Annotated in this window: 57 protein-coding genes (2 of these 57 running past the window's edge); 27 read left to right on the top strand and 30 right to left on the bottom strand. The window is 64.8% G+C overall.

All coding sequences use genetic code 11. The annotated features are described in order from the left end of the window. Positions 1-100: the final stretch of a 4-hydroxybenzoate octaprenyltransferase gene (gene ubiA / locus JJE66_RS05365; RefSeq protein ID WP_200513049.1), read on the top strand. Its footprint begins 833 nt before the window's first position; only the last 100 of its 933 coding nucleotides appear in the window; its start codon lies beyond the left edge, outside the window; it ends in the stop codon at positions 98-100. A gap of 114 nt (positions 101-214) precedes the next feature. Here the strand turns inward: ubiA and JJE66_RS05360 are convergent, their stop codons facing one another. Then, a complete protein-coding gene (locus JJE66_RS05360; protein ID WP_200513048.1) occupies positions 215-733 on the bottom strand; it encodes a DUF6101 family protein in 519 nt (172 codons plus the stop codon). A gap of 279 nt (positions 734-1,012) precedes the next feature. Here JJE66_RS05360 and JJE66_RS05355 point away from each other — a divergent pair, with 279 nt between their 5' ends. The 7 genes from JJE66_RS05355 (at position 1,013) to JJE66_RS05325 (ending at position 7,074) form a co-directional block, all read left to right on the top strand. Beyond that, positions 1,013-2,416, top strand: coding sequence for a TldD/PmbA family protein (locus JJE66_RS05355; protein ID WP_200513047.1), 1,404 nt, complete (start codon positions 1,013-1,015; stop codon positions 2,414-2,416). Further along, positions 2,403-3,218, top strand: a complete 816-nt coding sequence (locus tag JJE66_RS05350) for a 3'(2'),5'-bisphosphate nucleotidase CysQ (protein WP_200513046.1) — start codon at positions 2,403-2,405, stop codon at positions 3,216-3,218. Before JJE66_RS05355 ends, JJE66_RS05350 begins: the two co-directional genes overlap by 14 nt. 60 nt (positions 3,219-3,278) lie before the next feature. Next, positions 3,279-3,521: a DUF4170 domain-containing protein gene (locus JJE66_RS05345; RefSeq protein ID WP_200513045.1), complete on the top strand. Its 243-nt coding sequence runs from the start codon at positions 3,279-3,281 to the stop codon at positions 3,519-3,521. Next, positions 3,518-4,231: a lysophospholipid acyltransferase family protein gene (locus tag JJE66_RS05340; RefSeq protein WP_200513044.1), complete on the top strand. Its 714-nt coding sequence runs from the start codon at positions 3,518-3,520 to the stop codon at positions 4,229-4,231. The genes JJE66_RS05345 and JJE66_RS05340 overlap by 4 nt, the downstream gene beginning before the upstream one ends. Continuing rightward, positions 4,194-5,552, top strand: a complete 1,359-nt coding sequence (locus JJE66_RS05335; RefSeq protein WP_200513043.1) for a 3-deoxy-D-manno-octulosonic acid transferase — start codon at positions 4,194-4,196, stop codon at positions 5,550-5,552. The genes JJE66_RS05340 and JJE66_RS05335 overlap by 38 nt, the downstream gene beginning before the upstream one ends. Beyond that, positions 5,545-6,561 (top strand): tetraacyldisaccharide 4'-kinase, encoded by a 1,017-nt coding sequence (gene lpxK / locus JJE66_RS05330; protein ID WP_200513042.1) that lies wholly within the window; start codon positions 5,545-5,547, stop codon positions 6,559-6,561. The genes JJE66_RS05335 and lpxK overlap by 8 nt, the downstream gene beginning before the upstream one ends. Positions 6,562-6,768: 207 nt before the next feature. After that, entirely contained in the window at positions 6,769-7,074 is a 306-nt protein-coding gene (locus tag JJE66_RS05325; RefSeq protein ID WP_200513041.1) for a hypothetical protein, read from the top strand. Between the two features lie 16 nt (positions 7,075-7,090). On the opposite strand, the gene JJE66_RS05320 is transcribed toward JJE66_RS05325, so the two are convergent. Next, a complete protein-coding gene (locus tag JJE66_RS05320; RefSeq protein WP_200513040.1) occupies positions 7,091-7,318 on the bottom strand; it encodes a DUF2093 domain-containing protein in 228 nt (75 codons plus the stop codon). Positions 7,319-7,500: 182 nt separating this feature from the next. On the opposite strand from JJE66_RS05320, the gene JJE66_RS05315 reads away from it, so the two are divergent. Together JJE66_RS05315 and JJE66_RS05310 are read left to right on the top strand one after the other, a co-directional pair. Continuing rightward, positions 7,501-8,325 (top strand): dienelactone hydrolase family protein, encoded by an 825-nt coding sequence (locus JJE66_RS05315; RefSeq protein WP_200513039.1) that lies wholly within the window; start codon positions 7,501-7,503, stop codon positions 8,323-8,325. A 283-nt stretch (positions 8,326-8,608) separates the two neighbouring features. Beyond that, the gene (locus tag JJE66_RS05310; RefSeq protein WP_200513038.1) at positions 8,609-8,758 is read left to right on the top strand and encodes a hypothetical protein; all 150 of its coding nucleotides are present in this window, start codon (positions 8,609-8,611) and stop codon (positions 8,756-8,758) included. A 172-nt stretch (positions 8,759-8,930) separates the two neighbouring features. Here the strand turns inward: JJE66_RS05310 and xseA are convergent, their stop codons facing one another. Then, on the bottom strand, positions 8,931-10,553 hold the full coding sequence (gene xseA, locus JJE66_RS05305; protein WP_200513037.1) for an exodeoxyribonuclease VII large subunit: 1,623 nt from the start codon (positions 10,551-10,553) through the stop codon (positions 8,931-8,933). A gap of 136 nt (positions 10,554-10,689) precedes the next feature. Between xseA and JJE66_RS05300 the strand changes: the two genes are divergently transcribed. From JJE66_RS05300 to JJE66_RS05290, 3 genes are read left to right on the top strand one after another with little or no spacing between them, the layout of a single operon-like run. Next, on the top strand, positions 10,690-11,700 hold the full coding sequence (locus tag JJE66_RS05300) for an alpha/beta hydrolase (protein WP_200513036.1): 1,011 nt from the start codon (positions 10,690-10,692) through the stop codon (positions 11,698-11,700). Further along, positions 11,697-12,248, top strand: coding sequence for a hypothetical protein (locus tag JJE66_RS05295; RefSeq protein ID WP_200513035.1), 552 nt, complete (start codon positions 11,697-11,699; stop codon positions 12,246-12,248). The genes JJE66_RS05300 and JJE66_RS05295 overlap by 4 nt, the downstream gene beginning before the upstream one ends. Continuing rightward, on the top strand, positions 12,248-12,547 hold the full coding sequence (locus tag JJE66_RS05290) for a transcriptional regulator (RefSeq protein ID WP_200513034.1): 300 nt from the start codon (positions 12,248-12,250) through the stop codon (positions 12,545-12,547). The genes JJE66_RS05295 and JJE66_RS05290 overlap by 1 nt, the downstream gene beginning before the upstream one ends. Positions 12,548-13,148: 601 nt before the next feature. Here JJE66_RS05290 and JJE66_RS05285 read toward each other — a convergent pair. Continuing rightward, a complete protein-coding gene (locus JJE66_RS05285; RefSeq protein ID WP_200515406.1) occupies positions 13,149-13,727 on the bottom strand; it encodes a hypothetical protein in 579 nt (192 codons plus the stop codon). A 161-nt stretch (positions 13,728-13,888) separates the two neighbouring features. On the opposite strand from JJE66_RS05285, the gene JJE66_RS05280 reads away from it, so the two are divergent. Beyond that, positions 13,889-14,077 carry a DUF3606 domain-containing protein gene (locus tag JJE66_RS05280; protein ID WP_200513033.1) on the top strand — a complete coding sequence of 63 codons (189 nt, stop codon included), beginning with the start codon at positions 13,889-13,891 and terminating at the stop codon, positions 14,075-14,077. Between the two features lie 4 nt (positions 14,078-14,081). Continuing rightward, complete coding sequence (locus JJE66_RS05275) at positions 14,082-14,405, top strand: hypothetical protein (protein WP_246756091.1); 324 nt, start codon at positions 14,082-14,084, stop codon at positions 14,403-14,405. Between the two features lie 546 nt (positions 14,406-14,951). Here the strand turns inward: JJE66_RS05275 and JJE66_RS05270 are convergent. Then, on the bottom strand, positions 14,952-15,827 hold the full coding sequence (locus JJE66_RS05270; protein WP_200513032.1) for a helix-turn-helix domain-containing protein: 876 nt from the start codon (positions 15,825-15,827) through the stop codon (positions 14,952-14,954). 158 nt (positions 15,828-15,985) lie between these two features. Between JJE66_RS05270 and JJE66_RS05265 the strand changes: the two genes are divergently transcribed. The 4 genes from JJE66_RS05265 to JJE66_RS05250 all read left to right on the top strand — a co-directional run bounded on the left by JJE66_RS05265 (position 15,986) and on the right by JJE66_RS05250 (position 21,751). Continuing rightward, positions 15,986-16,969: an AraC family transcriptional regulator gene (locus tag JJE66_RS05265; protein WP_200513031.1), complete on the top strand. Its 984-nt coding sequence runs from the start codon at positions 15,986-15,988 to the stop codon at positions 16,967-16,969. Between the two features lie 149 nt (positions 16,970-17,118). Beyond that, entirely contained in the window at positions 17,119-18,909 is a 1,791-nt protein-coding gene (locus JJE66_RS05260; RefSeq protein ID WP_200513030.1) for a tannase/feruloyl esterase family alpha/beta hydrolase, read from the top strand. A 577-nt stretch (positions 18,910-19,486) separates the two neighbouring features. Beyond that, positions 19,487-20,770 carry a phosphoribosylamine--glycine ligase gene (purD, locus tag JJE66_RS05255; RefSeq protein ID WP_200513029.1) on the top strand — a complete coding sequence of 428 codons (1,284 nt, stop codon included), beginning with the start codon at positions 19,487-19,489 and terminating at the stop codon, positions 20,768-20,770. 75 nt (positions 20,771-20,845) lie between these two features. Next, a complete protein-coding gene (locus tag JJE66_RS05250; RefSeq protein WP_200513028.1) occupies positions 20,846-21,751 on the top strand; it encodes an alpha/beta fold hydrolase in 906 nt (301 codons plus the stop codon). On the opposite strand, the gene JJE66_RS05245 is transcribed toward JJE66_RS05250, so the two are convergent. Then, a complete protein-coding gene (locus JJE66_RS05245; RefSeq protein WP_200513027.1) occupies positions 21,748-22,206 on the bottom strand; it encodes a nucleoside deaminase in 459 nt (152 codons plus the stop codon). The two genes, JJE66_RS05250 and JJE66_RS05245, sit on opposite strands and share 4 nt — an antisense overlap. Before the next feature lie 119 nt (positions 22,207-22,325). On the opposite strand from JJE66_RS05245, the gene JJE66_RS05240 reads away from it, so the two are divergent. Both JJE66_RS05240 and rsmD read left to right on the top strand, forming a co-directional pair. Further along, positions 22,326-24,422, top strand: coding sequence for a pseudouridine synthase (locus tag JJE66_RS05240; protein WP_200513026.1), 2,097 nt, complete (start codon positions 22,326-22,328; stop codon positions 24,420-24,422). A 2-nt stretch (positions 24,423-24,424) separates the two neighbouring features. After that, the gene (gene rsmD / locus JJE66_RS05235; protein WP_246756090.1) at positions 24,425-24,979 is read left to right on the top strand and encodes a 16S rRNA (guanine(966)-N(2))-methyltransferase RsmD; all 555 of its coding nucleotides are present in this window, start codon (positions 24,425-24,427) and stop codon (positions 24,977-24,979) included. Between the two features lie 112 nt (positions 24,980-25,091). Here rsmD and mutL read toward each other — a convergent pair whose 3' ends face one another. The 8 genes from mutL to JJE66_RS05195 all read right to left on the bottom strand — a co-directional run bounded on the left by mutL (position 25,092) and on the right by JJE66_RS05195 (position 36,097). Further along, complete coding sequence (gene mutL, locus JJE66_RS05230; RefSeq protein WP_200513025.1) at positions 25,092-26,903, bottom strand: DNA mismatch repair endonuclease MutL; 1,812 nt, start codon at positions 26,901-26,903, stop codon at positions 25,092-25,094. Between the two features lie 104 nt (positions 26,904-27,007). Beyond that, entirely contained in the window at positions 27,008-27,424 is a 417-nt protein-coding gene (arfB, locus tag JJE66_RS05225; RefSeq protein WP_200513024.1) for an alternative ribosome rescue aminoacyl-tRNA hydrolase ArfB, read from the bottom strand. Positions 27,425-27,548: 124 nt separating this feature from the next. After that, positions 27,549-28,937: a M16 family metallopeptidase gene (locus JJE66_RS05220; protein ID WP_409362794.1), complete on the bottom strand. Its 1,389-nt coding sequence runs from the start codon at positions 28,935-28,937 to the stop codon at positions 27,549-27,551. Further along, a complete protein-coding gene (locus tag JJE66_RS05215; RefSeq protein WP_409362793.1) occupies positions 28,934-30,328 on the bottom strand; it encodes a M16 family metallopeptidase in 1,395 nt (464 codons plus the stop codon). Before JJE66_RS05215 ends, JJE66_RS05220 begins: the two co-directional genes overlap by 4 nt. A 215-nt stretch (positions 30,329-30,543) precedes the next feature. Next, complete coding sequence (locus JJE66_RS05210) at positions 30,544-31,266, bottom strand: hypothetical protein (protein WP_200513021.1); 723 nt, start codon at positions 31,264-31,266, stop codon at positions 30,544-30,546. A 110-nt stretch (positions 31,267-31,376) separates the two neighbouring features. Next, positions 31,377-31,871 carry a signal peptidase II gene (gene lspA, locus JJE66_RS05205; RefSeq protein WP_200513020.1) on the bottom strand — a complete coding sequence of 165 codons (495 nt, stop codon included), beginning with the start codon at positions 31,869-31,871 and terminating at the stop codon, positions 31,377-31,379. 8 nt (positions 31,872-31,879) lie between these two features. Continuing rightward, on the bottom strand, positions 31,880-34,924 hold the full coding sequence (ileS, locus tag JJE66_RS05200) for an isoleucine--tRNA ligase (RefSeq protein ID WP_200513019.1): 3,045 nt from the start codon (positions 34,922-34,924) through the stop codon (positions 31,880-31,882). A 201-nt stretch (positions 34,925-35,125) separates the two neighbouring features. Next, complete coding sequence (locus JJE66_RS05195) at positions 35,126-36,097, bottom strand: bifunctional riboflavin kinase/FAD synthetase (protein WP_200513018.1); 972 nt, start codon at positions 36,095-36,097, stop codon at positions 35,126-35,128. A 229-nt stretch (positions 36,098-36,326) separates the two neighbouring features. Between JJE66_RS05195 and JJE66_RS05190 the strand changes: the two genes are divergently transcribed. Next, positions 36,327-36,722, top strand: coding sequence for a response regulator (locus JJE66_RS05190; protein ID WP_027551917.1), 396 nt, complete (start codon positions 36,327-36,329; stop codon positions 36,720-36,722). Positions 36,723-36,813: 91 nt separating this feature from the next. Here JJE66_RS05190 and JJE66_RS05185 read toward each other — a convergent pair whose 3' ends face one another. From JJE66_RS05185 to uvrC, 9 genes are all read right to left on the bottom strand, one after another. Beyond that, positions 36,814-37,668, bottom strand: coding sequence for a TIGR01459 family HAD-type hydrolase (locus JJE66_RS05185; RefSeq protein WP_200513017.1), 855 nt, complete (start codon positions 37,666-37,668; stop codon positions 36,814-36,816). Positions 37,669-37,683: 15 nt separating this feature from the next. Further along, a complete protein-coding gene (locus JJE66_RS05180) occupies positions 37,684-39,162 on the bottom strand; it encodes an EAL domain-containing protein (RefSeq protein WP_200513016.1) in 1,479 nt (492 codons plus the stop codon). Positions 39,163-39,282: 120 nt separating this feature from the next. Beyond that, positions 39,283-40,413, bottom strand: coding sequence for a YihY/virulence factor BrkB family protein (locus JJE66_RS05175; protein ID WP_200513015.1), 1,131 nt, complete (start codon positions 40,411-40,413; stop codon positions 39,283-39,285). Position 40,414: 1 nt separating this feature from the next. Next, positions 40,415-41,002: a phage holin family protein gene (locus JJE66_RS05170; protein WP_200513014.1), complete on the bottom strand. Its 588-nt coding sequence runs from the start codon at positions 41,000-41,002 to the stop codon at positions 40,415-40,417. Between the two features lie 79 nt (positions 41,003-41,081). Continuing rightward, positions 41,082-42,041, bottom strand: a complete 960-nt coding sequence (gene prmB / locus JJE66_RS05165) for a 50S ribosomal protein L3 N(5)-glutamine methyltransferase (protein ID WP_200513013.1) — start codon at positions 42,039-42,041, stop codon at positions 41,082-41,084. Further along, positions 42,041-42,538, bottom strand: coding sequence for a molybdenum cofactor biosynthesis protein MoaE (locus tag JJE66_RS05160; protein WP_200513012.1), 498 nt, complete (start codon positions 42,536-42,538; stop codon positions 42,041-42,043). Before JJE66_RS05160 ends, prmB begins: the two co-directional genes overlap by 1 nt. A gap of 3 nt (positions 42,539-42,541) precedes the next feature. Continuing rightward, positions 42,542-42,793 (bottom strand): molybdopterin converting factor subunit 1, encoded by a 252-nt coding sequence (gene moaD / locus JJE66_RS05155; RefSeq protein ID WP_200470115.1) that lies wholly within the window; start codon positions 42,791-42,793, stop codon positions 42,542-42,544. Next, positions 42,790-43,407, bottom strand: coding sequence for a CDP-diacylglycerol--glycerol-3-phosphate 3-phosphatidyltransferase (gene pgsA / locus JJE66_RS05150; RefSeq protein ID WP_200513011.1), 618 nt, complete (start codon positions 43,405-43,407; stop codon positions 42,790-42,792). Before pgsA ends, moaD begins: the two co-directional genes overlap by 4 nt. 106 nt (positions 43,408-43,513) lie before the next feature. Beyond that, positions 43,514-45,577 (bottom strand): excinuclease ABC subunit UvrC, encoded by a 2,064-nt coding sequence (gene uvrC / locus JJE66_RS05145; RefSeq protein WP_200513010.1) that lies wholly within the window; start codon positions 45,575-45,577, stop codon positions 43,514-43,516. Positions 45,578-45,829: 252 nt separating this feature from the next. Here uvrC and JJE66_RS05140 point away from each other — a divergent pair, with 252 nt between their 5' ends. Then, on the top strand, positions 45,830-46,453 hold the full coding sequence (locus JJE66_RS05140) for an outer membrane protein (protein ID WP_200513009.1): 624 nt from the start codon (positions 45,830-45,832) through the stop codon (positions 46,451-46,453). An 86-nt stretch (positions 46,454-46,539) separates the two neighbouring features. Here the strand turns inward: JJE66_RS05140 and JJE66_RS05135 are convergent, their stop codons facing one another. The 4 genes from JJE66_RS05135 to JJE66_RS05120 all read right to left on the bottom strand — a co-directional run bounded on the left by JJE66_RS05135 (position 46,540) and on the right by JJE66_RS05120 (position 49,250). Then, a complete protein-coding gene (locus tag JJE66_RS05135; RefSeq protein WP_200513008.1) occupies positions 46,540-46,755 on the bottom strand; it encodes a cold-shock protein in 216 nt (71 codons plus the stop codon). Positions 46,756-47,006: 251 nt separating this feature from the next. Beyond that, complete coding sequence (locus tag JJE66_RS05130) at positions 47,007-47,867, bottom strand: 23S rRNA (adenine(2030)-N(6))-methyltransferase RlmJ (RefSeq protein WP_200513007.1); 861 nt, start codon at positions 47,865-47,867, stop codon at positions 47,007-47,009. 91 nt (positions 47,868-47,958) lie between these two features. Beyond that, positions 47,959-48,660 (bottom strand): ribonuclease T2 family protein, encoded by a 702-nt coding sequence (locus JJE66_RS05125; protein WP_200513006.1) that lies wholly within the window; start codon positions 48,658-48,660, stop codon positions 47,959-47,961. A gap of 125 nt (positions 48,661-48,785) precedes the next feature. Further along, positions 48,786-49,250, bottom strand: coding sequence for a hypothetical protein (locus JJE66_RS05120; RefSeq protein WP_200513005.1), 465 nt, complete (start codon positions 49,248-49,250; stop codon positions 48,786-48,788). A gap of 181 nt (positions 49,251-49,431) precedes the next feature. Between JJE66_RS05120 and JJE66_RS05115 the strand changes: the two genes are divergently transcribed. Both JJE66_RS05115 and JJE66_RS05110 read left to right on the top strand, forming a co-directional pair. After that, positions 49,432-49,737, top strand: coding sequence for a hypothetical protein (locus tag JJE66_RS05115; RefSeq protein WP_200513004.1), 306 nt, complete (start codon positions 49,432-49,434; stop codon positions 49,735-49,737). A gap of 63 nt (positions 49,738-49,800) precedes the next feature. Then, a complete protein-coding gene (locus JJE66_RS05110) occupies positions 49,801-50,331 on the top strand; it encodes a DUF3617 family protein (protein WP_200513003.1) in 531 nt (176 codons plus the stop codon). 104 nt (positions 50,332-50,435) lie between these two features. Here JJE66_RS05110 and JJE66_RS05105 read toward each other — a convergent pair whose 3' ends face one another. Genes JJE66_RS05105 through JJE66_RS05095 form a run of 3 tightly spaced genes read right to left on the bottom strand, consistent with a single transcriptional unit; the run spans position 50,436 to position 53,114 of the window. Next, entirely contained in the window at positions 50,436-51,824 is a 1,389-nt protein-coding gene (locus JJE66_RS05105; protein ID WP_200513002.1) for an ATP-binding protein, read from the bottom strand. A gap of 19 nt (positions 51,825-51,843) precedes the next feature. Beyond that, complete coding sequence (locus JJE66_RS05100; protein WP_200513001.1) at positions 51,844-52,575, bottom strand: response regulator; 732 nt, start codon at positions 52,573-52,575, stop codon at positions 51,844-51,846. Beyond that, positions 52,572-53,114, bottom strand: coding sequence for a MarR family transcriptional regulator (locus JJE66_RS05095; RefSeq protein ID WP_246756086.1), 543 nt, complete (start codon positions 53,112-53,114; stop codon positions 52,572-52,574). The genes JJE66_RS05100 and JJE66_RS05095 overlap by 4 nt, the downstream gene beginning before the upstream one ends. 338 nt (positions 53,115-53,452) lie before the next feature. Here JJE66_RS05095 and JJE66_RS05090 point away from each other — a divergent pair, with 338 nt between their 5' ends. After that, entirely contained in the window at positions 53,453-54,535 is a 1,083-nt protein-coding gene (locus JJE66_RS05090; RefSeq protein WP_200512999.1) for a branched-chain amino acid aminotransferase, read from the top strand. Positions 54,536-54,752: 217 nt separating this feature from the next. Beyond that, positions 54,753-54,912 carry the 5' portion of a histidine--tRNA ligase gene (gene hisS / locus JJE66_RS05085; protein WP_200512998.1) on the top strand. The gene runs 1,361 nt beyond the window's last position, so only the first 160 of its 1,521 coding nucleotides appear in the window; its start codon is at positions 54,753-54,755; the stop codon falls past the right edge of the window.

The raw sequence follows: 54,912 nt of genomic DNA, 5'->3' as shown, positions 1-54,912 counted from the left end.
CGACCCCTTGCTCTGCAAGCGGCTGTTCTATTCGAACCGCGATGCGGGCCTGCTGCTGTTTGCGGGATTGCTAACCGACGCGGTGATGCGGGCCGCGTAACTGCAGATGCACGAAGGGCATCTGCTCGGCGTAACCCACCTCGTTGTTTCGTGAAGATAGACAGTGGTGGGTTACGCCTGCGGCTAACCCACCCTACGGCACCGTGATTGCCGTTCAGTGCCGCGCGATGATCTCGCGTTCGGCGCGATGGACGGGCAGCTCGCGCGCCATGGCGGTGCGACGGCGCATCAGGAATTTCGGACGGCGGGCGCGGATCGCGTTGGCGCGTCGACGGCGGGCCGCGGGCTTCCGCGCGCCTTCGTCGAGCTGCGGCAGCGCGAAGAGGTCGCTCCAGATCGCCCAGGCTTCAGTGAGTTCGTCGCCATCGGCGCTGACCAGCAGCGGCACGGAGAGCGAGGGATCGCGATGGACCAGGACGAGGGTCTGCGCCTCGTCATTGCCGCGCAACGCGACGCCGGTGAAGTCGCTGACGCGGACGTTGATCGCCATCTGCATGCCGCGAACGGCACGGCGCAGCACCACGCGTTCGCGATGAAGCTCGATTTGCCTGGTGTAGCCGTCGGCGCGCGGGTCATGCGCATCGAAGCGGACCGGAAGGGAAAGAGGGTCGAGCCGCAGAGAGCGGCTCGACCCGGCGGGGTTGGCCCCGCATGTTGCTGTTTGACGCCTCACGGCTTTCGTTCTCCCCGCCAGGATTATGTTCCCGGTCGATGCGAGGACCTTAGCGCGGCCCGCTTCCGAAACCGCTTAAAAAGGCTGGTTAACCCAGCGTCACCGCCCGCCATGATTGACAAGACCTTGGCGCGCATGATTGACGGGACGTTGCGTGAGAGCCGCGAATCTGAGCTTTTTGCGGGTTGAATACGCTTGAAGTCCGCACCATTTGGGCACATCTGGTGCTCAGGGCCCGTCTCGCCCCGAAACCTCCCGCGCCCCAACAGGATTTCGTTTGTGAACCCTTCACCAAGCTCGACGCTTTCGCCCCAGGATTCGTCCAAAGCCAATCGCGACCTGTTCGATCAGTCCGCGCTCTCGGATCTCGCTCAGCGGCTGGTGGAGGCGGCCAAGCGTGCCGGCGCCGATGCGGCCGATGCGGTCGCGGTGCGCGGCATCTCGCAGGGCGTCGAGGTGCGTGACGGCCGCGTCGAGGAATCCGAGCGGTCCGAGGGCGACGATGTGGGCCTGCGCGTTCTGGTCGGCCGGCGCCAGGCGGTGGTCTCGACCAACGACGCCAGCGGCGATGCCGTGACCAAGCTTGCCGAGCGCGCGGTGGCGATGGCGCGCGTCGCGCCCGACGACAAATATGTCGGCCTCGCCGATCCCGCGCTGCTCGCGCGCGACTTCCCCGATCTCGATCTGCTCGATCCCGATGTGCCCGCCACGTCCGAGCTCGAGCGTCGCGCGCTCGAAGCGGAGGCTGCGGCGCTCGGCGTGAAGGGCGTGTCGAAATCCGGCGGCGCTTCCGCCTCCGCCGGCATGGGCGGCATGGTGCTGGTGACCAGCACGGGCTTCCACGGTTCTTATCTGCGTTCCAGCCAGGGCATCTCGGCGACCGCGATCGTCGGCGAAGGCACCGGCATGGAGCGCGACTACGATTTCACCTCGGCGCCGCATGGTGCGGATCTGCTGTCTCCGGAGATTGTCGGCCGCTCCGCCGGCGAGCGCACCGTGGCGCGCGCCAATCCGCGCAAGGTCGAGACCTGCAAGGTGCCGGTCGTGTTCGATCCGCGCGTGGCGGGCTCGCTGGTCGGCCATGTCGTCGGCGCCATCAACGGCGCCTCGATCGCGCGCAAGACCAGCTTCCTGAAGGACAAGCTCGGCCAGCAGCTGTTTGCGAAAAACATCCGCATCATCGACGATCCCCTGCGCAAGCGCGGCCTGCGCTCGCAGACCTTCGACGCCGAGGGCGTCGCGGTGAAGAAGATGGCGCTGATCGACGAGGGCGTGTTGACGACGTGGCTGCTCGATTGCGCCACCGCGCGCGAGCTCGGCCTCACCACCACCGGCCACGCCCATCGCGGCGTCTCGTCCTCGCCGTCGCCGGGGCCCTACAATCTGCACCTCGAGCCCGGCACGCCAACGCCGGCCGAACTGATCGCCGACATCAAGCAGGGCTTCTATATCACCGACCTGATCGGCTCCGGCGTCAACGGCGTCACCGGCGATTACAGCCGCGGCGCCTCCGGCTTCTGGATCGAAAATGGCGAGCTCACCTATGCCGTGAGCGAGGTCACGATCGCGGGCCATCTGTTCGAGATCTTCAAGTCGATGCAGCCGGCCAACAATCTCGAGTTCCGCTACGGCATTAATGCGCCGACGGTGCGTATCGAGGGTTTGACGCTTGGCGGACGTTGACGCGCGCTTCTTCGAAACCATCCTGACGCGCGACGCTTCGCTGCTGCAAGACACGGTGCGGGACGCGGGCGCGCTCGCAAAGTCGATGTTCCGCACCGAGCTGAAGACATGGACCAAGGGCGCGTCCTCGCCGGTCTCGGAAGCCGACATCGCCGTCAACGATCTGCTGGAAGCACGGCTGCGCGGCGCCACGCCGGATTATGGCTGGCTCTCGGAGGAGAGCGCCGATGATTCCACGCGGCTGTCCCGGCGGCTGACCTGGGTGGTCGATCCCATCGACGGCACGCGCAATTATCTGGGCGGCCATGACGAATGGTGCGTCAGTGTGGCGCTGGTTGAGGACGCCTCGCCCGTGCTTGCCGCGGTGTTCGCGCCTGTTACCGGCGAGTTCTTCTTCGCCGCCCGCGGCCAAGGCACGACCCTCAACGGCGCAGCCGTGCGGGCGGCGCCGGGGACCGCGCTCGACTTCGCCCAGGTCGCCGGCCCGAAGCCGATGGTCGAGCGGCTCAACGCTACCGGCGGCGAGATCAAGCTGCATCCGCGAATCGGTTCGCTTGCGCTCCGGCTCTGCCGGGTCGCCCATGGCGGGCTGGATGCGGCTTTTGCGGGCGGCAACAGCCACGATTGGGACCTTGCGGCGGCCGATTTGATCGTGCAGGAAGCGGATGGTAGGATGAGCGACCTCTCCGGAGATCCCATCCTCTATAATCGTCGGGAAGTGACGCACGGGGTGCTGGTGGCAGCGGGACGCGATCGTCATGCGAGCATTGTCGCGCATTTTCGAAACCGTCCCTTGGCCTGAGCGCTGTCGTCGTGCTTGTCGAACACTGCTTTGCCGGGCAGCCCGTTAGGAACCGAACCCATGCCAGATAGTGCCCCGCAACAACTGCTTCATCTCGTCATTGGCGGTGAGCTGCTCGATCTCGAGCACAATACCTTCAAGAATCTCGACGACGTCGAAATCGTCGGCCTCTATCCGAACTATGCGGCCGCTCACGTCGCCTGGCGCGCCAAGGCGCAGAGCACGGTCGACAATGCGCAGATGCGCTATTTCATCGTCCATCTCCACCGGCTGCTCGACCCGAATCAAGAACCGGCACGTTGAAAAAACTGCTTCGCAACACGCTGCGGAGCAGCTGGTTTCAGCGTGCCGTCGGTTTCCTGGCGGCCGAATATCTGCGTCTGGTCTGGCGGACCAACACATTCACGTTCGATCCGCCCGACGTCTATGACATCGTCGAACCGCAGATCCCGGCGATCTTCGCCTTCTGGCACGGCCAGCATTTCCTCACCCCCTTCATCAAGAACAAGGACTCTTACAAGGCCAAGGTCCTGATCTCCCGGCATCGCGACGGCGAGTTCAATGCGATCGCCGTCGAGCGGCTCGGCATCGGCCTGATTCGCGGGTCCGGGGATCACGGCGGCGCGTTCCATCGCAAGGGCGGGGTCGGCGCCTTCAGGGAAATGGTGTACACGCTCCAGGACGGTTGTAATGTCGCGCTGACCGCCGATGTTCCCAAGCGCTCGCGCGTGGCCGGCCTCGGCATCATCATGCTGGCACGGGAATCGGGGCGACCGATCATGCCTTTCGCGATGGCGACCAGCCGCTTCATCCGGCTCAAGAACTGGGACCGCACCACCATCAATCTGCCATTCGGGCGGGGTGCATTGGTCGGCATCAAGGAAATCCACGTGCCGAGCGATGCCGATGCCGCCACCATGGAAGCACTGCGGCTGGAGCTGGAAGATACGCTGAACGAGGCCACCCGCCGCGCCTATGCGCAACTCGGCCGCCCGGGACCTGCAGATGGCTAGCTCGCGTCCCAAGAATCGGCCAATGACGCTGCCAATGACGCTACGCATGTACCAGCGGCTGGCCTCCGGCCTGGTGCCGCTCGCGCCTGCGCTGATCAAGCGGCGGCTGAAGCAGGGCAAGGAAGATCCCGCGCGCGTCGGCGAGCGGCGGGGCCTGTCGCAGGACGTGCGGCCGCATGGCCCGCTGGTCTGGATCCACGGCGCCAGCGTCGGCGAGGTGCTGGCGGCGGCGGCGCTGATCGAGCGCTTGCGCGATCTCAACCTGCGCATCCTGCTCACCTCGGGCACCGTCACCTCCGCGGCCGTCGTGGCCAAGCGTTTCCCGCCCGACGTCATCCATCAATACGTGCCATATGATTCCCCCCGCTACGTCGCGCGCTTCCTCGACCATTGGAAGCCGTCGCTGGCGCTGTTCATCGAATCCGACCTGTGGCCGAACCTGATCCTGGCCGGCGCCGCACGTCGCGTGCCGATGGTGCTGATCAACGGGCGGATGTCGCCGCGCTCCTTCCCGCGCTGGCGCCGGATGCACGGCACCATCTCGGCGCTGCTGTCGCGCTTCGACATCTGCCTTGCGCAGTCGAAGACCGATGCCGAACGTTTCTCTGCGCTCGGCGGCCGCGACGTCGTCGCCACAGGCAATCTCAAGCTCGACGTGCCGGCGCCGCCGGCCGATCCCGCAAAGCTCGAGCGGCTGATGGCGATGACGCGCGGGCGCCCCATCATCGTCGCAGCCTCGACCCATCCGGGCGAGGACGAGATGCTGGTCGCCGCGCATCGCAACCTCGTCGGTTTCTTCCCGCAGCTGCTGACCGTGATCGTGCCGCGGCATCCCGATCGCGGCTCCTCGATATCAGGCTTGATCACGGCGTCCGGCCTGAAGCCCGCATTGCGCTCGCGCGATGAGCCGCTCTCGGCCACCACCGATATCTATGTCGCCGACACCATGGGCGAGCTTGGCCTGTTCTACCGCCTCTCGCCGATCGTGTTCATGGGTGGGTCACTGATCCGCCATGGCGGACAGAATCCGATCGAGGCGATCAAGCTGGGCGCGGGCATCGTCCATGGTCCGCACGTCTTCAATTTCGCCGATGTCTACGAGGCGCTCGATGGCAGCGGCGGCGCGCGCCGGGCCGACACGCCGGAGGCGCTGGTCAAGCAGCTCGGCCTGTTGCTGGCCGAGCCGACCGTGCGCGACAAGATGCAGCGTGCAGGCACCAATGTGGTCGCGCAGCTCGGCGGCGCGCTCGATCGCACCATGACGGCGCTCGAACCGTATCTGATGCAGTTGCGGATCGAGATGGGAGCCGCCAATGCGTGAGCCGGCCTTCTGGTACCGGCCGCGTTCCCCGAAGTCGCATCTCCTCAGCCCATTGGGCGCGCTCTATGGCGCCATCGCCGCACGCCGCATGGCGCGCAGTGGTTTTGACGCCGGCATCCCCGTGCTCTGTGTCGGCAATTATCATGTCGGCGGCGCCGGCAAGACGCCGACCGTGCTGGCGCTGACCAGGCTCTTGCGCGAACTCGGCGAGACGCCGGTGGTGCTTAGCCGCGGGTATGGCGGACGCCTGCAGGGCCCGGTGATGGTCGATCGCGCGCGCCACACCGCAGCCGATGTCGGCGACGAACCCCTGATGATGGTGCGCGACGTGCCGGTCGTGGTGGCACGCGATCGCGTCGAAGGCGTCGCGCTGGCCAAGTCGCAAGGCGCCACCGTGATCCTGATGGATGACGGCTTCCAGAACCCGCACCTCATGAAGGACGCCTCGCTGATCGTGATCGACAGCGAGCGTGGTCTCGGCAACGGCAAGGTGTTTCCGGCAGGCCCGCTGCGCGCACCGTTGAAGGCGCAGCTTTCGCGCACCGACGCGCTGGTGCTGATCGGCGACGGCCACGCCGCGGACGATGTCGCCGCCGAGCTTGCCAGGCGCGACAAGCCGGTGCTGCGCGCGCGCCTGAAACCGGATCCAGCCTCGGTCGCGCAACTCTTCGGCAAGCCCGTTTTCGCCTTCGCCGGCATCGGTGATCCCGAGCGCTTCTTTCGCACGCTGCGGGCCAGCGGCATCGAGGTCGCGCGCACGCGGCCCTTCGCAGACCATCACATGTTCTCGCGCGACGAGCTCGCCGCGCTCGCTGCTGATGCCCGGCGCGAGCAGCTCATGCTGGTGACGACGGAGAAAGACCTCGCGCGCCTGCGCGGTCGCGAGGGCGTGCTGGATGGCATCGTGCCGTTCGCGGTCCAGCTCGAATTCGACGATCCCGCCACGCTCCGCCGCGTCATCAGCGACCATCTCTACAAGGCGCGCGAGCGGCGATTCAGCGCGCGATGATCTCGTAGGGTGGGTTAGCCCTGCGACTGCGCGAAGCGCAATTGCCGGGCGTAACCCACCAACTTCGTCCCGCATTCGCTGAAGCATGGTGGGTTACGCCTAGCGGACTGCGCTTCGCGCAATCCGCTGGTCTAACCCACCCTACGGCATCGCTATTCAGCCGATATTCATCGCAGGTCTCCTATCGGTTTCAGACAGGAGAATGCGATGAAATTTCCCTCCGCGGCCATTGCCGCCAGCCTTGTGTGTCTGATTGTTGCGCCGGTGTTTGCACAAACGACGCCGGCTCCCGCGGCTCCCTCCACGGTGCCGGTTCCCGCGACCAAGCGCGTGACGTGTCTCGGCGCGACGCAAAGTCTGAAGGGGCAGGACAAGCGCGACCAGATGCAGCTCTGTATGGCGCAGGCGCGGCTCGATTGCCTGAAGCAGGCGATTGATCAGAAGGTCGTCGGCGCAGCGCGGAAGAGTGCGATCAAGACTTGCCTGGGCGGGGATGGCGCCGAACAGCAATAGAAGCGAGGACGAGGCGTCACATCTGCGGCTTTGGCGCGTTCGGAAAGTGCCGCTGCAGCACGGCGCCGGGCGTGGCGTAGGCTTCCTGCAAATCCACGCTCCAATATTTCAATTCGTCGAGCGGGATCCGCGTGTCGGTGATGGCGCAGCGCACGAAGGTCCCCGGCGAGATCACGCGGAAATCGCCGTCGAGATATTGCACCTGCGCTTCGCCATTGCCCGAGGGGCCGAACTTGTTCAGCACGGTCGAAAGTCTCCGTGGAAGGGCCCCGCTTGGGAAAATCTCGCAGGGCACGATGTGTTGACTGGATCTAGCATAAATAGGGTGGCTTGTCCGCCCGTTAAACCCACCGGTTTGTGATGTTTTGCCGCCGTTTCCGCATGATAGTTCTGGAGGCCGTGCGGCACCTCTTGCAACGGACTCCGATGCGCCTTCGACTAACCGCCCTGTTCCTGACATTGCTGATGTCGGCTTCGCACGCGGCGCCGGCGCCGCAGCAGGTCGAGATTCCGCTCTCCTCCGGAATCCTGCACGCGCAGTTGTTCAAGCCCGATGGCGCGGGCCCGTTTCCGACCGTGATCGCGCTGCACGGCTGCGGCGGCCTCGGTGGTCATTCCGATCCCGTGCAGCCGCGCTATCGCGACTGGACCGAGCGCCTGCTCAAGGCCGGTAATGCCGTGCTGCTGCCCGATAGCTACGGCTCGCGCGAGCTCGGGCCGCAATGCCGCGTCAAGGATTTGCACGTCAAGGCGCGGCGCGAGCGCGTCGCCGACATCGCGGCATCGCGCGCCTGGCTGATGAAGCAGACCTGGGTCGCGCGCAGCCGCGTCAGCCTGGTCGGCTGGGCCAATGGCGCCAGTGCGCTGCTCTGGGCAGTGCGACCGCAGAGCGCGGCGCGCGACGCGAGCCCGGATTTTCGCGCCGCGATCGCGTTCTATCCGGATTGCCGGATCTCCGCAGGCCTTGGCTGGAGCACGCGGGTGCCGACGCTGGTGCTGATCGGCGCCAACGACGACGTCTCGTCGCCGCCGGCCTGCCGCCAGATGGTGGACGGCGCGCACGGGCGCAGTGCGCTCGCGCGCATCGTGGTGTATCCCGGCGCCTATCACGATTTCGACCGTGCCAACACGCCGCTGCATGCAGCTGGCGCCAGCACCGATGCCGCTGCGCCCGAGCGCGGCCATCTCGGCACCGATGCCGAGGCGCGCGCGGAGTCGCAGAAGGAAGTCGCGGAGTGGCTGGCGCGGTAGCGCGGATCAGCTGACCATCGCGCCGTAGCCCGGATGGAGCGCAGCGAAATCCGGGAAGGTCTCAAATTGTGGCACGATCCCGGATTGCGCTGCGATCCATCCGGGCTACGCATTCAGCCCAAGCGGGGCCGCCCGAGGAACAAGGTGAGGCAGACAGCCCCGCATCGACCACCGCCCTGCACGGCATGATGGCCGACCGGGAAACTACGGGTCACGCGTCAAGCGGGTTTCAGCAGGTCTCTGCGCCTTAGTTCGACCATGATGTCGGCTAAACGCATCGGACATGCGCAATCGCATCGTCCTCTTCTCCACCGCACTGGTCGTCTTCACCGTCGCGGTCTTCCTGTTCGAGGCCCAGGCCGGCGCACCCATGCGCGCGCCGGACCATTGCGGCTTCTGGACCACGATGGATGCGGGATTGTCCTGCCGGTAGGGCTACGCTCTCCCTTCCCGTCGTCCCGGCGAAGGCCGGGACCCATACCGCGGAATCTATCGATTGCGAGAGGTAGAAGTACCGAGCCACTACCCTTCGCAACACTCCTCCTATGGTTATGGGTCCCGGCCTTCGCCGGGACGACAGCGAGAATGGGGCGACGCCCTCGATCTCAAAACAAACTGCCCTGATCCACCGGCTTGCCCATGCGCCTCAGTGCGGGCTTGGCGTCCTGCGCGGCGGACTTCGGTTGCGATGGCGCGCGCTTCGCCGCCGGTGCTGGGCGATCGGCATCCGCAGTTGCGCCGACACGGCCGTCCGCGAACTCGATCTCGACGCGTGCGCCGGGACCGACGCTGTCAGCCGCATGCAGGGGATGACCGGCCTCATCGCGCACCAGCGCAAAGCCGCGCGCGAGCACGCCGCGATAGGACAACGCGGAGAGCAGCTTGCCGCTGTTCTCGACGCGGGCATCGAACCGTTGCAGCAGCGTCACCAGCGCGCGATTGGCGCGCTCAGCGAGGCGATGCGCGCGCTCGCGCTGGCGGGCAATCGCGTTGCGCTGCGCCTGCGCGTTGGAAAGTTTTGAGGCGCGCAAGCGAACCTCCAAGCCGGCGAAGCGGTCGCGACGCTGACGCAACAGCGAGCGCGCCGACAGGCCGAGCCGTTCGCCGCACACGGTGAGGCGGTGATCGGCCTGCGCGATCTGGCCATGCAAGACCCGCAGCGTCAGCTTGGCGCCGGCGGCGGTGAACCTGCGGAAATGCGCATGCGTGTTGGCCTTGAGACCGCGGGGCAGGGACGCGCCCGCATTATCCAGCCGTTGCCGCGGGATCGCCAGCAGATCGCCGGCGGCCGGCAGCGCGCGTGCGGCGGCGCGTAGCTCGCTGCGTCGGTGCTCATGGCCACGCTGCCAGCAGGCGCGGGTGCGCCGCGCGAGATCGGCGACCTCGACAAAGAGATCGCTGCGCACCGGCACCGCCATCTCGGCGGCCGCCGTCGGCGTCGGCGCGCGCTTGTCGGCGACGAAATCGATCAGCGTGATGTCGGTCTCGTGGCCCACCGCCGAGATCAGCGGGATCATGCTCTCGGCCGCGGCCCGCACCACGATCTCCTCGTTGAACGACCAGAGGTCCTCCAGCGAGCCGCCGCCGCGCGCGACGATCAGCACGTCGGGCCGCGGAATCTTGCCGCCCGGGGCAATCGCGTTGAAGCCGCGGATCGCGGCTGCGACCTGCTCGGCCGAGCCTTCGCCCTGCACTTTCACCGGCCATACCAGCACGTGACGCGGAAAGCGGTCCTCGAGCCGGTGCAGGATGTCGCGGATGACAGCGCCGGTCGGCGAGGTCACCACGCCGATCACCTCCGGCAGCCAGGGCAAGAGCTGCTTACGCGCCTCGTCGAACAGCCCCTCGGCGGCGAGCTTCTTCTTGCGCTCCTCCATCAGCGCCATCAGCGCGCCGATGCCGGCCGGCTCCAGTGCCTCGATCACGATCTGGTACTTGGAGGAGCCCGGATAGGTCGTGAGCTTGCCGGTGGCGATGACCTCGAGCCCCTCCTGGGGCTTGAAGCGCATCCGGCCGTGCACGCCCTTCCAGATCACCGCCTCGATCTTGGCGCTCTCGTCCTTAAGCGCGAAATAGCAATGGCCGGAGGAATGGGCGCCGCGAAACCCGGAGATCTCGCCGCGGACGCGGACATGGCCATAGGTGTCCTCCACCGTCCGCTTCAGCGACTGGGAGAGTTCGGAGACGGTGAATTCGGGCGCGTTGTTCAGTTGTTCCGCAGGCGGCATCGCAAACGATTCGGCGTTTTGGGGTCAGACCCGCTGTTTAAGGATTTTCGCCGCGCGGCGCCAATCCGGGGATTGATCAGAAGAGTACTCTGTAATATAGAGTAATCTATTGATCCTGAGTTCGAGGGAGTTGGCCATGGCGATGCAGTTGCTGCGAGGTGTTCTGGGCTTGCTGAAATGGGGCCTGTGCGCGGTCGGCGCGGTGGCGCTGCTCCTGACCGCCCTGATCGCGATGCCGCTGGAGCGGCCTGCCGAGATGCGATCGGTCTCGGACTCGGCCAAGGGCATCGACTGGGCCACTCTCCCGGCGCTCGAACGCTTCCAGGCCCGCGACGGCACCTGGCTCGGCTTCCGCCACTACGCCTCGAAGGGGGCGGACACCGGTCGCGGAGCGATCTTCATCCACGGCTCGTCCGGCTCATCAGCCACGGTCAATCACGCGCTGACCTATGCGATCGCTGCGCACGGCGTCGAGACCTGGGCGCTCGACACGCGCGGCCACGGTGCCTCCGGCACGCGCGGCGATATCGGCTATGTCGGCCAGCTCGAGGACGACCTCGTCGATTTCGTCGCTCATGTCCGCAAGAGCGCGCCGGACCTGCCGCTGACCCTGGTCGGCCATTCCGCCGGCGCCGGCTTCTCGCTCAGGGTCGCGGCGACGCCGATCATCCAGGACCTGTTCGTCCGCACCGTGCTGGTTGCGCCTTATCTTGGCTATGACGCACCGACCAACAGGCCGCATGCCGGTGGCTGGGCCAACGCCGACCTGCCGCGCTTCTTCGCGCTCGCCACGCTCCGCAAGCTCGGCATCGATTGCTGCGCGCAGCTGCCGGTGCTCGCCTTCGCGGTGCCGGCGAATTCGGCGAAGTACCTCACCTCTACCTATTCCGATCGCCTGATGCGCAATTTCGCCACCCACGGCTATCGCCTCGATCTCGCCTCGGTGACGCATCCGATGACGATCTTCGGCGGCGCCGAGGACGAGATGATGATCTCGGACAAATACGCAGAGACCGTGCAGGCCATCAAACCCTCCGTCGACGTCAAACTGATCGAGGGCGTCAACCACATGGGCATGGTTACCAATCCGAAGGCGGTCAATGCGATCGCCGAGGACGTGGCGACGCGCGGGGCAGGGCAGTCATGATCGACAGCCAAGAGGCGTCCGCAGCGCTCGCCGATATCGACGACATCGTCCAGCGCGTGAAGCAGTCGCAGCTCTACGAGCTGGCGAGTCTTGCGGCCATGTGGTGGGGCGTGCTGGTCTTCGCCGGCAATTTGGTGACCTGGCTCTGGCCGGTCTACGCGGTCTACGCATGGCCTGCCGTCGACATATTGGGTGTCGGTGGACTGGTTGCGGTCCGATGGCTCGCTCCATCGCAAGCGCATGCAGCGAGCTTCGACGTCAGGCTTCCGCTGGTCTTCGTGCTGTTCTTTGCGTTCGGCTATATCTGCACCAACGTGCTTGGTCATTTCGGCCCGCGCCAGCTCGGCGCGTTCTGGCCGATTTATTTCATGCTGTTCTACACACTCGCCGGTCTCTGGTTCGGCACCGCGTTCGTGGCGATCGGGCTTGTCATCACAGCGCTGACGCTGATCGGCTATTTCTATATCGGCGAGGCCTTCCCGCTCTGGATGGCCTTCGTCAACGGCGGCGGACTGATCGTCGGCGGCCTCTGGATGCGGCGGATCTGATGGCCGAGCTCGACGACATCATCCACCAGCCGCTGCGGCTGAAGATCATGGCGGCGTTGAACGCACTCCCCGTGTCCGCCGGCCTGGAGTTCTCGCGACTGAAAAAACTCACCGGCGCCACCGACGGCAATCTCGGCGCCCATATCGAGACCCTGGCGAAGGCGGGGTACGTCTCGGTCGACAAGGCCTTCGTCGGCAAGAAGCCGCAGACGACCGTGACCGCCACCGCCACCGGCCGCGGCGCCTTCGCGCGGCATGTGGCGACGCTGCAGGAGATCATTGCGGGGAGGCAGGTTTAACTTCTGCGATGCCGATGTTGCGCCCTCTTCCCCTTGTGGGCAGGGCAATCGCATATGGATCTCACGAGGATTGTCCGCGGTCTTGCTCCCGCCTCTCCCGCTTGCGGGAGAGGCCGACGCGCCCCGGGCGATGCGAAGCATCGTCCCGCGCGCGGCGGGTGAGGGTTCTCGCCACGCAGGGACATCCTCGGCAATCCCTGACAATCCCGACGCGGAGACACCCCCACCCCAGCCCTCCCCCGCAAGCGGGAGAGGGAGGCCAGTGCCGATGCCGCCGCATCGTGCACACCCATCGAGATCGCTATGATCTCCGTGATCGCTCCGGAGGAGTTGGCGCGGCTGGGCTTGAACCCAGCCGACTTTGATCGCCCCGTGCGAACCGCTTGGCTAGGCAATCGCGCTTAGCAGCCGCGGCAGATGCTCTTGATCTTCTTGTCCGGCGCCTTGTCGGCGGGATCGCGAAGCGGGTCATTGGCAGGCCTGGTGGAGTTGGGTTGGCCTGTCGCGGTTGTGACGGGACGCGTGTTCTGCCGTTTGTGTTTGGCCTCAGCAGGATCGTTGAACGCAATTGCTGCGATGAAAACGATGCACACGCTGCAATTTAACAGTTTTTGCAAATCTTCCCCACGATTTTATCAGCGCGATTGTTCTCTTGATCGATCTTGTCGTCACTGCCCTTTTCGTCCGCCGTCATCGGCCTGCCGATGCCGCCCGCGGGCGCCGCGCCTTGTGCGTTCGCGGGCGAACCCGCAGGGGCTGCCGTACCGGCAGTGTTCGTGCCGGGCGCCGCTCCCGTTGTCAGTCCATTCCCGTTCCCTGTTCGAAGATTTGCATCGGACTGGGCAGGCGAGGGATTGTTGACGTTGCCGTTCGCAACGTTTCCCGTGGCCGCTCTATTGTTAAGGTCAGGAGCCGTCGTCGAGTTCGCATTTGCACCGGTACCTGCGGTACCGGTCCCTGCTGAACCGGATGGAGATGTTGCGGCTGCACCCGCCGTCCCTGAAGAGGAGGCTGCGCCTCCCTCCCGCGCCACCACCTGAAGATGATCCTCCGCCTGCGCCCCTCCACCACCACCACCACCACCACCACCTCCTCCTCCGCCTCCTCCACCACCGCCTTGAGCGAACGCGGAGCAGGGAATGACAACAGCCAGGATAAGAGCCAAACGGGAGATGTTCATGATAGCGCTCCTTTTGAGCAATCAAGCCATCCGTTATCAGGACGTTCCAATTCGCGTCTCGCCGCCAGCAGCGCGTCTCAGTTCGCGCTTTCGTCACAGCGCGGAAAAGGCGCTCGGAACCGGGCGACTCGTTTCCGCGTTGCGCCATGAGGAGGAGTGTCATGGCTGGGAAGGCAAAGGAGCAAACCACCCGCAGGTGCAAGCTGGACCGCAGCCGCGTCGCTGGCGGGCAAGATTACGAAGTCCGATACGAGGCCAGGAAAACGGGACGCTCAGCCTCGGCCGTAAAGAAGGCGGTCAAGAAGGTCGGCAACAGCCGCAAGAAGGTGGAGAAGGGGCTAGGGCGATAGTCCCATGTCGCAGCCATCGTCAGGCCCACTGCCATCGCGGCTACGCCAATACATCGAGGCATTGGGGCCTTACCAGTCCTTGGTGCTGCTTCTCATCCCGGCCAGCATCGTCGAGCCCTTGAAGCTCGGTGCTGTGGCGATTGCGGGCAAAGGGCATTGGATCACCGGCACCGCCGCTCTCGTTTGCGCCTACGCGGCTAGTCTGTTTCTGGTCGAAAGACTGTTCAGGATTGTTCGCCCGAAGATTCTCACGCTGCCGTGGTTCGCTCGTCTCTGGAACTGGCTGCTCTCTTTGCGCGCCAACGCTCTCGGTTGGCTCCGCCGCTGAGTCCAGAGCCGTCAGACCAGCGATACGCATGGCGTCGGCTGCGTGAATTCGCGCATCGAACTCTTCAAAATCGTAAAAGACATAAATGCAGCGGCCGTAGCCAGGCGGTGGATGACTTCTGCCCCGGAATGCCTGTCACTGTAATTATCGTGTCTCACTTCAGGGGTGCAGTCCAGCACTGTCACCGTGATTACGAATAAACAAGATAGCGCCTCTCGCGCTGAGATCAGGCAGGCAGCTTGTTCGCACTGCGTAAGATTTTGTCGAAGACAAATGCGAGAGCAAAGCGCCTTATAAACCTAACCCCTAGTCGACACAGCCATGACAAGGGCTGGCTGGAGGAAGCTGAGTTCAAGCAAAGATTGTTGCGGACCATCCCGTTCTCTGCGGCCGGCCGATCCTGCTGGCCGCCGACCAGCGAGACGGTTGGTCGTTGCGCATTTGATTGCGAGGGCTGACTCTCGGTCGATCTCCAGTGGGGGGCGAGGAAGCAAGGGCGCACGTTGAGCGGACAATAATGACAGGGCCGCTTCGTCCTTCGAGGACCTAGGTAAGCCGGGCCGCCTGCTCACGAAAGGCTCGCGGGGTCATTCCCGTATCTCTTCGAAAGCAGCGCACAAAGTGGGACGGGTCGGAGTATGCGAGATCATAGGCAATCTCGCTGATCGGCTGGTCCGAGAATGCAAGCTGTCGCTTCGCTTCGGTCAAGACACGTTGCCGGATTAACTGGCCGGCCGTCACTCCCGCCAGGCGCTTGATGTGCTTGTTGAGGCGATCAGGCGACATCGCCAGCCTGGCGGCATAGAAATTCAGCAGTCGATGGTCGCGAAAATTGTTTTCGATCAATTTGAACAGCTTGTCGATCACCGCATCGTCGTGGCTCGCCGTCAATGGATCACGATCCGCGACAAGGCGCCGGACCTCGACCGCGATCAACGCCAGATAGCTGTTCATCGCGACATGGAATCCCTCGCGGGACAGGAAGCGCTCCTCGCTCAAATGAGCGCATAGCTCGGACAAGCGCACAATTTTCCCGGCATCCCCGACCGCGATGACGGGACCATCCGTCATCCGCTTGAGATACGCGATCACTCCGCCCAGGGGATCGCCAAACACGCGAGCCACGTCCTGCGTGAAGGACACGACCCAACCGGTCGTCGATGATTGGAAACGAAATCCATGGGCGACTGTCGGGGGCACCACGATAATGGCAGGCGCGGAAAAGACGGCGGTCGACACTTCGTACTGAATTTCGCCGGTGCCATGCTCGATCACCAATATCTGCAGCAGATTGGCGTGGCGATGCACGCCAATCCTCCAGTCGTGGAGCAGGCATCGGGATGCGATCGTCTCGGCGTGAACGAAGTTGTATGCCCGTGGCTCCGGTGGGTCGCCGTAGAGATGGAAGAGCGGCAGGTCCATGGCACGAATTCTCCCGGCAAGGCGAATGGCCGGTGATTCTAAGCCCATGAGATTGCGCCCTAAATACTTATTGGCGCCGGATTGCGCGGACTGGACATTGTTGCGCGTTTGGGATTGATTTGAACATCGATGGTCCGTTCTTGAGCTGGTGTGACCTCATGTTCAGCGATCTCAGTAGTCGCAACGAGAGCTTCGAGAGATTTCTTAGCACGTTCAACCGGCTCGCACCGCATGCGCGAATCGACCTCGACAGCGGCCAGCGCGCGTTCCGCTGGAAGGGGGCATTCGCTTTGGCCGCGGGCCTCTCCTGGTGGGAAGTCGCATCCGAGATAGACTGGACGTGCCGATTTACACAGCAGAAGGAGAGGCTCGGTCTCGTGCTGCCGAGTGCAGGCACCGTATGCGCCCGAATCCGAAATCGGGCCGTCGCAATCGGCCCGGACTCTGCGCTCGCGCTGAGCGTGCCGGACGTCAGCTCGATTTCCTATGCCGGCGGCGACGGGCACGGACACGTCACACTCGAATTCGATGTGGCAATGGTACGGAAGATATTGTCCGCCGATTTCGAAGGCGCCACGCTGCGAAACATCGAACTGCGTCCTGAACTCGAGCTTGGCAGCTCTGCGGGGCAGATGTTGAGGGCGCTGAGCGAAGCCGTCGGAGCCGGAATGCGTGATGCATCCGTGCGATCCGACAAGTCGATGGCTCTGCTCGGCGAGTCCCTCCTCCGGTTGGTTCTTCTGAACTTCGCTGAAGTTCAGAGCCCGCGTTCTCGTCAGATCGACGCGACCTCCGGCCAGATCCGGGAGGCTGTCGATTTCATGCATGCCAACATGCATCAACCGCTGACCTTGAGCGAGGTGGCGGGCGCAGTCGGCATCAGCGTACGGTCGCTGCAATATGGATTCCGGAGGTATCGGAATGTCACCCCTCTCGCCTATTTGCGGGACATACGGCTGCATGCCGTGCAGGCGGAATTGTCTTCGCCGCAAAACGTCTTGTCGATCCGGGACGTGGCGTTGAAGTGGGGCTTCGCGCATATGGGGCATTTTGCGGCCCGATATCGCGCGGCTTACGCAGAGGCGCCCTCCGAGACGTCTCGCGTGGCGCGAGCCGGGTCCGCCGCACGTCCGCGGGGATAGTTGCGTCTGCAAACCGCCCTCCATCGGGGAGAGGATTTTCAGCGGCCGCAGGCCTTTTGTTCCATCCTTCGGCGCTCTTGTTCTACGGCCCTCTCCCATCGTGATGCTACGAGTTAGCAAAAATCACGATCTTGTCAGGGAGGGCTATCATGACGCGACTACGAACTGTTTTACGTTTTACCACGCCGATTATCGCACTTGCCGCCGGGGCTGCCGCGCTACCGGGGCACGCTGAGCCCCCCGCAGCGCCAGCATGCACGAGCCTGTCGACCGACCCGCGTTTTGAACTGACCGGAAATCCCGCGGTCAAGTCGGTGACCAGCACCATCAAGACGACCGCGGCTCCCGCCAGCAAGCAGTACTGCAACGTGACGCTGGTGTACGGCACTAATCCGAACCAGAACATCACGATCTCTGTGGGCCTGCCGCTGAATGCGACGGACGGCGGCGCTGGCGGGATCGAAGGCGCATGGAATGGTCGGACCGAAGGGCTTGGAGGCGGAGGATGTGCGGGAAATCTGAACGTCGATGCTGCCGTGAACACAGGCTATGTCGGATCCGGCACCGATGGCGGCCACAGCGGCGGCGACTGCACGCCGGGCGTGAACGCAGACCACACCTACAATCTCGAATTCATCCAGGACTTCTTCCGCATCGGTATCAAGCAGCAGATCACGTGGTCAAAGCGTATCGCGACGTCCTACTACCGCAAGCCACCGAGCTATAATTACTGGAACGGCTGCTCAACGGGTGGCCGGCAGGGGTACCTCTTGGCCCAGGAACTCGGCAACCAGCTCGATGGTGTTCTCGCCAGCGCGCCGGCGATGTACTGGACGCGTTTCCAGACCGCGCAGATGTGGGGCCAGCTCGCCATGTTCGACCAGGCGGGCGAGCAGCCGAGCGGGTCGATCCCGCCAGCCAAGCTTGCGGCGGTGCAGAAATCCGCGATCGCGGCCTGTGATGCCGATGACGGCGCGACCGACGGCATCATCGATGATCCCCGCACATGCCGTTTTAGTGCGAAGGCCAATGTGTGCGGAAAGCCCGGGGCACCGGCGGCGCCTGCCTGTTTGACGCCGGACGAAGCGACGACGGTCGACAAGATCTGGGACGGACCGCGCAACAAGCACGGCGACCGCATCTGGTTCGGTCTGGATCGCGGTAGCGACTTCAGCATCTTGGATGGGCCGACCCCCTTCCCGCTTGGTGTCACCCAGTTCGAATGGAATTTGATCGATCCGAGCTTTGCGCCGCCGTCGACCAAATGGACGACGGTCAGCCTTGTCGGCAAGGGCCTTTCTTATCCCGATGTGGCGCAGGCCGGCTCCCGCAATATCGCCGACGTGACCGACACGTTCGGTCCGCTTGACGCCTTCAGAGCGCGTGGCGGAAAGCTCATCACGTTTGTGGGTGCGAACGACCAGTTCATCTATCCGCGCGGCGTGCTCAACTATTATCGACAGATGGCGGAGCGATATCAGCGGCGGGGCGATCGAACCGGCTTCGAGGGCGTGCAGAGCTTCTACCGTCTCTTCCATGCGCCCGGCGTCGGCCACTGCGGCGCACCGATCTTCAGCCTCGGGACCACGGGCCCCTGGCCGCAAAACGGCGCCGACTTCGCAGCTCTGGTCAATTGGGTCGAGAAGGGTGTGGCTCCGGACCAGGTGATTGGTCAAAGCCTCGCTCCGGCGCTGTCGCGGCCGCTGTGCCCGTATCCGCAAACCGCGAAGTACAAGGGCACGGGCAACGTCAACGACGCCGCCAACTGGAGCTGCGGCGGCAATCTCGAGACGCGGGAAGCGGTCTGCCCTGATGTCCTCGTGAAATTTAAAGACGAAGTCGACGGTCCTCTCGACTATCAGGCAAGTGCAGTGGATCCGAGCTTCTGCAAGAGCAGGCGCATTGCTGGGGACGATGATGGCCACCAAGGGTCCAACTAAGGACCAATCATCCGCGAAGCCCTGGGGATTTTGAACGATGAAGGAAAAGCGTGCGCCGTCTGCGCACGTCTTTCCAACACTGCGACGATCCAGCGTCCGCGCGCTCCCAATTCTGGCTGAATCCGGCGGAACGTAAGGCTTCCGTCGATCGCTACTTGCAACCGTATGGCAATCCCTGTGTTTCGCAGGCTTGCTGCGAACAGCGGCGTGCCGCCGGGCCTCGCTGGCACCGGTCGGTCCGGGAGCGAGGCGCTACCGCCGCGCGCCACTTTTTCGCACTGATACATTCCCTGTCTCGCTGACCACGGCCTCGGATAGTCCGTTGCTGGACGCGATAACGCGCCTCCAATCGGGATTGATCCGCGTGGGACGCAGGGAGACAATCGGGACTAGCCGACGCGCTTCCTGGCGCCAGCTTGTCTGCGGGGACGAGCGTAGCTCGCCCGAACCCTTCCAGGGGGAGAGCGGCTCGACGTCCCACCCCGGAATGCCCGGGGAGTCCGCCCCCAGCCCCCTTGAGCCCCACCCCGATTCATGCGACCTCCGCCCCAGCAAAACCCCTCATTCTGAGCCTTCGATGCACATTCTCCTGCTCGGTTCCGGCGGCCGCGAACATGCTCTGGCGTGGAAGATCGCGGCTTCTCCCCTGGTGACCAAATTCTGGTGCGCGCCCGGCAATGCCGGCATCGCGCGCGAGGCGGAATGCGTGGCGCTCGATGTGGCCGACCATGCCGCCGTGATCGCCTTCTGCAAGCAGAACGCCGTCGAGCTCGTGGTCGTGGGTCCGGAGACGCCGCTGGCGGCCGGCATCGTCGATGATCTCACCGCCGCTGGCATCAAGGCGTTTGGCCCGAACAAGATCCCCGCCCAGCTCGAAAGCTCCAAGGGTTTCACCAAGGCGCTGTGCACCGAATTCGGCATTCCGACCGGCGCCTACAAGCGTTTCACCAACGCCGATGATGCGCGCGCCTATGTGCAAAGCCAGGGCGCGCCGATCGTGGTGAAGGCCGATGGGCTGGCCGCCGGCAAGGGCGTCGTCGTCGCCAAGACCGTGCGCGAGGCCGAGGACGCCATCGCCATGATGTTCGAGGGCGCGTTCGGCGAGGCCGGCACTGAAGTCGTGATCGAGGAATTTCTGCCGGGCCGCGAGATCAGCTTCTTCGCGCTCTGCGACGGCGAGACCGCCATTCCGCTGGCCTCAGCGCAGGACCACAAGCGCGTGTTCGATCACGATGTCGGGCCGAACACCGGCGGCATGGGCGCCTATTCGCCGACGCCGCTGGTGACGCCGGCGATCCACGACGCGATCATGGCCAGGATCATTCTGCCGACGGTCGCCGGCATGAAGAGCCGTGGCACGCCGTTCCGCGGCATTCTCTACGCCGGCATCATGCTGACGACGCAGGGCCCAAAACTGTTCGAGTTCAACGTCCGCTTCGGCGATCCCGAGTGCCAGGTGCTGATGCTGCGGATGATGTCCGACATCGTGCCGGCGTTCCTCGCCTCCTGCGATGGTCAGCTGAAGAACTTTGACCTTCGCTGGTATCCGGAATCCGCGCTGACGGTGGTGATGGCGGCGAAGGGCTATCCCGGCGACTACCGGAAGGGCACGCGGATCGAGGGGCTCGATGACGCGGCGAAAGTCGACACCGTCGAGATTTTTCACGCCGGCACGGTTGCGAAGGATGGCGCCATCCTCGCCAATGGCGGCCGCGTGCTCAATGTCTGCGCGTTGGGGGCGACCGTGACCGAGGCGCAGGCCCGCGCCTATCAGGCCGTCGACCGCATCAACTGGCCGGACGGCTTCTGCCGCCGCGACATCGGCTGGCAGGCGGTGGACGCGGAGAAGGCTCGGAGCTGACGAAAATTGTATAAGTGAATCAGAGGCCGCCCTACTGTGCATGGGGTTGTTTTCGACGTTTGAGAGGTGGAACCGATGCCCGATCTCGCCGACCTCTATCCCGGCTTCGCCTCCGAATGGATCAACACCTCGTTCGGCCGCATCTTCGCCCGCGTCGGCGGCAAGGGGCCGCCGCTGTTGCTGCTGCACGGCTTCTCCGAGACGCATGTGATGTGGCACCGCGTCGCGCCGCAGCTCGCCGAGCGGTTCACGCTGATCATCGCCGACCTGCCGGGCTATGGCTGGTCCGACATGCCCGAGAGCGACGCGCTGCACATGCCCTACAGCAAGCGCGCGATGGCCAAGGCCATGGTCGAGGCGATGGAGCAACTCGGCCACGTCCACTTCGCGCTCGCCGGCCACGACCGCGGCGGCCGCGTGTCGTACCGGTTGGCGCTCGACCATCCCGGCCGGCTGTCGCGCCTCGCCGTGCTCGATATCCTGCCGACCTATAATTACTGGGAGCGGATGAACCGCGCCTACGCGCTGAAGATCTATCACTGGACTTTTCTCGCGCAGCCCGCCCCGCTGCCGGAGACGCTGATCGCGAGCAACGGCGAGTTCTTCCTGCGCTTCAAGATGGCGAGCCAGACCAAGTCGAAGACGCTCGATGCGATCGACAGGCGGGCGCTCGAGCACTACATCGCCCCGTTCCGCGATCCCGCCCGCGTACACGCGATGTGCGAGGATTACCGCGCCGGCGCCTATATCGACTACGACCTCGACAAGACCGATTTCGAGTCCGGCAAGAAGATCACGATTCCCATGCTGGCGCTGTGGGGTGGCGTCGGCATCGCCCAGGCCGCGGCGACGCCGCTCGACATCTGGAAACAGTGGGCCACCAATGTCGAGGGACAGCCGGTGGATTCCGGCCACTTCCTCACCGAGGAGAACCCGGACGTCACCGCCAAGGCCTTACGCGCGTTTTTCGCAGGCGGTTAACGTCGCTCGCGAAAGAACTCCTTGAGCAGCCGCGCCGCCTCGCTCTCGCCGACCCCGGAATAGACGTCCGGGGCGTGGTGGCAGGTCGGCGACGCAAAAAAACGAACGCCGGACTCGACCGCGCCGCCCTTGGGATCGGCCGTGCCGTAATAGAGCCGGCGGACCCTTGCAAAGGAGATCGCGCCCGCACACATGGTGCAGGGCTCCAGCGTCACGTAGAGGTCGCAGTCGACCAGCCGTTCGCTGCCGATCTTTTTCGCGGCTTCGCGCAGCGCAATGATCTCGGCATGGCCCGTGGGGTCATAATCGGTCAGCGTCCGGTTGCCGGCGGTGGCGATCACCTCGTCATTGCGGACGATTACGCACCCGATCGGAACTTCGCCCGCCTTTCCGGCATTTTCGGCCGTTTTGAGCGCCAAATCCATGAAAGAGGGGGCTTTCAAGCCTCGTATCATCCGAAGAAACCTGCTAGTAGCTGCGCCTTCAGCAGAAGTGCTTACCGATTTTGCCTGAGCATGCGGCTCTGAATGAGCGCGCATATGCTCATCGCGCCACCCCCTGAGTGAGATTATTCATGCCTCGCGACAGCGACAAAGACAACGATTCCCGCGGCCGGCGAGGCCCGGCCAAGGGATCACCAAAGGGCCGCAGCGGCAAGCCGCGCGGTCCGGACAAGAAATTCGCCAAGCGCGGCGCCGAGGGCAAGGGCGATCGCGACAGCCGGCCGCCGCCCCGCGGCGACCGTCCGGTCCGCCGGCGGGAAGACGGCGACGCACCGCGCCGTGATTTCAGCGACAAGCCGCGTTTCAAGCGGGATGACCGCCCGCGCGAGGATCGTGGCGAGCGTAGCTTCAAGCCGCGTGGCGATCGGCCGTTTTCCGACGGCGGGTCGCGCGATGGCGAGAAACGGCCGTTCAAGCCGCGCGGTGATCGCCCGTCCTTTGGCCGCGACGACCGTCCGCCGCGCAGCCGTGACCGCGATGACTCGCGTCCGGCTGGCCGCTCCGGCGACAAGAAGTTCGGCGACAAGCGGCCGTATGCGCCGCGTGGCGATCGTCCGGAGCGCAAGTTCGACGGCGAGCGGAAGTTTTCGCGGAGTGCGCCGGATCGCGGGCCGCGCGAGGATCGTGGCGAGCGCGGCTTCAAGCCGCGTGGCGACCGCCCGAATTTCGATCGCGGTGATCGCGCGCCGCGCGGCGAGCGCCCCGAACGCAAGTTCGACGGTGAGCGGAAGTTCTCGCGGGGCGCGCCGGATCGCGGGCCACGCAAGGATTTCGGTGGCCGCGATCGCGGCGCCGACAAGCCCTGGCAGAAGCGCGAAGGCGGTGAGGACCGTCCGCGTTTCTCGCGTTCGCGTGATGACCGTCCGTCCGGCGATCGTCCGTTCCGCGAGCGACCCAAATTCGATCGCCCGCGCGACGACCGTCCCAAATTCGAGCGGCCCCGTCGTGACGGCGATGGTGAGCGTGGTGGGCGTGGCGGTGACCGTCCGAAATTCGACCGTCCGCGCGAGCGCTCCGATTGGCACGAGCATCCGCGCAGCGAAGGTGGCTTCGGCGATCGTCCGCGCCGTGAGAACGAGGATGAGAGCAGGATCTTCGAAAAGCGCCCCGCCTTCGGTGGCCGCGGCGCCTATCGCCAGCGCGATCGGGATTTCGAAGGTCGGCCGCGTCGTGACGACGCGCCGAAGCCGAAGAAGGCCGGCGAGCGTATCGCAAAAGTGCTGTCGCGTGCGGGCCTCGCCTCGCGGCGCGATGCCGAGGAAATGGTCACGCAGGGTCGTGTCACCGTCAACGGCCGCGTCATCAATTCGCCGGCGCTCGACATCACCCAGAATGATGTCGTCACTGTCGACGGCAAGCCGCTGCCGGAGCGTGAGCGCACGCGGCTGTTCCTCTACCACAAGCCGCGCGGGCTGATGACGACGCATGACGACCCCGAGGGCCGTCCGACCGTGTTCGACAATCTGCCCGAAGGCCTGCCGCGGCTGATCTCGATCGGTCGGCTCGACTTCAACACCGAGGGCCTCCTGCTGCTCACCAATGACGGCGGCCTCGCGCGCACGCTCGAGCTGCCGGACACCGGCTGGCTGCGCCGCTACCGCGTTCGCGCCCATGGCGACGTCACCCAGGCGCAGCTCGACCAGCTGAAGGAAGGCATCGAGGTCGAGGGCGTCAAATACGGCCCGATCGAGGCGACGCTTGAGCGCGACCAGGGCGCCAATGTTTGGCTGGTGTTCGCCATCCGTGAAGGCAAGAACCGTGAGGTGCGCAACGTCTGCGCCCATCTCGGCCTCGAGGTGAACCGGCTGATCCGCGTCTCCTACGGTCCGTTCCAGCTCGGCGAAGTCCCTGAAGGTCAGGTCGAGGAGATTCGTTCGCGCGTGCTGCGCGAGCAGCTCGGCGACAAGGTGATCGAGAAGTCGGGCGCACAGTTCGACGTGCCGCAGAAAGCCGCCTCGACTGACGACGACGGCGCATCGCGCGAGAAGAAACCCGCCAGCAAGCGCGACGTGATTGCCGATCGCAAGGGGCGCCGCGTGCTGGTGCAGCGCACCGGCAGCGAGGAAGCGCGCGAGCGCAACGAGTCCGAGGCCAACGGCTACGGCACGCCGCGCCGTCCGAAGCGCGGTTATCACGGCAAGCGCGACCTGACGCCGCGGGAGGACTGAAGTTGCGCGTCGTCGGCGGTCGCTTGAAGGGGCGCAATCTGGCCTCACCGTCCTCGCGCGACATCCGCCCCACGGCGGACCGCCTGCGCGAGTCCGTGTTCAACATCCTCGTGCACGCCTACGGCGATCCGATCCAGGACGCGCGCGTGCTCGATCTCTTCGCCGGCACCGGCGCTCTCGGCATCGAAGCGTCGTCACGCGGGGCAAAATTCACGCTATTCGTGGACAACGGCGCGGAGGCGCGCGCGCTGTTGCGCAACAATGTGGAGTCGCTGGGTCTTGGCGGCGTCACCAAGGTCTATCGCCGCGATGCGACCGATCTAGGCCCCGCGCATCCCGTCGAGCCGTTCTCGCTGGTGTTCCTCGATCCGCCCTATGGCAAGGGCTTTGCGGAAAAGGCACTCGCGAGTCTGCGCGATGGCGGCTGGCTGACGCCGGGTGCGCTGCTCGTAGTGGAAGAGGCAAAGGCCGCGCAGTTCGCGACACCCGAAGGTTTTGAGGAGTTAGAGCGGCGAGCGTATGACGACACGGAGCTTGTGTTTTTGAAGCGACCGTAGCTTCGTACTCGGTGTGTAGGGTGGGTTAGCGCAGCGTAACCCACCACTTCTGTCTCCGCTGAAGCTAAAGAGGTGGGTTACGCTTCGCTAACCCACCCTACGGCACCGAGCGCTACCTCCGCCCGAACAGTTTCTCCACGTCCGACAGCTTCAGCTCGACATAGGTCGGCCGGCCGTGATTGCACTGGCCGGAGTTCGGCGTCTCCTCCATCTCGCGCAGCAGCGCGTTCATTTCCTCGGGCCTGAGCCTGCGACCGGCGCGTACCGAGCCGTGGCAGGCCATGGTGGCGGCGACATGCATCAGGCGGCGCTCAAGCGGCAAGGCCTCGTCCCATTCGGCCATGTGCTCGGAGAGATCGCGCAGCAGACCGCCCGCATTGGTCTTGCCGAGCAGCGACGGTGTCTCGCGCACGGCGACCGCACCGGGACCGAAGGATTCGATCGCAAGTCCGAATGAAGCGAGCTCGTCACTGCGGTCGAGCAGGCGCTCCACCGTGGCTTCGTCCATCTCGACGATCTCGGGGATCAGCAGGATCTGCCGCTGCACGCCGTTTTCGGCGAGCGAGGCCTTCAGCCGCTCATAGACGATGCGCTCATGCGCGGCATGCTGGTCGACAATGATCAAGCCGTCGCGGGTCTGCGAGACGATATAGGTTTCGTGGAGTTGCGTACGCGCCGCGCCGAGCGGGCGGTCGACCAGATCGCTCGCGGGCTGGGTCTCGAACCGCACGTCAGCGCTCGGTGCGCCGACGTCGAACGCGGCCTGAGCACGCTCGGCGAAGGCCGGCGCGGCGGAGCCTTCGAACGACGGCATCGGCGCAACCGGGGCGGATGGCGAGGCGCGCCAGTCCCAGCTCGCCGGACGAGGCGTAAAGGCGGGTCGGAACGAGGACAACGCGCTTTCGCCGCCGTTGGCGGCCGTGCGTCGCCCCTCCCGCGCGAGCGCTTCTTTCAACCCGTGCACGATCAGCGCCCGGACCAGACCGGCGTTGCGGAAGCGCACCTCTGTCTTGGCTGGATGCACGTTGGCGTCGACCTCGCGCGGGTCGAGCGTGACGAACAGCGCCAGCACCGGATAGCGGTCGCGCGGCAGATAGTCCGAATAGGCTCCGCGGACCGCACCGAGGATCAGCTTGTCGCGCACCGGCCGGCCGTTGACGAAGAGATATTGCCCGAGCGCATTGGCCTTCGTCAGCGCAGGCGCGGCCGCATAGCCGGCGACGACGACACCCTCGCGCTCGGCATGGACCTCGATGGCGTGGCTGCGGAACTCCGCGCCCAGGATGTCGCCGAGCCGCGTCAGCCGTCCGGCGGCGCCAGGCAGCGCTGCAGCCCAGGTCACCGGTGCGCGCTCTTCGCCGGCCAGCGTGAAGGCAACGTCCGGACGCGCCATGGCGAGCCGCCGCACCACCTCGCGGATCGCCTCCGCCTCGGTGCGGTCAGTCTTCAGGAATTTCAGCCGGGCCGGCGTCGCGTAGAAGAGATCGTTGACCTCGACGCGCGTGCCGTGCGCCAGCGCCGCCGGCATGATCTCCGACTTCTCGCCGCCCTCGACGCCGAGCGCCCAAGCGTGCGGCTCGCTCGCATGCCGCGTGGTGATCGAGAGACGCGCGACGGAGCCGATCGAGGGTAGCGCCTCGCCCCGGAAGCCGAGGGTCCGGATCTGGAGCAGGTCCTCGTCGTCGAGCTTGGACGTGGCATGCCGCTCAACCGCGAGTGCGAGATCCTTCGCCGTCATCCCGCTGCCGTCATCGGTGATGCCGATCCGCCGCCGCCCGCCGCCATCGGTGAAGACGTCGATCCGGCTCGCGCCGGCATCGATTGCGTTCTCGACGAGTTCTTTGACCACGCTCGCGGGACGCTCGACCACCTCGCCGGCGGCGATGCGGTTGACGACCTGCTCGGGGAGTTGGCGGACGGGCATGAAGGGACTCAATTGGGGCGTTCAGGCGCTTTAATTTAATCCCGCCAGCGCGCAATTGCATGCGGCAAGTCCAAGCTGCCCACAGTCGCTCCGGAGCAGGCTGCTCAGTCTTCAAAGTGACCGCCGCGCTTCGACTTGACGTCGCTGCGGCGCTTCTTGCCGTCGAGCCGGCGTTGCTTGGAGGCAAAGGTCGGCCGCGTCGCGCGGCGTGGCGTTGGTCGGATCATCGCTTCGGTCAGGATCTCGACGAGCCGGTCGATGGCGTCCTGGCGGTTGCGTTCCTGGGTGCGGAAGCGCTGCGCGTGGATCACGATCACGCCGTCCTTGGTCATGCGCTGGCCGGCGATACGGGCGAGCCGGATCGTCGCGTCCTCCGGGATGGTCAGCTTGCGCGTGTCGAAGCGCAGCTGGGCCGAGGTCGAGACCTTGTTGACGTTCTGCCCGCCCGGGCCGGAGGCGCGGACAAAGCCGATCTCGATGTCGTCCTCGTCGATGACGAGATCGCGGGATATCCGCAGCATGATGCCACCATTGGTGATGTCCGGACATATCCCGGACAACCACATTCGGCAATGGCGCTCGCGCGAAACGCAAATGGCCGGGCGAGCCCGGCCATTTCAGGAAGTCGTGCGAGGGGCGCGGACGTCAGTTCGACTTCGGAGTCGCCGCCACCGGCTGCGCCGCGGCCTGCGGGGCGCGGCCGACGATGACGGTCAGGAGCCCCTGGCCCCACAGCCGCTTGGCGGCGGCCTTGGCGTCCTCCAGCGTCACCGCGTCGACGATGGCGTTGCGCCTCTCGATATAGTCGATCGGCAGCTTGTCCTGCTGATATTGCAGCAGCGCCTGCGCGAGCTTGGATGAGGTATCGAGCGCCAGCATCTGCGAGCCCTTGAGGTAGGACTTGGCCTCGTCAAGCTCCTTCTGGGTCGGCCCTTCGTCGGCGATGCGGCGTACCTCTTTCTCGATGGCATCCATGGTGTCGCCGGCGCGGTCGGCGCGGGTGCCGGTGTTGCCGATGAAGATCGCCGAATGCTCCATCCAGAGCAGCGATTCGAACACCGAATAGGCCAGACCGCGCTTCTCGCGCACCTCGCGATAGAGGCGCGAGGATAGTCCGCCGCCGCCGAGGATGTGGTTGACGACATACGCCGCCATGAAGTTCGGGTCGCTGCGTTTCACGCCGGGGCCGCCGAAGGTGATCACGGTCTGCGGCACGTCGAGCGGCACGAAGGCGCGCTGTGGCGGCTTGGCGGCCTCGACGTCGGGGACCGGCACGAGATTGGCCTTGGCCGGCAGGCTGCCAAAGGTGTGGTCGAGCAGCTTGCCAAGGGTCGCCGGATCGACGTCGCCGACGACCGCGACCTTCAGCGTGTCTTTGGCGAGGATGCGGCCGACATAATCCTTCATGTCGGCGACTGTGATGGTCGGCACGCTCTCTAGCGTACCGCTGGTCTGTCGCCCATAAGGATGATTGCCGAAAGTCATCTCCAGGAATTTGCGGCTCGCCAGAGACGATGGGTTGGTGGTCTCGCGGCGCAAGCCGGAGATGACCTGCGAGCGGATGCGCTCGACATCGGCCGCTTCGAAATGCGGCGAGGTCAGCGCCGAGCGCAACAGGTCGAAGGCTTCGTCCTTGTTGTCGCGCAGCATGCGCAGGCTGCCGCGGAAGGTGTCGCGGGTAGCGCTGAAGGAGAGCTCGATGGCGCGGCGATCGAGCCGCTCGTGGAACGTCTTGGAATCGAGATCGCCGGAGCCCTCGTCGAGCAGGTCGCCGACGAGATTGGCGACGCCCGGCTTGTCCTTGGGATCCTGGGCCGAGCCGCCGGCAAAGGAATATTCGATGGCGATCAGCGGCACGGTCGCGTCCTGCACGAACCAGGCCTCGATGCCGCCCGGCGAGGTCAGGTGCTGGATCTTTGCAGCCGCCTGCGACGGCGAGATTGCGGTCAACACGAGTGCCGCGCCGGTGACGAAGGACAGCGCGAAGCGTCTTGTGCGTAGGAGGTGTCTTGCGCGAAGGAAGGAATAGGTCACGAACGCTTCTCCTCGCGCTTGGCGGGTGTGGTGTCCTTGATCAGATAGCCAGTCACCGAGCGCTTCTTCTCGAGCCATTTTTGCGCAGCTTGACGGACCTGTTCGGCAGTGACCGCGCGGATACGGTCGGGCCAGCTCCGAATGTCCTCGATCGATAGTCCGGTGGTCAGCGCACCGCCATACCAGCGCGCCAGCACCGCCTGATTGTCCTGGGCGTAGATCGCCTCCGCAATGAGCTGGGTCTTGACCCGCTCGAGATCCTCGGCGCGGATCGGGTTCTGTACGATGTCGGCGATGACGCCGTCGATCACCTGCTCGACGTCCGCGAAGCTGACGCCGGGTCTCGGCGAGGCCGAGATCGAGAACTGGGTCGGGTCGAGCGAGGTGCTGGAATAGCCGGCACTGGCGGAGACCGCGAGGGGCTTGTCGACGACGAGCGCGCGGTAGAGATAGGAATTGCTGCCGCTGCCCATCAACTGCGCGAGCACGTCGAGCGCGGCGCTTTCGCCGGCCGCTGCCGTCGTCGCCGAAGGCACCAGATAATAGCGGCGCAGACTCGGCTGCTCGACGCGCGGGTCGGACAGGGTGACGGTGCGCGGTGCGGCCGGTTCCGGCTCCTGCGGGCGCATGCGTCGCGCCGGAATCGCCGGCTGGGCCGGGATCGGTCCGAAATTGCGCTCGACCAGCGGGCGCACGTCGGCGGCCTCGACGTCGCCGGCGATCACCAGGATCGCGTTGTTCGGCGCATAGAAGCGGCGGTAGAACGCGAGTGCGTCCTCGCGATTGAGCTTCTCGATCTCCTGATGCCAGCCGATCACGGGGCGACCATAGGGATGGTTGAGATAGAGCGCGGCCATGATCTGCTCGTTGAGGCGCGCATCGGGGCTGTTGGCAACGCGCATGTTGTACTCTTCGAGCACGACGTCGAGCTCCGGCAGCACGTTCTCGTCCTTGAGGACGAGCCCGGTCATGCGATCGGCCTCGAACTCCATCATGGTCGGCAACTGCTCGCGCGGGATGCGTTGATAGAAGCCGGTGTAGTCGACCGAGGTGAACGCGTTCTCGTTGCCACCGACCCGCAGCACCGTCTGGGAAAACTCGCCGACCGGGTGCTTCGCCGTGCCCTTGAACATAAGGTGCTCGAGGAAATGGGCGAGCCCCGACTTGCCCGGCGTCTCGTCGGCCGAGCCGACCTTGTACCAGATCATCTCGGTCACCACGGGCGTGCGGTGATCCGGGATCACCACGACCTGGAGGCCGTTAGTGAGCGTGAAGCTTGCAGGCGGCGTCGATGTTACCGTGGTCTGGGCGAAGGCAGCGCCGGTTAAAAGGACACTGGTCGAGAGCAGCGCAGCAAGGAGGCAGGCAGCCGATCGGTAAGAGGACATCATGATCCCTGTGAAAGGCCGAGCCCGGATGTCCGGCTCGGGAAGCACGGCATGGTACGCCGTGCGGCTTTGGCTTCGCATCACGAAGCAGAGAACGCTATCAAGGCGCAACTAAACTGTACGTAAGCAAATCGTGCGTCGGGTCACACAGACCGGGCGCGGTAGGTCGGCGTCTGTCGAGCCGACACCTTCCGAGACATCGCGATGAGCAATGTGAGCTATTGTTGCTTGTCCTTGCCGGACATGATGTCGAAATAGGTATGACGCGTCTTGTCCTCGCCGGCGCCATAGGCATAGCTCGGCGAAGGCGTCTGATATCCCGGCGGCGGCTCGACCAGCGACTGGCGCGGCGGCTCGCTGGTGAATTGCGTGTTCTCGCCTTTGTTGTTCGTCATCATGTTCCACAGACCGCCGGTGAAACCGAGTTGGGCCGGGCTCAGTGACGGGTCGCCGTTGGTTCCCGGCTGGATCGGATCATTGCTCGTCCGCTCGGGGGCGGCCGTCCTGCCGACGTTCATCTCGGCAGGTGTCAGCGGCCGGGCCGCCTGCCAGCTCTCCGTTGCCTTGACCGCCTTCTTGCGCTGAGCGATGGCCTCCTTGCGGCGCCTCTCGTCGGGGTCCTTCGGCCAGTTCGGCGCGTTCTTGGCGTTAGCGCTGGCGGGCGGCGGCAGGTCGAGACTGGGCGGCACCACCAGCGGCGACCGCTCGCGGTACTCGATGCCCTTCTTCTCCATGCTCTTGGCGCCGATGCCGGACATCAGATTGTCGATGATCTTCTCTTCGAAGGTCATGCCGTCATCGTCGTCGTCATCACCGGCGCGGACCGGGCCTGCCGACATAACGAGACCGATGCCGAGAGCGACGGCCGACAATTTCAGCGCCAGCCAAATTCCCCGCCGGGGGTCTCGATCCATCGAACCGCTGGTTTCGGAGCTGCGCATACCCGTACCCGTTCCATATTGTGGCAGTCTTGATTGTGCCAGTCTTGCCGCGTCTCGCGCGACCACTCCCCGCCAAGCAAGGTTCCGCCTCCGGTCCGTATCGGCCGGGATCAGGGCGCTTTTGCGGCGGGCACCCCGAGGAAGGAATCATACAATAGGGCCGCCACCCCGGCAACGATGGCCACGTCCGCCAGGTTGAACACGTACCAATTATAGGTATTTCCGCCGATTTCGATGTGGAACAGGGCGAAATCGACCACCGCGCCATAGGCGAAGCGGTCGATGCCATTGCCGATGGCGCCGCCGATGATCAACCCCAGGGCCACGGTGGCGAGCCGGGTCTGCGACCGCGCCATCCAGATCGCCAGCGCAATTACCGCGACGACTTTCACCGCCATCAGTGCGAGCTGCGCGGCCTGACCGTCGTTCTGGAGCCAGCCGAAGCTGATCCCGATGTTCCAGGCCAGCACCAGGTCGAAGAATGGCGCCACTCTCACCACGCCTCGACGGGCGAGGTCGAACCCGTTCAGCAGCCAGAGCTTTGAGGCCTGGTCGGCCACCAGTGTGACCACGGCCGCGAGGATGCCGGCGCGGAGCGGCGTCATGGCGGGGATTAAACGCTCACGCCCAACGCCTTCCATTCGCGCAGCGCCTTGGCGTCGCGCGGGGTGACGTCAGGGTATTCGGCGTCTTCGCCGACCGTGGGCAGGATCTTCCAGGAGCGGGCGCATTTGGTGCCGACGGCCTTCTCCACCACGACCGCGACGCCGGGCACGGCATCGAGACGGAATGCGGAAGCCGGCGCCTCGCCCTCGCGCACCTCGTAGTTCGAGGTGATGCAGATCTCGGCGAGATCGACGTCGAACAATGTCGCGAGCATCTCGCGGTCGGCGACATAGATCACCGGCGAGGCCTCCAGCGACGAGCCGATGTTCTTGGCCGCGCGCTCGAGCTCCAGCGCGCCGGTGACGACGCGGCGGACGTTGCGGATGGTCTCCCATTTCGCGGCGAGCTTGTCGTCACGAAGCTTTTCCAAATCTTCCGGGAACAGCGTCAAATGCACCGACGGTTCGGCATCCGGCCTGTACATCCCCCAGCCTTCTTCGGCGGTGAAGCTCAGGACCGGCGCCAGCCATTTCAGGATCGCGTTGCACAGCAAGTCGATCGTGGTCAGCGCCGCCTTGCGCGCCGGCGAAGACGGCGGATCGCAATAGAGCGTGTCCTTGCGGATATCGAAATAGAACGCCGAGAGCTCGCTGTTCAGGAAGGCGGACAGCGTTGCGACTACGCTCTTGAAGTCGAACGTCTCATAGGACTTGCGAACCAGCTCGGCGCGGAGCGCGAGCTCATGCAGCATCAGCCGCTCGAGCTCCGGCATCTCGGCAGGTGCGATCGCGTCGGCCGGCTTGTAGTGATGCAGCGTGCCGAGCATCCAGCGAACGGTGTTGCGCAGCTTGCGGTAGGTCTCGACCGTGTTCTTCAGGATCTCGGGGCCGATGCGCTGGTCGTCGGTGTAGTCGCAGGACGCGACCCAGAGTCTCAGGATGTCGGCGCCGGATTCCTTGATGACGGCCTGCGGCTCGATGGTGTTGCCGAGAGATTTCGACATCTTGCGGCCGTCCTCGGCCTGGGTGAAGCCGTGGGTCAGCACGATGTCGTAGGGCGCGCGACCGCGCGTGCCGCAGCTTTCCAGCAGTGAAGAGTGGAACCAGCCGCGATGCTGGTCCGAGCCTTCGAGATACATCACGGTGTCGGTGCCGCCGTCGACCTTGCGCTTGATGCCGGCAAGGCCGGGGAAATGCACGGGGTCTTCCAGCACGAAAGCGTGGGTCGAGCCGGAATCGAACCAGACGTCGAGAATGTCGTCGACCTTCTGCCAGTCCTCGCTGGCACGCGGTCCCAGGAAGCGCTCGCGCGCGCCCATAGCGTACCAGGCGTCCGCGCCTTCCTTTTCGAAGGCGTCGCCGATGCGGGTGTTGACGGCCTCGTCCTGGAGGATCTCGGCGGAGCCGTCGCCCTTCTCGCGCACGAACACGGCGATCGGCACGCCCCAGGCGCGCTGGCGCGAGATCACCCAGTCGGGGCGCGCCTCGATCATGCCGTTGATGCGGTTCTCGCCCGAGGGCGGCACCCATTGCGTCACGGAGATCGCGTGCAGCGCGCGGGCGCGCAGCGTGTCGCCGGACTTGGTCTTGTCGTCGGTCGCGATGTCCATAGCGCCGGGCCTGCCCGGGGCGTCCACAATAGGTTTGTCCATCGCGATGAACCATTGCGGCGTGTTGCGGAAGATCACCGGCTTCTTGGAGCGCCAGGAATGCGGATATTGATGCTTCAACCGGCCGCGTGCGAGCAGCATGCCCTTGTCGACGAGCGCCTTGATCACGGCCTCGTTGGCGTCGCCCTTTTCTCCCTTGTCGTTGATGACACGCTTGCCAGCAAAGCCCGGCGCATGGCCGGTATAGGCGCCGTTCTCGTCGACGGTGTAGGGGATGGCGCTGTTGATGCCGCGGGCATCGAGTTCGCGGGTATTCGCTATCCAGACGTCGAAGTCTTCGCGACCGTGGCTCGGCGCGGTGTGCACGAAGCCGGTGCCTGTGTCGTCGGTGACATGGTCGCCGGGCAAGAGCGGCACGATGAAGTCGTAGCCGCCGGCAAGCCCCTTCAGCGGATGGGCGCATTCGATCGCGTCCATGGTGTCGCCAGGGATGTCGCGGATCTTCTCATAAGCGGTGACGCGTGCCTGCTTGAAAACTTCCGCGGCGAGCGCGTCCGCAAGGATCAGGAGCTCGCCGGTCTTGGCCCAATTGTCGGCCGGCGCATCCGTGATCTCATAGAGGCCATAGGCGATCCTGGGCGAGAACGAGATGGCGCGGTTGCCCGGTAGAGTCCAGGGCGTGGTGGTCCAGATCACGACGCTTGCCGAGGCCAACGCGCCATGCGCCGGCGAGGTGACCGGGAATTTCACCCAGACCATGTCGGACGTGTAGTCCTCGTATTCGACCTCGGCCTCTGCCAGCGCGGTTTTCTCGACCACGCTCCACATCACCGGCTTGGAGCCGCGATAGAGCGTGCCGTTGGCGGCGAACTTCATCAGCTCGCGGGCGATCTGGGCTTCGGCCGGATAGTTCATGGTGGCGTAGGGATGAGCCCAGTCGCCGATCACGCCGAGACGCTTGAACTCCTCGCGCTGCACGTTGAGCCAGTGCGTGGCGTAGGCACGGCACTCTTTCCGGAAATCGATCATCGCGGTGCTGTCGCGAAAGTCGGGCTTCTGCTTGCCTTTCTTGCGATAGTGCTCCTCCTCGACCTTCCACTCGATCGGCAGGCCGTGGCAGTCCCAGCCCGGCACGTAGTTGGAATCGAAGCCGAGCATCTGCTGGCTCTTGGTGACGAGATCCTTGAGGATCTTGTTCAGCGAGGTGCCGATGTGGATGTTGCCGTTGGCATAGGGGGGGCCGTCATGCAGCACGAACTTGGGGCGCCCCCTCGCATTCTCGCGCAGCTTCTCGTAGAGGCCGATCTCGTACCAGCGCTTGAGGATCTCCGGCTCGCGTTGCGGCAGGCCGGCGCGCATCGGGAATTCGGTCTGTGGCAGGAACAGGGTCTTCGAATAGTCTTTGGCTTCAGACTTTTGGGGCTTTTGTGGCTTATCGGACATGAGGCTGACTGGCTCGGAAGGGCGCGGGAACGGATAGCGACTGGAATCGCGGGTGAAACGACAAAATCCCGGTCTTGCGCCGAGCCAAATGGCTCAGGCGGAAGCCGGGCCGCTAATCCCTATGATGCGCCGCGCAAACATGGGCTCTCCATAGCAGGGGGGCAGGGGAAGCGCAAAGGTCCGACAGACCGGGTTGGGCCCTTAATCGACCTCACCAAGCCGCGGATACGCGTCCGGGGCGGCGGTCAGTATGGCGCGGGCGCGGGTGGAATCGTCGTCCATCTGGCGGATCAGGGCTTCCAGACTGTCGAATTTCAGCTCCTCGCGGATGAAGCCGACGAAGGCGCAGTCCAGCGCTTCCCCGTAGAGGTCGCCCTTGAAGTCGAACAGGAAGATTTCCAGCAGGGGCGCGCCATTGTCGAATGTCGGGCGGCGGCCGAAGCTTGCCACCCCGTCCAGGCGTTCGGCGCCGCGGCCGATCCGCACCGCATAGATGCCGTGCTTCAGCCCGCAATTGGCATCGAGCCGGATATTGGCTGTGGGATAGCCGAGGTCGCGGCCGCGCTTCTCGCCATGGATGACCTCGCCGGTGATGAACCAGGGCGCGCCCAACATGGTGGTGGCCTGGTCGAGCTGCCCCTCTGCGAGTGCGATCCGGATGGCGCTGGAGGAAACCGGGCGCTCGTCGATATCAACATGCGGCTGCACGTCGATCTCGATGCCGAGCCGAGGTGCTTCATTCGCCAGCAGGCTCGGTGAGCCGACCCGGCCCTTGCCGAAATGGAAGTCGTAGCCGACCGCGATCCCGCTGACCCCGAGGCGCTCGATCAGGTCATGGTGAATGAAATCCTGCGCGCTGGTGCCGGCTCTAGCCTTGTCGAAGGTCATGACGACGGCGCCGGCGAGGCCGGTCCCGGCCAGAAGCCGCAGCTTGGCCCGTTCGTCCGTCAGGCGGAATTGCGGGGTGTTGGGGCTGAAAAACCGGCGCGGATGCGGCTCGAAGGTCAGCGCCAGCGCAGGGCGGCCATGCGCCCGGCCCATTTCCAGGGCTGCGGCAATCACCGCCCGGTGGCCGAGATGAACCCCGTCGAAACTGCCCATAGCGACCACTGCCCCCTTCAGGATCGCAGAATCCGGCGTGGTATCGCGGATAACGGTAAATTGCGGAGCCATCAGGGGAATTCTCGAGCCGGCGGGACCGGTCGGGACCGTGGCTTGACCCGCCCGATGAAGTCAAGCGGGAGGGGTCTGCCACATTGAACGTGATTCAATCCTTTTGAAGGCCGCCCCAGTTAACGCGCTGTTTAACGCCTTGATGCTAGTCCTTGAAACGTGGAACCGCGGGCTCCGGCTCAGCAGGTCCGATCGTAATATTTCCTAGGGTTGCGTTGGGGGAGTCGAGATGGCGGTTGATTTGTCGATGCCGGTTCTAGTGGTGGATGATTACAGCACCATGATCCGTATCATCCGGAATCTGCTGAAGCAGCTTGGCTTCGATAATATCGACGACGCCAGCGACGGTTCGGCAGCGCTGAACAAGATGCGCGGCAAGAAGTACGGGCTCGTGATCTCCGATTGGAACATGGAGCCGATGACGGGCTACGATCTGCTGCGCGAAGTGCGCGCCGATCCCAACCTTGCCACCACGCCCTTCATCATGATCACGGCGGAATCCAAGACCGAGAACGTGATCGCGGCCAAGAAGGCCGGCGTGAACAACTACATCGTCAAGCCGTTCAACGCGGCGACGCTGAAGACCAAGATCGAGGCGGTCTTCCCGGACATGGCGAGCGCGTAAGCGCGCTTCGAAGCCATCAGCTCAATTTGGAAAGCCCGGGCCTGTCCCGGGCTTTCTGCGTTGGTGCGTCGTTGCCTCGGAACACCGGAGCTTACCACTTCAATTCGCGCATCAGCGCCTTCGGCGGATGGCCGAACAATTCCAGCACGGATTTGGGATCGAGCTGGTCGAGGCCCTCGAACTCCTCGGCATGAATGCCGCGGGTGACGAACAGGCAGTCGATGCCGAATTCGCGCGCGCCGGTCAGGTCGGTGCGGACGGAATCGCCGATCGCCAGCACCTTTTTCCGGTCGATTGGGTGGCCCTGGCGTTCGCCGGCGAGCCGCATCGCACGCTCGTAGATCGGCCGGTGCGGCTTGCCGTAGAAGATCACCTCGCCGCCGAGTTCGCGATACAGCTCGGCAATCGCGCCGGCGCAATAGATCAGCCGGTCGCCGCGCTCGACCACGATATCGGGGTTGGCGCAGACCAGCGTCAGCTTGCGCTCGCGCGCCTTCAGCATCATGCCGCGATAGTCTTCCGCAGTCTCGGTCTCGTCGTCATAGAGCCCGGTGCAGACGATGTAGTCGGCCTGTTCCAGCGGCGCGGTCTTCGCATCGAGGCCGCGATAGATCGAGTTGTCGCGCTCGGGGCCGAGCCAGAACATTTTTCGTCCGGGATGCTCGGCGACGTAGAGTCGCGTCAGATCGCCGGAGGAGACGATTGCATCATAGGTCTCGTCGGCGACGCCGAGCTTGCGCAATTGCCGCTGCACGGAGTCGGCCGGGCGCGGCGCGTTGGTGATCAGGATCACCGTACCGCCGCGGCTGCGATAGGTGTGCAGCGCCTCGCAGGCCTCGGGGAAGGATTCCAGGCCGTTGTGGACCACGCCCCAGATGTCGCTGAGCACGACGTCGACCCCGCCCACGAGCTCGCGCAGGCTTTCGGCGAAATGCAGCGTGGTCATGATGCGCGCGGCCGATCAGATGCGTCGCGCGAGCGCCGCGTTGCCGGTGACCCGCGGTGACGCAGCAGTAGTGGTCGCGCCTGGGCTGGATGGTGCGGAGCCATTGGATCCCTGAATGTCCTGCGCCTGGTTCGGCGCGGCCCCGCCGGTAGCAGATGCCCCTTCGGGCCGCAATGGCCGGGGCGGCGCGAACAGAAAGCCCTGGCCGAACCGCACGTCATAGTCGAGCAGGTCGACCACCGCGCGCTCGCCCTCGATCCGCTCCGCGATCAAATCGATGCCGAAGCGGCCGAGAAGGTCGGACAGGTCGGAGGGGTGGATGTCCGAGGTCGACGCCTGCTTGGGGTCGAGCAAGAGGGATGCAGGGACCTTGATGAAGCGCACGCCGCGGTCGGCGAGTTCGCGCGGCTCGATCCTGAGGTCCGTGACGTGGTCGATCGAGAAACGGAAGCCACGCTGCGCGAGCGCTGCGAGATTTTCGGTCTCGGCGGGGCCGAGGCCACGGAAGGTCGACTGCTTGAACTCCAGCACCAGCGACGGCGCCAGCGCCCGGTTGGCCTCGAGGAAGTCGAGACATTGCGCGAATGTGGTGGAATTGCCGAGCGTTGAGGCTGCGACATTGCAGAACACGCCGACATCCTTGTTGCGCACCATCAGCCGGCGCAGCACCTGCACACAGCGCAGCATCACCATGTTGTCGATGCGTCCGATCAACCCGGAAGCCTCGGCGATGCTGATGAACTCCTCGGCCGCGATCAGCTGGTCGCGTTCGTCGCGCAGGCGCGTCACCGCCTCGTAGAACCGGACCTTGCGCTGCGGCAGCGTCACCATCGGCTGGAGGAAAATGTCGATTCGGTTCTCGTCGATCGCGTTGCGCAGCGTCGCCAGCATTTGGGTCTGATTGCGGCTGACGACGGCCTGAACGGCGTTGGCGGCATGGGTCCGGACTGCCGGAGGCGTCGGCCGCGGCGGCGCTGGCGAGGGAAGTGGGGGAGGCGCGGCCGGCTGCTCCTCGAAGGGCGCCATCAGGTCGACCGGCGCTTCCGGCTCCAGCCCGGCGCCCGGAGCGGAGGCCGGCGCCGGCACGCCGCCGGCCAACAGGTCCTCATGCGTCGACACCGTGGCGGCGAGCTGCCTGACCAGCCCGCCGAGCTCGTTGATCTCGCCGACCACTGACTGGACACGGTCGGAATTGGTCGAATTGGACGAGGCGATGCGGCCCTCGATCGCGGCGAGCCGGCGGCCGAACTCGGCCACCTGGCGGGCGAGGTCGGCGGTGCCGCGCGACAGGTCGGCGATCTGGCCGCCGACGTCGCTGCGGTCGCGTAGCCGCATCGACACTGCATTGTAGAGGATCAGGAAGGTCAGCGCGGTCAGCGCCACGATCGCGGATTCGGTTCCGCTGATGCCGGCGACCGCGTAGAGCACGAGCCCGAGCGAGGCCGCGACCAGAACCATGCAGATGGCGATAAAGATCGTCGAAATGCGAATCATGCCGCGTGCTGCGCCCTCAGGTGACTTCCCCACCCGGAAAAAACACGGGCCCGAACGGGCACGCTCTTCCCAGTCGGCAAGAGCCTAGCATCATTGGTGATTCGAGGGGATAGTTACGGATCAGATCGGCGCTGCAGCGCCGATCGTGTCGGCCGAGACCGCTTCACGGCTGCCGAGCGGCTTCGGCCGGCCGGTCGTCGTGTCGCGCAGGGTTTGCCGTTCGATTTCCGAGTTCAGCTCAGCCCCGAACATGACTACGATAGCGGACATCCACATCCACATCATCAGGCCGATCGCCGCGCCGAGCGAGCCGTAGGTCGCGCTGTAGTTGGCGAATGCGGACAGATACCAGGACAGCAGCGCGGACCCGGCGATCCATAGCAGGGCGGCGGTCACGGCGCCGATGCTTAGCCATTGCCAGCGCGGCGCGTCGCGACTAGGTGCGAAGCGGTAGAGAATGGCGAGCGCCGCCAGCAGGATGACGAATAGCAGCGGCCAGCGCGCGAGCGCAACGATCAGCTTGCTCTCGGGCGCAAGGCCGAGATGATCGAGCGCGAGCGGGAACGCGACCACGGCTCCCACCATCAACAGCAGCGCCGCGATGCCACCAACCGTGAAGCTCAGGGAAATCAGGTTCAGCTTGATGAAACTGCGCTTCTCGCGCTCTTCATAGGCGACGTTGAGGGCGTCGAAGATCGCTTTGACCCCAGCGTTGGCGCTCCAGACCGCAAGCACGAGGCCGAACAGGAAGGTGGCCCCGAGCGCGGTATTGCCCTTCGATACCACGCGCGCGACCTGGTCCTGGACAATCTGGAACGAGCCCTCGGGCAGCATCGTCGCCAGCGTCTGCAGGTTGGCGCTGATGGTGGAGGGATCGGCGAACAGTCCGTAAGACGAGACGAGCGCGGTCACGGCCGGAAAAATCGCAAGTAGCCCGAAGAAGACGACGCCGCCCGCGGTCGCGAGCAGGCGGTCGTCGCCAATGCGTTGATAGGTGCGCCAGAAGATATCCTTCCAGCCCGCCCAGGGGATTTTGAACGGGCTCTTCGAGCGGCGGCCATGGCCGGGCTGCGCGCCCGCGCTTGCCGGATTCGTTTCCGGTGAATGCGCTTCATGATTGCGATGGTCTTGGGGAGGTCTCGGCCAGATCAGCCCCGACTGCTGGAAGTAGCGTTCCGCGCTGAGGACGAAAACCGCCGTGGCGGCGACCAGCAGCCAGGAGTCGAGTTGTTCGCTGTGCCGCGCACGCATGTCAGGCGCCTAGTCCTGGACCGCGGCGTCGCCGGCGCGCGGCCGTGAAGCCCAGCAATCCAATTGCGGCGAGGATCAGGCCAAGCTGTACGGGGCGGTTGGCCCGGATCGGCGGAAATTTGCTGCCATGACCGCGTTCGCCTGGCGCGAGCGGCACCAGGGGAATTGTCGTCGCGACCTCCTTGACCGCCTGCTTGACCGTCCCACGCGGAATCCGCGGCGTGCCGATCGCGACGCGCATGCGGCTCGCGAGCGGCACAATCGGCTTGGTCCGACGGTTCATTTGCGCCATGGCCACGCCGGCGCAAGCTGCGGCGAGCACGAGCAGCACGGCCGCGACCGTGCCAAAACCCCAGAATTGCCCGTAGGCGATGGCAACCCAGCGATACAGGGCGATCAGGCCGACAAAGAAGGCCGCAATCAGGAACAGCCCGGCCACTGCGAACAGTCCCGCCGCGACCGCATAGGATGTCGCGCGTCCGGTGGCCTGGTTGGTGCGGTCACGCAGATAAGACTGGGCGGCACGCTTGAGATGGTTGAGTTTCAGCGCCATGCCGGCGCGCAGCAATTCGCCCGATGGCGCGAGCATGCGGACATCCTCCGAGAGCGAGACATTCGTCGGGGAATGAACGTGGCGGAATTTGACTTGTTCCGCTGCGCGGGCTCGATCAGCCGAGATCGGCGGCCGCGATCCAGAACACCTCGCCCTCGGAGTCTTCCGTGTCCAGCCAGAGCAGGGGCAGTTCCGGAAAGGACTCGTCGACGAGCTCGCGGCCGCGGCCGATCTCGCAGAGGAGGCCGCCGTCCGGCGTAAGATGGTCGGGCGCATCGCGCAGGATGCGACGGACCAGATCGAGACCGTCGGCGCCGCCGGCGAAAGCGAGCCTGGGCTCGGCCCGGCATTCCGGCGGCAATGCCGCCATGCCTTCGGCATCGACGTAGGGCGGGTTGGTGATGATCAGATCGTATTTGTTGTCGCCGAGCGGAGTGAACAAATCGCCCCGATGGAGCGTGATTCGCTCATCCAGCCGATGCTCCCCGACATTGCGCGCGGCGACTTCGAGCGCGCCCTTGGAGACGTCGACCGCATCGACCACGGCATTCGGGAAATGATATGCCGCGAGAATGGCAAGGCATCCTGATCCGGTGCAGAGATCGAGCACGCGCGCCACGGCGGTGGGATCGTCGATCAGAGACCCGACTTCGCCGTCGCCGCCGAAATGCGACTCCAGGAGCTCGCCGATGAAGGAGCGCGGAACGATGACGCGCTCGTCGACATAGAAGGGCAGGCCGCGCATGTAGATCTTGTTGACGAGATAGGCCGTCGGTTTGCGCATCGTCACGCGTTTATGGACGAGGTCGAGCAGGGTCTTGCCTTCTGCGGCGGTGACGCGGGCATGCCCAAAAACCTCGAACTGGTCGGGATGCAGGTGCAGGGCCTCGCAGACCAGGAAGACGGCTTCGGCGACCGGATCGGTCGTGCCGTGGGCGAAGGCGAGTTTCGCCTCGACGAAGCGGCTGACCGCATAGCGGACGAAATCGATCAGTGTAAGCAGCTCGCCGCGGCCGACCTTCGCGAGTTTTGGCGCGGCGCGGCCGCGCGTGGTCTTTCTCACAGCTCTCGCCATCAGGATCGGGTCCAGCGCGCGGCGGCCTGGTCGTCACGGGCGTGGGCCTCGACCCAGCTGGTGCCGGTGGCGCTCTCTTCTTTCTTCCAGAACGGGGCGCTGGTCTTGAGATAGTCCATCAGGAACTCGGCCGCCTCGAACGCCGCCCGGCGGTGTTGCGAGGCGGTGAGCACCAGCACGATGTTCTGGCCGGGCATGAACCGTCCGACGCGATGGATGACCGTGACGCCGTTCAGCGGCCAGCGCGATGTAGCTTCGTCGGCATGGCGTGTGATCTCTTCCTCCGCCATGCCTGGATAGTGCTCGAGCGTGAGCGCGGCGATCTTCGAACTATCCTCGTCGGCGCGGCAGATGCCGGAGAAGCTGACGACGGCGCCGATGTCGGTGCGGCGCTTGGTCAGCAGTGCGATCTCGCGCGCAATGTCGAAATCGTCCTCCTGGATGCGGACGGTGACGGGGCAGGAAATGACTGGGGAAGTGGTCACAGGGGAGGTCATGGCCTAGCCGCCGGTCATCGGCGGGAAAAACGCGATCTCGCGGGCGCCCGCGATCGCGGCGTCGGCCTTGACGTGGGCGTGATCAATCGCGGTGCGGATCACTTTCGGCTTCTCGAAGGCATAGGCATAAGCCTCGCTTTGACCGGACAGCCAGGCGATCAGCTCTTCGACGGTGCGCACGGTCGCGGGCGGCTCGATGGTCTCTTCAGCCTTGCCGACGCGTTCGCGCACCCAGGCGAAATACTTCACCTTCATCCCTCGTCCTCCTTGATGAGGTGATGGATGCCGGCGCGGAAATAATCGTAGCCGGTGTACATCGTCAGGATCGCCGAGGCCCACAGCAGGACGAGGCCGATCAGCGAGACCATGGGAATGACCTCGTCTCCGGCCGGACCGGCGAGCAGAAAGCCGATGGCAACGAGCTGGACGGTGGTCTTCCACTTGGCGAGCTTGGTCACGGGCACGCTGACACGCAGCGCAGCGAGGTATTCGCGCAGGCCCGAGACCAGGATCTCACGGCAGAGGATCACGATGGCGGCCCACAGCGACCAGCCATGGATGATACCGTCGGCGGCCAGCATCAACAGGCAGGAGGCGACCAGCAGCTTGTCGGCGATCGGGTCGAGCATCCGGCCGAACGCCGATTGCTGATTCCAGATCCGCGCGTAGTAGCCGTCGAGATAGTCCGTCACCGCGGCCCCGATGAAGATGGCGACCGCGACCCAGCGCAGCCACAGGGGATAGTCCATGATCGACTGCGCATAGATGCATCCGATCACGACCGGGATCGCGGCGATCCGGCCATAGGTCAGGATGTTCGGGAGGGACATCGCGCGGCTGGTCGTCCCTCGTGTCGTGGCGATGTTCATCCGTCCTACCAATACCGCTCAAGCCTGAAGGTCAACCGTCCCTTCCCTAATGGGGTATGGGATGCGACGACCATATGACTTTAGCTTCCTTTTGGGCCCCTTTAGTTCACCCCGGCTGGGGATGGAAATAGTCGAAAATCCTGCGGGCGCTCTCGGCGCTCACCCCAGGAACCTTGCCGAGATCGGCGATCGAGGCCCGTTCGATCTCCTTCAGGGTTCCGAAATGATGCAGCAAGGCACGTTTGCGTGACGGGCCGATGCCCGGAATCTCCTGCAAACCGGCCTCGCGGATGTCCTTCTTGCGCAGCTTGCGGTGCGAGCCGATGACAAAACGGTGGGCCTCATCGCGCAGCCGCTGGATGAAATAGAGCACGGGGTCGCGCGGCTCCAGCTTGATGGCCTCGCGCTCCGGCATGAACAAGGTCTCGCGGCCGGCATCCCGGTCCGGCCCCTTGGCGACCGACATCAGCGACACCTGGGTCAGGCCGAGATTTGCAAAAATCTCCCTGACGGCGTTGAGCTGGCCGCGGCCACCGTCGATGATGACGAGGTCGGGCCATTGCGGGAAATCGTCGTCCTTCGCTTTGATAGCGCTTTCTTCGGGCGGATTGATCAGGCGCTTGAAGCGGCGCTCCAGCACCTCGCGCATCATGCCGTAGTCGTCGCCGGGCGTGAGCCCTTCCGACTTGATGTTGAACTTGCGGTACTGGTTTTTCACGAAACCGTCCGGGCCTGCGACGATCATGGCGCCGACCGCATTGGTGCCCTGGATGTGGCTGTTGTCGTAGACCTCGATGCGCTTGGGTGCGTGCGGCAGGCTGAGCGTCGTGGCCATGGCGTCGAGCAGCCGGCTCTGGGTCGCGGTATCGGCGAGCTTGCGGCCGAGCGCCTCACGCGCATTGGTCAGCGCGTGGGTAACGAGCTCTTTCTTCTCGCCGCGCTTCGGCGTGTTCACCTCGACTTTGCGCCCGGCCTTGATCGACAGCGCATCGGCGAGCAACTCGCTCTCATCGATCTCATGCGAGAGCAGGATGTTTTTCGGCGGCGGCTTGTCGTCGTAGAACTGGGCGAGGAAGGAGCCCAGCACCTCCTCAGGCGTATAGGTCTTCTCCGCACGCGGGAAATAGGCGCGGTTGCCCCAGTTCTGTCCGGTGCGGAAGAAGAACACTTCGACGCAGGAGAAGCCGCCCTCCTGGTGGATGGCGAATACGTCGGCCTCTTCCACCGTGCGCGGGTTGATGCCCTGCTGCGACTGGATCGCCGACAGCGCGGCGAGGCGGTCGCGGTAGAGCGCCGCGCTCTCGAATTCGAGCTCGCCCGAAGCCTTCTCCATCTCGCCTGCGAGTTCCTGCTTCACCGCCTGGCTCTTGCCGGACAGGAAGTCGGTCGCCTCGCGCACCAGCGTCGTATAGCCGGGGAAGTCGATCTCGCGGGTGCAGGGGCCGGCGCAGCGGCGGATCTGGTAGAGCAGGCAGGGCCGCGAGCGGCTCTCGAAGAAGGAGTCCGTGCAGGAGCGGATCAGGAACGCGCGCTGCAGTGCCGTGATGGTCCGATTGACGGCGCCGGCGGAGGCGAACGGGCCGAAATAGCGTCCGGGCCGCGTCTGCGCGCCGCGATGCTTCAGGATCTGCGGCGCCCAATGGTCGCCGGTGATCAGGATATAGGGAAACGACTTGTCGTCGCGCAGCTGCACGTTGAAGCGCGGTCGCAGCTGCTTGATGAGGTTGGCTTCCAGCAGCAGCGCTTCGGTCTCGGTCGTGGTCGAGACGATCTCTACGGTCACCGTGGCCGCGATCATGCGCAGAATGCGCGCCGGCTGCGGCGCACTCTGGCGCGCGTAGTTGGACAGGCGCTTTTTGACGTTCTTGGCCTTGCCGACATAGAGAACGTCGGCGTTCGCACTGAGCATGCGATAGACGCCGGGCAACGTCGGCGCGAGCCGGACCGCGCGCTCGATCGCCTCATGGCCGCTGGCCAGCGGGCCTTCGCCGATCGCGCCGCTCTCTTCCAGGATATCCGGCAGCCGCGCATCGTCCTCGTCATCGCCGCCGGCGGCCGCGGGATCGAGGTCCGGCGGTGTCAGCCCCTCGGGCGGGATGTCGGCGGTCGCGGCTGGCGGCGGTTTGTGCGCGCGCGCGTCGTCCGGATTGTCGGTGGAATCGTGAACCATGGAGCGAATTTAAGCGCTGGGGGGACCGATTTGAAGTTCCGGCCGTGCCGCACACACAGAATGGCGCGCGCAGTTCCCGGTAACGCTTCCTTAAGTCTGTTAACAGCGCGGTAACGGGTCTTAACAGCCCTTTTACTTAAAACTCCCGATAAATCTTACGCGAAAAAGTGGTGGTTCCGTAACCATGCGGTCTGGCCTTGTGCGGCGGCGCAGGCATCGCACCCGGTTGCGGCAGTTGCGTTGGAGTGTGTGATGAAGAGGCTCGTTGTAGGCGCAGCCGCGTTGGTTGCAGCCGGCTGGACAGCTTCGGCAGAGGCCGCCGATCTTAGTTACGGGCAGCGCGCGCCCTATACCGTCAATCAGCCGTTGAATGCTTACAGCTGGGCCGGCCCGTATCTTGGCGCCAATCTCGGCTATGAATGGGGCTCGGTGAGCAACACGTCGGTGAAGCCCTCTGGTTTCGTCGGCGGCGTGCAGGCCGGCTACAATTTCCAGAACGGCCCATGGGTGTTCGGCGTCGAGGGCGACATCGAGGCCGCTGGCGCCGACGATACGTTCGCGCCGTGGAAGTTCTCCAATCCCTGGTTCGGCACGTTGCGTGGCCGCGCCGGCTATGCCTTCAGCAACGTCCTGTTCTACGGCACCGCCGGCCTCGCCTTCGGTGAGCTGCGCGCGCAGACCTTCGGCTGGACGGAGTCGCACACCACGGCCGGCTGGACCGCCGGCGTCGGCGCAGAAGTCGGCTTCGCACCGAACTGGAGCGCGAAACTCGAATATCTCTACATCGATCTGTCGTCGAGCCAGTTTGCAATTACAGGCGTATCGAACGGCTATAGCGCCAGCGTTGTTCGCGCAGGCGTGAACTATCACTTCTGATAGCCAAATAAGAAAATACCGGACTATAGCCTCCCGGCCGCTCGCGGCCGGGATTTTTTTGCGCCAGGTTTTTTGAGTCGGGTGCGCTAGGAAACGATCACTAAGTTGACCGCCTTCGGCCCCTTCCCCTTCTTGTCCGGTTCGACTTCGAACGTGATACGCTGTCCTTCGGCAAGGTCCTTCAATCCCGCCCGCTCAACAGCGGTGATGTGAACGAAGACATCGCGACCGCCGTCGTCAGGCTTGATGAAGCCATAGCCGCGCTCGCCGTTGAAGAACTTGACCGTTCCCGTATTGGCCATCGGGAAACTCCCCCTCATTGCTCCTCCGTCGCGACGCAGACGCACGTCGCGACATGACCGGGCCTTACGAAGCCCGGGAGCTGGCCATCCTTGGGCGGACCTTTCGGTCCGGTCGGATCTTTCTTAGGGCCTTCACTCCGCCGCAACCATTCGCGGAAGCGGAACGTAAAGCCAGTCACCGAAACAGCATAATACGGTTCTTTGCAGATTGACTACCGCTACTGCATATTTTTCCCAAGAATGCCGGAGTGTTACGGCCTCGGCACCTCCAATCGGAATCTGGCAGCGCCACCCTGTCCGAGTGGCATTTCCAGCTCTGGCAGGATCGTCTTGAGCTCGCCTTGCAGCGTGTAGGGTGGATTGACGATCAGGATCCCGGCCGAGGTGAGGGCTGCACCATCAAGCTGCGGCGCGGCGCTGAATTCGAGTCGTAGACATTTTCCCGGCGGCTTTGCTGCAGCTGCGGCCCGCGTAACAAGTTGCGCCAGCGTGTCCGTGGCGCGCCGGCTCTTGGCGGGATACCAGATTACATAGATACCGGTCGGCCATTTCGCGAAAGCGGTGGAGAAGGTCTCGCCCAGCTTTTCGAATTCGTCTTTCGCCTCAAAAGGCGGGTCGATCAGCACGAGCCCGCGCCGCTCCTTCGGCGGCACGAACGCCGGCAGTGCCACCCAGCCGTCGAGATCGACCACGCGGGCCTGTTCGTCGCGGCGCAGCACGTCGATCAGCGCCTTGCGCGCCTTCGGCTCGAGCTCACAGGCAACAAGCCGGTCCTGCGGCCGCATCAGGCCGCGCGCGATCAGCGGCGAGCCGGGATAGGCCTTGAGCTCGCCCTTCGGATTGAAGGCGCGGACGATGTCGAGATAGGGCTTCGTCAGCGCGATGCACTCGTTGGAGAGGCGCGCCTGCATCAGCCGCGCGATCCCCGTCAGCCACTCCCCGCTGCGGCGCGCCTCGTCGCTGTCGAGATCATAGAGGCCGGCGCCCGCATGGGTGTCGATGACGCGGAAGGCGGCCGGCTTGTCCTGCAAATAGGTCAGGATGCGTGCCAGCACGACGTGCTTGATGACATCGGCGAAGTTGCCGGCGTGAAAGGCGTGGCGGTAGTTCATCGCGCAGAGTTACGACATCGGGCGGTGAAAGTAACGCCCGTCATTCCGGGTTCGACGCTGCGCATCGCCCCGGAACGACCCGTGATTTAGCCTAACCGCCCCTGATCGGCGGCATCGTCACCTGGTCGCGACGGCAGGCGCGGCGCTCCATCTCCTCGCAAGCGCGGAATTGCAGGTCCTTGCTCAGGCAGAAACGGACCTCGGAGAGCCGGGTCCGGTTACAGGTCACCGAGACGGCCGCATTGCTCAAACCGGGATTGGCTTTGATGAAGGCTTCTTCCACCTCGCCCGGCGCCACGGTCTTGGCCTGCGACAGGTCGAGATATTCCGCCGGAATCTTGATCGCGGCGCGCGCTTTGCGGATGGTCTCGAAATAATTGCGGTCGGTCAGCCCGGTGCAGGTGCCGTGCTTGTCCCATTCATTGAAGATCAGCCCCGGCGCCGGCATCAGGTCAAGCATCGAGGAGACGATGTTGCGATTCAACCGCGGCGACGGTCGCTGGCAGTATTCCGGAAAGCCGTTCTCATATTGCGGCCACAGCCCATGCACCACAAAGGAATAGGGCCGTCCCTCGCACTGGATATTCGGGCGCCCGCCGTCGCGGCTGCGCTCGGCCGCTTCCTCGCAGAAGGACGGCGACCATGACAGCGACAGCACATAGAAATCGAATTCGCCGGGGGCGTTCTGCCGCTTGTCCTGGGCCTTCGCGCCGCCGGCCAGCGAGATCAGCCCGGCGGCAAGGGTCAGTGAGATCACGAGACGGGATAACGAATGCAATCTGAAGTGAAACATGGCGACGCCTCTCAACTAGACTGTGCAAATAAGCCTAGCAGGCAATAAGAACATTTCAAGAACAAATTTCAGGCGGGTCGCCTGATTGGTCCAAATCAGCGCTTTTCCGATTTGGGTTTGGGGGCTTAAGGCTTGGCGGCGCGGCAGGACGGATTGTAGGCCCAGTTGCGGTCGAGCCCGACCACGCACCATTCGACGCCCTGGCCGTAGCCGGCAAAGCCGCCATCCTCGATGATCGAGAACTGCACCCTGCGCATCTTGCCGTCGTTGAGCATGGCCTCGCCGGTGCAGAAGCGGCGCGGAATGTTGTCGGACGCCCAGGGCCGAAACGCGGTCTCATGCACAGCCGAGAAGCCCTCGATCTTCAACGGCGAATTCCAGAACGACCTTTCCTTCTCCCAGAACTGGGAGGCGATGGTCGGCAGCGCCTTTTCGCAATCGGCGATATTGCCGTCATAGCGCGGTCCGCTGAGCCAGAAGTTCAGCTCCAGCGGATTGGCGGCCCTGGCCTCACCGAGCGACAGCGCTCCGAGCATCAGGCCGAGAACGGCGGCAAAACGAAGCGATTTCAGGGAGGTCGAGGCGTGCATGGGCAATCCAGACAGCATGATCCGCGGAGGTCGGACGGTGCCGCGAAGGCCGGGGGAGGTCAAGTGCAGCGCGGCAACACTTGGCCAGGAGTTGATCCAACGTCGCAGTCAGCAAGCCTTCCGTTCTTTCCACGGCCGCCGCGGCACCGTAAACTGCCGCCAACCAATCGGAGTGACGGGAATGCGAATCATTGCGGCCGCGGGCCTTCTTGCCAGCTTGGTTGTCTCGGGGATGATGGCGAGCCAGTCGGCGCGCGCCGATATCCTGCCGGTGCCGCCCTTCAAGGGCAACGACACCGGCGGCATCATCGCCTATTCGATGGCGACCCAGACCGATGCGCGTCAGGTCGCGGTCGATCACTGCGCGCGGTATGGCAAGGTGGTCAAATTCCTCGCGGTGCAGGCCTATGAGGGCGGCTACATCTCGTTCGCCTGCCGCTGGGTGCCTTATGGCGCCGCCGATCGTCCGATCCGCACGCTCTACTGAGGCGTTTCGGAAACGCCAAGGGTACGCCAAGAACCAACGACATCTCAGCCGGGAGTTTCGCCTATGACGCGCAAGCTTGCTTTGCTCGGACCAGTCGTTTGCCTCGTGCTGTCTGCGGGGAGCGCCTTCGCCGACGATCTGCCGGTGCGTAAGGCCGGTCTCTGGGAAATGAAGATGGTCAGGACCGGCTCGGCGATGCCGGAGATGACCATGCAGCACTGTACCGACGAGGCCGTCGACAAGGAGATGAACAACAACGTCTCCCCGATGGCCAAGCAGATCTGCTCCAAGCAGGACATCAAGAAGACGTCGACCGGCTATATCAGCGATTCCGAGTGCAACGTCGCCGGCATGTCCACGACCTCGCACGCCGAGATCACCGGCGACTTCAATTCGGCCTACACGGTGAAGACCTCGTCGCATGCGCAAGGCGGCCCGGCCGGATCAGCAGGGCGCGACACCACCATGACGCTCGAAGCGAAATGGATGGGGGCCTGCAAGCCCGACCAGAAACCCGGCGACATCGTGATGCCCGGCGGCTTCAAGATGAACGTGCGCGACGTCGACAAGCTGAAAGCGCTGCTGCCGAAGTAGGGCGGAAATCGTAGCCCGGATGGAGCGCGCAGCGAAATCCGGGGCACTCTCATCCCTTGGAAAAGAGTTCCGGATTGCGCTGCGCTCCATCCGGGCTACATCAACTACACTGGTATCCGCACGCTCGCCCTTAATCCGCCCATCGGACTGTCGCCCAGTGTGATGTCGCCACCATGCGAGCGGGCAATGTCGCGGGCGATGGCGAGCCCCAGGCCCGTGCCGCCTTCGTCCTGGTTGCGGGCATTGTCCAGCCGCAGGAAAGGCTTGAATACTTCCTCGCGCAAATGGATGGGAATGCCCGGTCCGTCGTCGTCGACCGTGACGGTCAGATAGCGGTGATCGCGCTGGCCGGTGATGGCGATGCTCCTGCCGTAGCGTGCGGCATTGGTGACGAGGTTGGCGAGGCAGCGCTTGAACGACGCCGGCTTCACCGTCACGACGGGCAGGCCGTTGAATGTCACGGTCGCGGTGTGGCCGTGGCGCTCGGCGTCGCCGCGTAGCTCTTCGAGCGCCTGCGACATGTCGGTTGGCTGCGACTGCTCGCCGGAATCGCCGCGGGCAAAGGCGAGGTAGTCTTCAAGCATCATCGACATCTCGTCGACGTCCTTGCGCATGCCTTCAAGTTCCGGGCTGTCGCCGATCAGCTCCAGCTCGAGCTTGAAGCGGGTCAGAATGGTGCGCAGATCGTGGCTGACGCCGGCGAGCATCGCGGTTCGCTGCTCCATCGTGCGCTCGATACGCGACTTCATTTCGAGGAAGGCGACCGCGGCGCGCCGCACCTCGCGCGCGCCGCGCGGTCTGAAGTTCGGTGCCTCGCGGCCCTTGCCAAAACTTTCCGCGGCGTCGGCAAGACGCAGGATCGGCTTGATCTGGTTGCGCAGGAACAGCACCGCGACGATCAACAGGATCGACGACGTGCCGACCATCCAGAACAGAAAAATCTCCGAGTTCGAAGCATAGGCCGCGCTGCGCTGCGCGAACACGCGCATCACCGCGTCGTCGAGCTGGATACGGATCTCGACGAGATTGGAGCGGCCGACCGTGTCGATCCAGAACGAGCGTCCTATCTGGCGGCCGAGCTGCACCGACAGCGTCTGGTCGAGCAGCGAGAAAAACGGCTTTGGTCCGGGCGGCGGCATGTCGCCGGGGGGCAGGAAATCGACGACGAGGCCGAGGCGCTGCTGGGCGATGCGGCGGATCTGGTCGCGGTCCTTGTCCTGCGGATAGCCCTTGTAGACGTCGATCAGCGCGGCGATGTCCTGCACCACCGCGGCCGACAGGCGGCGCGTCACCGTGTTCCAGTGCCGCTCCATGAACACGAAGGCGACGACCGACTGCAGGATCACCATCGGCACGATCATGATGAGCAGCGCGCGGGCATAGAGGCCGGTCGGCATCCAGCCCTTGAACGCATTGCCCATCCAGCCATTGGCGGCGGAGACGCGCCCGGCGGCGCTTCGCAGCAGCGTCAGCCCGGTGTCGATCGTGCTCATCGGTCGTGCTTCACTTGATCTATGGCGAGGCCACCAGCCGGTAGCCGATGCCGCGCACCGCTTGCAGGAACAGCGGATTGGCGGGGTCGGTTTCGATCTTGCGCCGCAGGCGGTTGATCTGCACGTCGACGGCGCGCTCGTTGACGCTGCCGTTGCCGGTCAGTGCGCTGCGCGGCACGGTCTCGCCCGGCGTCTCCGAGAGAATCCGCAGCATCTCGCGCTCGCGGTCGGTGAGGTGGATGACCTCCTCGCCCTGGCGCAACTCGCCGCGATCGAGATGGTAGACGTAGCGACCGAACGCGATCTTCTCCACCGCCGCGGCCTGGGCCGGCGGCGCGGCGCGCTTGAGGATGTTGTTGATGCGCAGCGCGAGCTCGCGCGGCTCGAACGGCTTTGCGACGTAATCGTCGGCGCCGATTTGCAGGCCCTCGATGCGGGCTTCGGCTTCATGGCGCGCCGTCAGCATCACGATCGGCACCGAGGAGGAGGTGCGGATGAACCGGGCGAGATCGAAGCCGGTTTCACCGGGCATCATGACGTCGAGGATCAGCAAGTCGAAATGCAGGCCCAGAAGCTTCGACCGCGCATCACCGGCGCTGGAAGCGGTGGTGACGCGATAACCCTCGGCCGCGAGAAAGCGCGACAGGAGATCACGGATGCGGCGGTCGTCGTCGACCAGCAGCAGATGCGGGGCGTCGTCGGCGGGCTGCGCCGGCGGGCGGGCGAGCGTGGCAGCGAGCGGCACGGTCACTCCTTTGAATCTTGATGGATGGCGGCGAAGATCGTCTCCAGCACCTTGTCCGGATCGTCGCGGTCGATCATCGCGCGCAGGAAGCGCTTGACGGTCTCGGCATCCTGCGGCGCCATCTCGGCGAGCGCCTTGGTGATCCGCGTGGTCTGGAGGCCGGCGAGCTTCTGCACCAGCGCCTCGCCCTTCGGCGTCGCATAGAGCAGGCGCTGGCGGCGGTCATTGTCGCCGGTCTTCTGGACGATATAGTCCTCGTCCAGCAGCTGCTTCAGCACCCGGCCGAGCGACTGCTTGGTGATGCGCAGGACGTCGAGGAGATCGGCGACCTTGAGGCCGGGATAGCGGTAGACGAAATGCATGACCCGGTGATGGGCCCGGCCGAAGCCGAAAGCCTCCAGCTCCTGGTCGGGATCGCCGACGAAATCGCGATAGGCGAAGAACAGCAGCTCGATGATATCCCAGCGCAAATTGCCTCCATCGCCTGTCGCCGGCCGTGGCTCGGCAGCGTCTTGAGAGGGAGTAGCGAAATTTATGTCAGGCATATTGACGTATCTTGGGTTCAATGTTACAAAACGATTGACCCGCACGAAATTTTAGATCGTTTCGCGTCGGGTGGTATTTCGAGAAGCGGCCGGAGGGTGCCGGACAGGCGGCGACGGCCGGATCAGATCTACCGTGCGATTGTCGAAGCGGCATTTCGGCAAAACATACTGGACTTCCGTCTTCCGCAAAAGCATGTCCTCCACGGCATGCTGGCTACGGAAACCGGCCATAATCAAGGCTGGCGGTGGTCCGGCCAGAAACCAGTCAAGCCAGCCGGGCCCGAAACAGGGTAGGCAGGTGCAGAACAGCGCCGCCATCGGCAGCGGGAGGCAAGGACATGAGCATGAAATTCGACATCCAGCCCGCATCGAATCCGACCGCCGAAAAGGACCGGGTCGTCAAGTTGGTGGACCCCGGCTTCGGGCGCGTCTTCACTGACCACATGGCGGTGGTCCGCTATGATCAGGCCAAGGGCGGCTGGTACGAAGCGAAGATCGAGGCGCGTGCCAACTTCCAAATCGATCCGGCCGGCGCAGTCCTGCACTACGCCCAGGAAATTTTCGAAGGCCTGAAGGCCTACAAGCGCGACGACGGCGGCGTGAACCTGTTCCGCCCCGACGCCAATGCGCGGCGCTTCAAGGACTCCGCCGATCGCATGGCGATGGCGCAGATACCCGAGGACGTCTTCATCGAGGCGGTCGAGCAGGTCGTGCGCATCGATCGCGCCTGGATGCCGGGCGGCGAGGGCAGCCTTTATCTGCGTCCCTTCATGATCGCGAGCGAGACCTTCCTCGGCGTCAAGCCGTCGTCGGAATACATCTTCGCGGTGATCGCTTCACCGGTCGGCTCCTATTTCAAGGGCGGCCCCGCGCCGGTCTCGATCTGGGTGTCGGAGAATTACACGCGCGCAGCCGTCGGCGGCACCGGTGCCGTCAAGTGTGGTGGCAACTATGCCGCAAGCCTGCGCGCGCAGGCGGAAGCCATCCAGCACGGCTGCGATCAGGTCGTCTTCCTCGACGCAATCGAGCGCCGCTACATCGAGGAGCTCGGCGGCATGAACGTGTTCTTCGTGTTCGACGACGGCTCGCTGTCGACGCCGCCGCTCGGCACGATTTTGCCCGGCATCACCCGCGACTCCATCATTGCGCTGGCGAAAGATGCCGGCAAGACGGTGCGCGAAGAACCCTACTCGATCGACCAGTGGCGCAAGGATGCGGCCAGCGGCAAGCTGAAGGAGGCGTTCGCCTGCGGCACCGCCGCCGTGATCTCGCCGATCGGCAAGGTGCGCTCGGTCAGCGGCGATTTCGACATCAGCGGCGGCGCTGCCGGTCCCGTCGCCATGGGCCTGCGCAAGCAACTGGTCGACATCCAATACGGCCGCACCAATGATCCGCATAACTGGATCCGCAAGGTCCTGTAACGGCCCCATCATTCGCGATTGACGCTCTCTCTTCCCCTCGCCCCGCTTGCGGGGAGAGGGTAGGGTGAGGGGGAGTCTCCACGGGGACGGTGGCAGTCGGACTCGCGGAGAGTCCCCCTCACGCGGATTGCTTCGCAATCCGACCTCTCCCCGCAAGCGGGGCGAGGTGAAGAACACCCCGGTTGCCGCTTCGCACGTCGGCTGGTAAACGCCACGCATGGCCGAAAAACCCAAAAAACCCCAGAAACTGAAGGCGCGGCTGCCGCGCGGGCTCGAGGATCGCGACCCTGCCGCGATCCGGGCCACGCGCGAGATGGTTGAGAAGATCCGCGCCGTTTACGAGCTTTATGGATTCGAGCCGGTGGAAACGCCGGCGA

The sequence above is a fragment of the Bradyrhizobium diazoefficiens genome (assembly GCF_016612535.1).
GTDB lineage: Bacteria > Pseudomonadota > Alphaproteobacteria > Rhizobiales > Xanthobacteraceae > Bradyrhizobium > Bradyrhizobium diazoefficiens_C.
This window is presented reverse-complemented; position numbering and strand designations above follow the sequence as displayed.

What these genes read in the sequence shown, in the direction of transcription:
- JJE66_RS05345 (WP_200513045.1), top strand. Translation starts at nt 3,279, where the DNA reads ATGCCAGATAGTGCCCCGCAACAACTGCTTCATCTCGTCATTGGCGGT.
- JJE66_RS05335 (WP_200513043.1), top strand. Translation starts at nt 4,194, where the DNA reads ATGCGCAACTCGGCCGCCCGGGACCTGCAGATGGCTAGCTCGCGTCCC.
- lpxK (WP_200513042.1), top strand. Translation starts at nt 5,545, where the DNA reads ATGCGTGAGCCGGCCTTCTGGTACCGGCCGCGTTCCCCGAAGTCGCAT.
- JJE66_RS05325 (WP_200513041.1), top strand. Translation starts at nt 6,769, where the DNA reads ATGAAATTTCCCTCCGCGGCCATTGCCGCCAGCCTTGTGTGTCTGATT.
- JJE66_RS05315 (WP_200513039.1), top strand. Translation starts at nt 7,501, where the DNA reads ATGCGCCTTCGACTAACCGCCCTGTTCCTGACATTGCTGATGTCGGCT.
- JJE66_RS05310 (WP_200513038.1), top strand. Translation starts at nt 8,609, where the DNA reads ATGCGCAATCGCATCGTCCTCTTCTCCACCGCACTGGTCGTCTTCACC.
- xseA (WP_200513037.1), bottom strand. Translation starts at nt 10,553, where the DNA reads ATGCCGCCTGCGGAACAACTGAACAACGCGCCCGAATTCACCGTCTCC.
- JJE66_RS05300 (WP_200513036.1), top strand. Translation starts at nt 10,690, where the DNA reads ATGGCGATGCAGTTGCTGCGAGGTGTTCTGGGCTTGCTGAAATGGGGC.
- JJE66_RS05295 (WP_200513035.1), top strand. Translation starts at nt 11,697, where the DNA reads ATGATCGACAGCCAAGAGGCGTCCGCAGCGCTCGCCGATATCGACGAC.
- JJE66_RS05290 (WP_200513034.1), top strand. Translation starts at nt 12,248, where the DNA reads ATGGCCGAGCTCGACGACATCATCCACCAGCCGCTGCGGCTGAAGATC.
- JJE66_RS05285 (WP_200515406.1), bottom strand. Translation starts at nt 13,727, where the DNA reads ATGAACATCTCCCGTTTGGCTCTTATCCTGGCTGTTGTCATTCCCTGC.
- JJE66_RS05280 (WP_200513033.1), top strand. Translation starts at nt 13,889, where the DNA reads ATGGCTGGGAAGGCAAAGGAGCAAACCACCCGCAGGTGCAAGCTGGAC.
- JJE66_RS05275 (WP_246756091.1), top strand. Translation starts at nt 14,082, where the DNA reads ATGTCGCAGCCATCGTCAGGCCCACTGCCATCGCGGCTACGCCAATAC.
- JJE66_RS05270 (WP_200513032.1), bottom strand. Translation starts at nt 15,827, where the DNA reads ATGGACCTGCCGCTCTTCCATCTCTACGGCGACCCACCGGAGCCACGG.
- JJE66_RS05265 (WP_200513031.1), top strand. Translation starts at nt 15,986, where the DNA reads ATGTTCAGCGATCTCAGTAGTCGCAACGAGAGCTTCGAGAGATTTCTT.
- JJE66_RS05260 (WP_200513030.1), top strand. Translation starts at nt 17,119, where the DNA reads ATGACGCGACTACGAACTGTTTTACGTTTTACCACGCCGATTATCGCA.
- purD (WP_200513029.1), top strand. Translation starts at nt 19,487, where the DNA reads ATGCACATTCTCCTGCTCGGTTCCGGCGGCCGCGAACATGCTCTGGCG.
- JJE66_RS05250 (WP_200513028.1), top strand. Translation starts at nt 20,846, where the DNA reads ATGCCCGATCTCGCCGACCTCTATCCCGGCTTCGCCTCCGAATGGATC.
- JJE66_RS05245 (WP_200513027.1), bottom strand. Translation starts at nt 22,206, where the DNA reads ATGATACGAGGCTTGAAAGCCCCCTCTTTCATGGATTTGGCGCTCAAA.
- JJE66_RS05240 (WP_200513026.1), top strand. Translation starts at nt 22,326, where the DNA reads ATGCCTCGCGACAGCGACAAAGACAACGATTCCCGCGGCCGGCGAGGC.
- mutL (WP_200513025.1), bottom strand. Translation starts at nt 26,903, where the DNA reads ATGCCCGTCCGCCAACTCCCCGAGCAGGTCGTCAACCGCATCGCCGCC.
- arfB (WP_200513024.1), bottom strand. Translation starts at nt 27,424, where the DNA reads ATGCTGCGGATATCCCGCGATCTCGTCATCGACGAGGACGACATCGAG.
- JJE66_RS05215 (WP_409362793.1), bottom strand. Translation starts at nt 30,328, where the DNA reads ATGATGTCCTCTTACCGATCGGCTGCCTGCCTCCTTGCTGCGCTGCTC.
- JJE66_RS05210 (WP_200513021.1), bottom strand. Translation starts at nt 31,266, where the DNA reads ATGCGCAGCTCCGAAACCAGCGGTTCGATGGATCGAGACCCCCGGCGG.
- lspA (WP_200513020.1), bottom strand. Translation starts at nt 31,871, where the DNA reads ATGACGCCGCTCCGCGCCGGCATCCTCGCGGCCGTGGTCACACTGGTG.
- ileS (WP_200513019.1), bottom strand. Translation starts at nt 34,924, where the DNA reads ATGTCCGATAAGCCACAAAAGCCCCAAAAGTCTGAAGCCAAAGACTAT.
- JJE66_RS05195 (WP_200513018.1), bottom strand. Translation starts at nt 36,097, where the DNA reads ATGGCTCCGCAATTTACCGTTATCCGCGATACCACGCCGGATTCTGCG.
- JJE66_RS05190 (WP_027551917.1), top strand. Translation starts at nt 36,327, where the DNA reads ATGGCGGTTGATTTGTCGATGCCGGTTCTAGTGGTGGATGATTACAGC.
- JJE66_RS05185 (WP_200513017.1), bottom strand. Translation starts at nt 37,668, where the DNA reads ATGACCACGCTGCATTTCGCCGAAAGCCTGCGCGAGCTCGTGGGCGGG.
- JJE66_RS05180 (WP_200513016.1), bottom strand. Translation starts at nt 39,162, where the DNA reads ATGATTCGCATTTCGACGATCTTTATCGCCATCTGCATGGTTCTGGTC.
- JJE66_RS05175 (WP_200513015.1), bottom strand. Translation starts at nt 40,413, where the DNA reads ATGCGTGCGCGGCACAGCGAACAACTCGACTCCTGGCTGCTGGTCGCC.
- JJE66_RS05170 (WP_200513014.1), bottom strand. Translation starts at nt 41,002, where the DNA reads ATGCTCGCGCCATCGGGCGAATTGCTGCGCGCCGGCATGGCGCTGAAA.
- prmB (WP_200513013.1), bottom strand. Translation starts at nt 42,041, where the DNA reads ATGGCGAGAGCTGTGAGAAAGACCACGCGCGGCCGCGCCGCGCCAAAA.
- JJE66_RS05160 (WP_200513012.1), bottom strand. Translation starts at nt 42,538, where the DNA reads ATGACCTCCCCTGTGACCACTTCCCCAGTCATTTCCTGCCCCGTCACC.
- moaD (WP_200470115.1), bottom strand. Translation starts at nt 42,793, where the DNA reads ATGAAGGTGAAGTATTTCGCCTGGGTGCGCGAACGCGTCGGCAAGGCT.
- pgsA (WP_200513011.1), bottom strand. Translation starts at nt 43,407, where the DNA reads ATGAACATCGCCACGACACGAGGGACGACCAGCCGCGCGATGTCCCTC.
- uvrC (WP_200513010.1), bottom strand. Translation starts at nt 45,577, where the DNA reads ATGGTTCACGATTCCACCGACAATCCGGACGACGCGCGCGCGCACAAA.
- JJE66_RS05140 (WP_200513009.1), top strand. Translation starts at nt 45,830, where the DNA reads ATGAAGAGGCTCGTTGTAGGCGCAGCCGCGTTGGTTGCAGCCGGCTGG.
- JJE66_RS05135 (WP_200513008.1), bottom strand. Translation starts at nt 46,755, where the DNA reads ATGGCCAATACGGGAACGGTCAAGTTCTTCAACGGCGAGCGCGGCTAT.
- JJE66_RS05130 (WP_200513007.1), bottom strand. Translation starts at nt 47,867, where the DNA reads ATGAACTACCGCCACGCCTTTCACGCCGGCAACTTCGCCGATGTCATC.
- JJE66_RS05125 (WP_200513006.1), bottom strand. Translation starts at nt 48,660, where the DNA reads ATGTTTCACTTCAGATTGCATTCGTTATCCCGTCTCGTGATCTCACTG.
- JJE66_RS05120 (WP_200513005.1), bottom strand. Translation starts at nt 49,250, where the DNA reads ATGCACGCCTCGACCTCCCTGAAATCGCTTCGTTTTGCCGCCGTTCTC.
- JJE66_RS05115 (WP_200513004.1), top strand. Translation starts at nt 49,432, where the DNA reads ATGCGAATCATTGCGGCCGCGGGCCTTCTTGCCAGCTTGGTTGTCTCG.
- JJE66_RS05110 (WP_200513003.1), top strand. Translation starts at nt 49,801, where the DNA reads ATGACGCGCAAGCTTGCTTTGCTCGGACCAGTCGTTTGCCTCGTGCTG.
- JJE66_RS05105 (WP_200513002.1), bottom strand. Translation starts at nt 51,824, where the DNA reads ATGAGCACGATCGACACCGGGCTGACGCTGCTGCGAAGCGCCGCCGGG.
- JJE66_RS05095 (WP_246756086.1), bottom strand. Translation starts at nt 53,114, where the DNA reads ATGCCTGACATAAATTTCGCTACTCCCTCTCAAGACGCTGCCGAGCCA.
- JJE66_RS05090 (WP_200512999.1), top strand. Translation starts at nt 53,453, where the DNA reads ATGAGCATGAAATTCGACATCCAGCCCGCATCGAATCCGACCGCCGAA.